The following is a 57671-nucleotide window of genomic DNA, read 5'->3' on the forward strand; positions in this document are numbered from 1 at the left end:
CAGACAGTGACTCAGACGCGGACAGTGACTCAGATGCGGATTCTGACTCGGATGCAGATAGTGATTCGGATGCGGATAGTGACTCAGACGCAGATTCTGATTCCGATGCAGATAGCGATTCGGACGCAGACAGTGATTCCGATGCAGATAGTGATTCCGATGCCGACAGTGACTCAGACGCAGATTCTGATTCAGATGCAGACAGTGACTCAGATGCCGATAGCGATTCAGATGCAGACAGTGATTCAGACGCAGACAGTGATTCCGATGCCGATAGTGATTCAGATGCAGACAGCGACTCAGATGCGGACTCTGATTCCGATGCTGATAGTGACTCAGACGCAGACAGTGATCCAGGCGCAGCTGTAAATGTGGAAAGTAATATTGGTTCTGATTCAGGTGCTGATGATAATTTAATTGATGTTAGTACTTTACAAGAAGCACCAGGTTTAGATGTAAACAATAATGAATATAGACAAGATCTAAGAAATATTAATTCAATTACTAATAATAAAGTTACTACTTCTGTTACAAATAATGTCTCAGAAAATCAAGTATCTGATAAAGAGAATAAAGATAATAATTTACCTGATACTGGTGAAGTTAAAACGAATAGTGGAACTTTACTTGCAACGTTATTAGCGGGATTAGGATCAATTTTCTTATTCAGTAGAAGAAGAAATAATAAAAAAGAGTAATGACTGAAGATTCTTGATTGTGGCTAGGACAACTTAGTTTGTTCTGGCCTCAATTTTTATTAAATTTGAATTAATAGATACATAAAGATTGAAACTTATAATTTCTGTTATTTAATAATATTTAAAAGTTATTGAATAGAATTGTTATAATAGTATAAAAGCACAAATAATGGGGGATTAACTATGAATTTAAGTAAAGATATAGATAGAATTCTTGAGATGCATAAAAAATATCCTAAACATGATGTTAGCTTTGTAAGTATAGGCAATCAGTACCAAAAGGCAATCGTAAGAGTTTTTAAGAATCCAAATAATATTAAAAGAAATATTTTGAAGTTAGCGCAAGAATTTCGAAAGAAAACTGGAAAGAGTGCTAATTGGGTAAAGCTTGATTTTGTCATAGAAGAAGTAGAGATAGATTTTGATATATTAAAAGACGATTTAATTAATACAAGAAGAAACTATGTTGATTATGGAATGGCATTAGATGACAAATGGGAATATGCTTTTTTATCTGATGAAATTAATGCTAATGCTTTTGTTAGACCATCAAAAGATAAAAAATCATTCATTTTATCTGAAGACAATATTAATAACTATTTGAAAAAGTATAAAGGTATTAAAGTACGTTATAGTCATCAACAATACGAAGGTGAACGTGTACGAAAATTTTATACAAAAGGCTATATTATAGAGGATAATGATGTGTTTGCTCTTGATGAGCGAGGTTATACAAAAGGTCTAAGAGAAATAGACAACTTAAGTAATGAAATCGATATGATGATTGAACATAGTACACATTATTTAAGTAATGAAATTGGAGAAGATGGCAAGTACCATTACGGGTATTTTCCTCATTTCGATAAAAATATAGCATTTTACAATAACTTAAGACATTCATCATCAACATACGCTTTAATAGAAGGCTTAACATATTTAAATGAAGATATCACAATTGCAGAAAAAGCTATAGATTATTTAATCAATCATTATTTATATGAAACTGATGGCTTAGGTCATATATTTGACGATACTAAAAATGTAAATGAAATTAAATTAGGTCAGAATGCAGCGTTTATATTCGCAATTTGTGAATATTTAAAACATAATCCAAATAAAAAAGAATATCTTGAAGCTGCACAAAAAGTGGCACGTGGTATTGAAACGATGATAGGCGAAGATGCTAAAACGGTGCATGTCATTAACTACCCAGAATTAACTGTAAAGGAACAATATAGAATTATATATTACGATGGAGAAGCGGCATTAGCTTTATTGAGGTTATACCAAATAGATCATAATGAAAAATGGTTAAATATTGTTAAAAATCTATTTGAACGTTTTATTCAAAAAGATTATTGGAAGTATCACGATCATTGGTTAGGTTATTGTACAAATGAACTTGTACAAATCGATCCACAAGAAAAATATTTTAAATTCGGTATACAGAATGTGTCTAGCTATTTAGATTATATGTACCAAAGAGAAACAACTTTCCCAACATTTTTAGAAATGTTAATGGCTACATATCACTTAGTTGAATACGCTAAAGAATCAGGTTATGAATCTTTAGTAGAACAACATTTAGATGAAAAGAAATTTATAGATACCATTCATAAACGTGCAAATTATCAAAGAACAGGATTTTTCTATCCAGAAGTTGCGATGTATTTTAAGAATCCTTCAAGGATACTTCATTCATTCTTTATTAAACACCATGGCTATAGAGTAAGAATTGATGACATTGAACATTACTTATCTGGATATGTACAATATCAGAAAGTTTTTAAAGGATAAATATCACCATACTATCTCTAATCATCATATTGCTATCACCTTTTGAATGTTATAAAATATTGTAAAAATGACAATTTTTGTATAAAAGAATGGTTAGGGATATGGTGATTTCAGCTGATGGTATTATTGCTAAGATGAAAAATCAAAAGATTAACTATGATAAGGTTATGCGTAAAATGATTTCTGAATGGGAACGTTCTGAAACAAGACCTTCTATTTTAATTCATAGTTGTTGTGCGCCTTGTAGTACTTATACGTTAGAGTTATTAACACAATATGCAGATGTTGCGATTTATTTTGCGAATCCAAATATTCATCCGAAAAGTGAATATGAGCGTAGGGCGAAAGTTCAAGAAACGTTTGTTGAACAATTTAATGAGCGTACAAATTCTAATGTTAAATATATTGAAGCAGCCTATGAACCACATAAATTTATGAAAATGGTTAAAAGTAAAGATTTAGCTGATGAAAATGAAGGTGGGCTAAGATGTACGGCTTGTTTCGAAATGCGTTTAGAACTCGTTGCAGAAGCGGCAGCTGATCTTGGAAATGATTATTTTGCGAGTGCGTTAACATTGTCACCTAAGAAAAATGCACAATTGATTAACGAACTTGGTATGGATGTTCAAGATTTATATCATGTTTATTATTTACCGAGTGACTTTAAGAAGAACAAGGGGTATGAAAGATCGATTAAAATGTGCAATGAATATGAGATTTTTAGACAATGCTATTGTGGTTGTGTGTTTGCAGCTATGAAGCAAGGTATAGATTTTAAAGAAGTGAATAAACAGGCTAAAGCTTATTTAGAATCATGTAATAAAAGTTGCATGTAATTTTATTTGCAATCCTAGGATAAAACAGATATGTTGAAAGAGTATAGAAATTAAATAATTTTAAACCACTGGAAGTGCCTTTATAAAGGCTGAGATTAAAGTGATACCTTTAAAATTCCTTGAACCTGATCCAGCTTATACTGGCGTAGGAAAGTGGCGTATTGATTATAAGGTACTCATGACGCTATTTTCTTAATGAAAATAGCGTTTTTTTAATTATAAGGAGGATTTATAAATGAAATTTACAGATAGAGTATTCAATAGAGTTGAACCGATTTGGCAATCTTATATGAAACATCCTTTTATTATAGGATTAGGTGATGGCACGTTAGATCAAGAAAAATTTAAACATTGGTTGAAACAAGATTATATATATTTAATAGAATATGCGAGACTATTCTCAATTGGTGCAGCTAAATCAACTGACTTAAAAATGATGGCGACTTATGCTGATTTAGCGAATGGCACATTAAATACTGAAATGTCATTACATAGAGGCTATGCTAAGCAATTTGGTATATCAGAAGCGGAATTAGAAGAGACAGAACCGGCTCAAACGACTATTGGCTATACGAGTTATATGTTGAATATGGCACAACAAGGTGGCATTGAGAATGTTATTGCGGCTATTTTGACATGTACTTGGAGTTATAATTATATAGGGTCAAAATTAGCTGAAATTAAAGGAGCATCGGACCATCCTTTATACGGAGAATGGATTAATATGTATGCTTCAGATGAATTTAGTCAGTACAAAGAAGATTGTATTCAGTTGATGGATCAAGTTACAGAAGGTAAGACAGAAGCGGAATTACAATGCTTAGAAGATATTATTGTTAAAACGAGTTACTATGAATATATGTTCTGGGATATGGCTGAACATTTAGAAACATGGCCAGTACCGGTAAAATAAATAGGGAGCGGGACAGAAATCTAATTTGTATAAAAAGATTTCGTAGTCCCGCCCCGGCAAGGCTGACTAGAGTTGAAAAAAGCTTGATAAAAGCGCATTTTCAATTCAGTCAGCTACTGCCAAGAAGCATGCACAATGCTTCTGTCTTTTTTTTATACTATTATTTGCCTTCGTAGGCTTTTATTAAAGTTTCTACATCGAATTTCTTCATTTTAAGAAATGCTTTTGTAACGTTACTGATTTGTTCTGGTGTGCCTTCTTCTGCCATTTGATCCATGATTTTAGGGACAATTTGCCAGGAGACACCGAATTGATCTTTGACCCATCCGCATTGTTCTGCTTCTGGTACAGCAGATAATTTATCCCAATAATAATCAATTTCTTGTTGGTCTTCTAAAAATAGTATTAATGAAATACCTTCGTTTAAGTTGAATTCATGTTTATGTGCACTATCAAGTGCGACAAAATATTGATCTTCTAATTTAAATTCTGCGTGTGCGAGTGTATCTGGCTTGTCTGGCTCCATGCCTTCTGGGTAATAAAATTTACTAATATCACCACTGTTTTTAAATACGCTTGTGTAGTAGTTAATCGCTTCTTCAGCTCTACCAACATTATCATTAATGAACATAAATGATGGTCTAATACGATCATCGAATGGTTGGTCTGTGATGAGGAGTTGCCATGAAACACCAAACTGATCTTCCAACCAGCCATATTTTTCACTAAAGTCGTAAGCACCAAGTTCCATCATAATTTTCCCGTTATGTGCGAGTGCAGTCCAAACTTTGTCGAGTAATGCTGCTTCAGATTGTTTGAAAAGTACTGTAAATGATATGGAAGGATTTTTTGTGAAATAAGGACCAGCATTGATTGCCATAAATTTATAACCAAAAATATTAAAAGTGAGCTGTTTTGCATCTCCGGATGGTGTATCTGTAAACGTTACATCTGAAATGATTTCTGATTCTGGAAAAGTTTGCATATAATAATCGACGGCTTCTTGCGCTTCGTTATCGAACCATAAATGCGGAACAATTCTTTGATTATTCATTTCTTCATCTCCTCAGTCCTTTTTACTTATTATACCCATCGTTATAAATATAAACATTTAGTTCATTGAAAGTTTATTGATTTGTGTGCCATCATGGTTAAAATTATTTTCATCAAGCCATTCTTCGTAATGTTTTTTGATGGATGGCCATTCTTTATCAATGATAGAGAACCAGTCTGTATCGCGATTCCTTCCTTTATATACGAGTGCTTGTCGAAAAGTTCCTTCATATTTGAAACCAAGTCTTTCGGCAGCATGTTTCGAAGGTGCGTTCAAACTATCACATTTCCATTCATAGCGTCTATATTTTAAAGTTTCAAAAACGTATCGAGCAAGTAAATATTGTACTTCAGTAGCAATGCGCGTTCTTTTAAGTAGTGTTGAATAATGAATGTGGCCAACTTCTATCGTTGAAGCTTTAGGATTAATTCTTAAAAGTGACATTATACCTAATGCTTGATGTGTTTCTTTGTCGACAATCGCAAAGAAATAAGGATCTTTAGAAATGATTCTTTCTTCGATTAACTGCGTAAATGAAGCTTTATCATGAATCGGTTCATGAGGTAAATACGTCCAGTTTGCATCATTTTCTGATGAATATAATAAAGGGAATAACTGATCGATATGACTTTCGTTTAAATGTTCAAGTTTACTGTACTTACCTTCAAGCATATCAACACAAGGCATATTCGGTTCTTTAAATGATTTGACTTCATCACCAATTGGTTGATTAAAAGTATTATATCTCATAAAAAATCCTCCTTTATTTTTATCATAGCATAAAATAAAGGAGGTGAAATTTACGAGCGCGAGTACTGATGCATAAATTTAGCAACGCTTAAGTAAACTAAATGAACAATGATTAAACTTGCGACAGTATCAGAAAAGAAGTGTGCACTTAAATAAATTCTTGAACACATCATAGACAAAATTAATATAGCAGTAATCCATTTAACTGTTACATGTTTGTATAACGCAAGTATGAGAAAAATCGCTACAAATAATGTTAGTGTATGCATGCTTGGAAAGCTGTAACCATCAATTAAATCGGATGGTCTTGGTCGTTGAATAATATATTTTAACGCTGTTCCGATAAATAGTGATGAGAAAGAGAATATTAAATACTGTAGCAAATTTCTTCTATTATAAAAGTATAATCCAATTAATAATATGCATATTAAAATACCGCTATGTAAAGGTGAAAATATAAATGAAAAAATCGATAAATAATTATGTAATCTAAATGCTAATGTTTCAGTTTGTATAAATTGATAGACATATTGATCAATAGGATTGATATAATTTGTAAGAATCAATGACACGATTAAAATTAATAAAATAGTATAACAAATAATGAGCTTGGAATCTTTCTTCATTGTGCGTAAAGCTCCTTTGAACGTGAATATTTAGACTTTTTTCTATTGTAAATATAAAAATAATTTTAAACAATAGGACTTTAGGACTACCTAAATATCATTTAGTAATTTACTTAAAAATGCTATCATAGTAATTATAAATAAAAAATAGGAGTGTGACTATGAAGCTAACAAGAAAAGGTAAAGTAACAATTATTATTGCAGCTATCGTCTTAATTGCTGGGATATTCGTAACAGTAAAGGCGATTAATATAAATAACAAAGTTTATCAACCCATCAATAAACAAGATACAAAACATGTGAAAGAAAAAATTAAAAACAATAAGCCGATTTCTATCGCGATTTTTGGTGTAGATTCTAACAAAGAAAGAGAATCAGAAAATATAGGTGAACGAACGGATTCAATCATGTTAGCTTCAATTAATCCTAAAACTAAAACAACTAAACTCGTTAGTGTTCCACGTGATATGGCAGTAAATATTCCTGGATATAGTAGTCATGATAAAGTTGCACATGCATATGCATACGGTGGATCAAAAACAGCCGTACAAACATTAAAAAATGAATTCAATATACCGATAGATGGGTATATAACAGTAGATATGGATGGCTTTAAAAAGACAATTGATGCCTTAGACGGTGTAAATGTTAAAAGTAATAAATCATTTACTTTTAACGGTACAAAATTTAAAGCTGGAGAGAAAATGAAATTGAATGGACAAGAAGCATTAGACTTTGTACGTAGCCGTAAAGAAGAAGGCGCTGGAGATGATGAAGGAAGACAAGAAAGACAACGTATTGTAATAGAAGCAACAAGTAAAAAGCTTAAAAATAATTTGAATGTTAATAATTTCAATGAGTTGATGAATGTCGCTCAAGATAACATTACAACAAGCTTTAACTTAAATGACACAAGAAAACTAATCACTGACTATAAAAGTGCAACAGAGCATTTTGAGAAGATATCTATCGATGGTGTGAATCAAGTAGAGAGTGATGGTATTTGGTATTTCGAAGCAGATAAAGGTGCGAAACAGGAAATTGTGAAATCGTATAAAAATAATTTAAAAAGCTAACATATGGATGTTTCAATATACTTAATATGAAATGGGGTTATTTTAGTGACTTCAATTAATGAAGTGAAGATTGAACAAAATATGAATCACCTTATTCAAAATTACGGTATTCAATTATTAAATTATATGAGTGTTTGTGAAAGAGAAGAAAAAGCATTACTTTCAACGTTTAAGAAAGTGGATGATCAAACTATTAAAGCAACTCTAGAATTGTTGAAGCAAAATAATCTGATCAATGTTAGAACTGAAGAGATTATGCCCCCAAACATCTATTATCATCTTACGAAAGATGGCGCGTTGATTTTGCAGATGATTTATAAGTTTGAATCATTAATCTTTGAGTAGGTTACACAATAATAAATAGCTGTTGTTTTGAACTTTGAATAATTTTTAATACAATAACACATAGGAGGGATCGTCATGAATAAAGATTGGCAATCACAATTACCTATAGATGATATTAAAGAGCTCATACCAGTAAGTGGTGGAGATGTGAATGAAGCATATAGAATTGAAAGACAGAGTGGAACGGATTTTCTACTTGTTCAACATAATAGAAGCGAAGATTTTTACGCTGCCGAAATTGCTGGTTTAGAAGCATTTGAAGAAGCGGGTGTTACAGCGCCTGTTGTTAAAGGTTACGGTCAAATTAATGGAGATGCGTATTTAATACTGAGTTATCTTGAAGAAGGTCGTCGAGGTATTCAAAGTGAACTCGGCAAACTGGTAGCGAAATTGCATAGTCATTATCAACAAGATGGTAAATTTGGATTTCATTTACCTTATCATGGTAGCGATATTACGTTCGAAAATGGTTGGAAAGATACATGGATTAATATATTTGTCGAGCAACGTTTAGATCAACTGAGAGACGAAATTGTAAGAAGAGGACTTTGGTCTAAGGACGAACTTCAACAATTTGAACAAGTACGTACAGTCATTATTGAAGCCTTAACAGAACATAAAAGTAAACCGTCATTACTACATGGAGACTTGTGGGCAGGTAATTATATGTTCTTATCAAACGGGGAACCAGCATTATTCGACCCTTCACCATTATATGGAGATCGTGAATTTGATTTAGGAGCAACAAGAGTCTTTGGTGGTTTCACGGAAGCCTTTTATAAAGCTTATGATGAAGCATTACCATTAAGTAAAGGTGCAAATGAAAGAATTAAATTTTATGAACTTTACTTATTGATGGTGCACTTAGTGAAGTTTGGTTCAATGTATGCAGGTAGTGTTCAGAGAACAATGGATGACATATTAAATGATAAGTAAAAAGGATTGGGATGAAAATTTATCCCAATCCTTTATTTATTGTGTTGATATTGTATAGTTGCTGTTAAATGAACATCATCTTCACCTATATTACGATAAGTATGTGTGACGTCAGATTCGAAACGTATCGCATCATCTTGACGTACTGTGTGTTTAACGCCATTGATATCGACTTCAAGTGTGCCTCTATGAACGATGATGTATTCCTCAGATCCATTGTGATGTCCTTCTGATTTCATTTCAGCTCCACTTTGTAAAATCATATTAAACATTTCAAAATTTTTATCAATATTAAATGGGAAATATGGGTATATCGTGACGGATTGATTATCGTTATATATAGGTGTAATGTCTGCTTTAGACACGCAATTAATGTTATCTTCTTTATTAGAAATTAAGTCGGATATAGGTAAATGTAAGCCATTTGCTATTTTCCATAAAGTTGTAATGGTAGGATTAGATTGTCCATTCTCAATTTGATTGAGCATTGTTTTGCTAACGCCTGTCAATTTAGATACTGTGCTTAGGCTTAATTGTTGCGATGTTCGGTACTGTGACAAATTATGCGCAACAATTGTATGGATATCTTTCATAAATATAAACACTCCTATTTACTTTATAACGAACGCATTGTACAATATAATGTGTTCTTTATAACGAACGTTAAGAACAGTATAACAGAAATTCACTTTAGGGAGATAATAAAAAGATGGATCATATAAATAGAAGTAAAAAACAAACTTTAATATTATTTATTGGTATCTTACTAATTGGAGCAAGTTTAAGAGCACCTATTACTTCAGTAGGGATTGCATTGCCTTCAATTAAAGAAACTTTAAATTTATCCAATACATCTGTCAGTTTAATCACAATTATTCCATTGCTTTCATTTGCAGTGATTTCACTATTCGCTGCTAAAATTAGTCATAAATTTGGATTAGAACGTACAGTTTTTGGTGCACTCATTTTAATTTGTATAGGTATTGCTTTAAGGGCAATTACTGGAGTCTCTTGGTTATATGTCGGTACGGTATTAATAGGTGTAGGGATTGCGTTTGGAAATGTGTTAACACCAGGTATCATTAAAATGAACTTCCCGTTACGTATAGGTATCATGACAGGTTATTACACAGTTGTGATGAATATATTCGGAAGTGCTTCATCATATGTTACAGCACCACTTGTTAAACATTTTAATTACAACATTGCAATCAGTTTAATAGGTATTGTAACGTTTATAGGTATTATTATATGGTCATTCCAGTTAAACAAACATGAAACAGTTAATAGTTCTCAAACTACGACAAATATAAATGTTTGGAAATCACCATTGTCATGGCAAATTACGCTATTAATGGGCGGCCAGTCAATGATATTTTATTCATTGATAAATTGGTTACCTGAATTTTTATTAAGTCATGGTACACCGATTAATGAAGCGGGGATTTATTTATCTATTCTTCAATTAGCGATTATTCCACTAACTTTTGTCACACCTATATTTGCTGAAAAAATGAAGAACCAAGTTCTGATTACTTTTGTGACAGGATTACTTTTCGTATTAGGTATACTAACGTTAATGTTACAACCTAACTGGGCATTTTTAGGTATTATATTGATTGGTATTGCCAGTGGTTTAGCATTTGGACTTGTTAATACATTCTTTGGATTAAGAACAGAAAATGGTTTAACGGCAGCCAAATTATCAGGTATGTCACAGTCAGTAGGGTATTTATTTGCTGCGATTGGTCCATTACTATTCGGTATACTGCACGATGCTACAAATAGTTGGAATACGTCATTTGGCATACTGCTTGTTACGTCAATTATCATTATGATTATAGGATCACGTGCGGGTAGAAACATTACAATAGAACAAACTTTAGGAGCGAGACATTAAATTAATGTCTCGTTTTCTTTATTTCTATTTATTAATTATAAATAAATTACAATATTATGAACAAAATACATATAATTTTATAAAAAAAGGAAAACGCTTTCTAGTAGTGCTTTATTTTCTGATTATTTATAGTATAATTGTCCCATGAAGTTTGAATAAAATTAAATAGATAAATCTTAACTGAAAAGTTTGTAATGAGGAGTGACATGAAAGAATGGAAGACAATCATTTAAAAAGGGGTCTGAGTTCACGTCAAGTACAGATGATTGCACTTGGTGGAACAATAGGTGTTGGTTTGTTTATGGGTGCTTCAAGCACTATCAAATGGTCGGGACCATCTGCAATATTCGCTTATTTAGTAGCAGGCCTTTTCTTGTATTTAGTAATGAGAGCAATGGGAGAATTAGTTTATTTGTATCCGACTACAGGATCATTCGCCAACTATGCGAGTGATTATTTACATCCAGTAGCTGGTTATGTAACAGCTTGGAGTAACATATTCCAGTGGATAGTAGTAGGTATGAGTGAAGTAATCGCTGTTGGTCAATATATGCAATACTGGTGGCCAGATTTACCAACATGGATACCAGGGGTAATAGTAGTTGTAACTTTAGCTGCAGCAAATTTAGCGTCAGTTAAAGCTTTCGGTGAATTTGAATTCTGGTTTGCAATGATTAAAGTAGTAACAATTATTTTAATGATTATAGCTGGTTTCGGTCTAATCTTCTTTGGACTTGGAAATGGCGGGAATGCTATAGGATTAGGAAACTTAACAGAACATGGTGGATTCTTCCCTAAAGGCATCGTAGGTTTCTTCTTTGCATTATCAATGGTTGTAGGTTCTTATCAAGGGGTAGAATTAATAGGGATTACAGCTGGTGAAACGAAAGATCCACAGAAAAATATTAAAAAAGCCGTTAATGGTGTAATATGGCGTATTTTAATCTTTTACATAGGTGCAATTTTCGTTATTGTAACAGTTTATCCATGGGATCAATTAGGTAACGTAGGTAGTCCATTTGTTGCAACATTCGCAAAAGTAGGTATCACAATTGCGGCAGGATTAATCAACTTTGTTGTTATAACAGCAGCAATGTCAGGTTGTAACTCAGGTATATTTAGTTCAAGCCGTATGGTTTATACATTAGCTCAAAAAGGACAAATGCCTCGTATTTTCACAAAAGTTATGAAAACAGGGGTACCATTCTTTGCAGTATTAGCAATTTCAATTGGTATTTTTGTAGGTGTTATTTTAAATATTGTATTACCATTAGTGATTGATGGTTCTGAAAATATCTTTGTGTATGTATACAGTGCATCAATACTACCAGGTATGGTTCCTTGGTTTATGATTTTATTTAGTCATATTCAATTTAGAAGAAATCATTCAGATGAAATTAAAGATCATCCATTCAAGATGCCATTTGCACCATACTCTAACTATTTAACATTAGGATTCTTTATCTTAGTATTAATCGGTATGTTGTTCAATTCAGAAACACGCGTTTCTGTTATTATCGGTATTGTATTCTTATCCGTAATGACAATTGTATACTTCTTAAGAGGTTATCATAAAGAAGATAAAGGTGAGTATTAAGCCTTTAACATAAAGCGTCTGGGACAGAAATGTTCTAGACGCTTTTTCATACTTTTAGAAATATGGGGGATGAGGTATATTTTAGATGCGGGGAACATGTGAGTGAGGTGTGACTAGCAATGTTGGAGGTCTGAATATTGCAAGTGGGGTGCGACAAGCAATGTTGGAGGTCTGAACATTGCAAGTGGAGTGTGACAAGCAATGTTGGAAGGCTGAATATTGCAAGTGAGGTGAGACAAGCAATGTTCAGGACCTTGTATTTATCAAGACTGGCCAAACAAGATAAATAGGAGCTCTGTATATTGCAAGACTGCCTAAACAAGCAACATAGAGCTCATCTCCCTCAAATTTCCCATATGAAAGAGACTGGAATGCAATATTCCAGTCTCATTATTTTATATGAATAATGTTTGTTTATTGATTTTGATGTATTGCTTTAATAAAGTCTACAAATTTTTCTCGGAATTGTTCGTTTTGTGCATGCATACATACTTCTACTTTACCTTCATCACTAAATTCTGTGTATGTACATCCTGCTGCTTGTCCTTCTGTTATGACAGATACATCGGCACGCTGTGTTGTAAACATTTCTGGATATAATAAGTAGAAGATTGTACATAAGTCATGAATGATATGTTCATGTTCTTCGCCGGCATTTACATCGTTGTATGAAGATAACATATTTATAATGATGTTTCCAAAATCTCCTTGTGTTTGAATGATATTTAAATCATCTTTATTGATCATAGTTTCTCTCGTTACATCAAGTCCACACATTACGATTGGGACATCTTGATCGAAAACAATTTTTGCTGCATGTGGGTCTACAAAAATATTAAATTCTGCAACGGGCGTAGCGTTTCCTCCAACTGCTGCGCCGCCCATTAACACGATTTGTTTAATGTTCTTTTTAGTTTCAGGGAATAGTGAGAATAACAGCCCTATATTTGTTAGTGGCCCAATTGGTACGAGTGTAATAGGTTCTTCAGAATTCAAGATAGTATCTCTCATTGCGATAACAGCATGTTCTTCTAGAATATCATTATGTAAAGTGGTATTGATTTGAGCATTTCCTATACCATTTTGACCATGTACATGTTCTGCTGTTTCAAGTGTATTAATCAGTGGTTTATCTACACCTTTAGCAACTGGCGTATTTGAATGAAAGTAACTTACAATATCTAATGCATTTTGAGTTGTGTGTTCAATGCCTACATTACCACCAATAGTTGTGATTAATTTTACATCTAATTCTTTACTATGTAGTGCTGCAGAAATCGCTATAATATCGTCTATTCCAGGGTCCGTGTCAATAATAATCGGGATTGTCATGTTGTTCGCTCCTTTATCGGTATGATATATATAGTATAACAAAGTACAATTATAATTACGGAATGAACGATTAATTGCACTTTTTGAAAATAAGACAGAAGGCAGAGTAACCTTTTAAAATAAATGACGTATTGTAAAAAAAGTATATAATGGTGTTAAAGGTTATGTTCATGCGTTTGCAACTTCAATTTGCTCAGGGTGCAAAGTAAAGTATCGGGATATTTTGAAGTAGTCGTTATATAGTAAACATAAGGAGTTGGTTGATATGAATATTGGAGCTAGAATTAAAGAAGAGAGAGAAATTAATGGATGGTCTCAAGAAGAACTCGCTAACAAATTACATGTCACAAGACAAAGTGTTTCTAAATGGGAACTCGGTAAAGTATATCCAGGTATAGATATATTGGTACAAATGAGCGATATCTTTGATGTATCTTTAGATGAGTTAATCAAAGGGGATAAAAATTTAAAAAACACGATAATTGAGACTTATCGAAATGAACCTAATCATAATCAAAATTATTATGATCGTCCGATGAATGGTTGGGAGTTCTTATCAAGATTTTGGTGGCTCGTATTTCCGTTTGGAGGTATTATAATAGGTATCATTAATGCACTCGTACAATAAACAGAAGAGGTGATGAATATGGATAAACATTTATATATAGCACATGGCTATACTGCAAACAGTAAAAAGCATTGGTTTAAATGGTTAACAGAACAAATTGACGATATAGATAGTAAAGTATTGGACTTTCCTAATTCATCAAATCCTGTGTTAGAAGACTGGAATAAGACTCTATTAGATGAAGTAGATATAACGAGTGGTAATAATGTAATCGTTGCACATAGTTTAGGTGTAGTGACGGTATTAGATTATCTATCTAGATATGAAGGAGAATGGAATGTTAAAGGACTTGTTCTTGTAGCAGGCTTTTATGAAAAGATTCCTAACTTAAATAAAATTGATGCTTACATGGATCAAACGCATGTAGATTTTGAAAAGATTATTAAACGTGTACCAAACATTGTGAGTGTCATAGCATCTAATGACCGTTTAGTTCCGCGAAATTTAAGTGAACGATTGGCAGAAAAGCTTCAATCTGAAGAGGTTATTGTTGAACATGAAGGGCATTTCTGTGATTCAGACGGTTATACTGAGTTTCCAGAAGTTGCTGAAATCGTAAATGATATGATTAATAAATAAAATATATACAAAAAAAACGCCCCTGGCTATTGCCGGGGGCGTTGGATTAATGTGTTGAATAAAATTTTAATACTGCTTATATATTATGCAGTTACCCATTGTGAAGCGCCTGCAGTGTTGTATAATTTAACAGCTGCTGCATCTTGTACTGATTCTGGAGCTTCTGTTGGAGATACACCTTTATATTCTGCTGGTGCTACTGAATCCCAAGTGCTTTGTAAGAATTGGTATTTACCTGCTGCACCTGAAGTTGGGTTAACAGCTTTTAAGTCTCCGCCAGATTCACGTTGAGCAATAAGTTTTAAGTGATCATTAACATTTACACTTGAACCTTCAGAAGCTGAAGATGAACTTGTAGATGTTTGAGTTGTTTGTGTAGTAGTTTGTTGAGTTTGTTGTGTTTCTTGTTTTGGTGCTTCTACTTGTTGAGTTGCTTGTTCATTAGCTGTGTTGTTTGCTGCTGGAGCTGGAGCTGGAGTTTGTTCAGCTACGTTTTCTTCAGCTACTGGTTGTTGTTGCTCAGCTACAGGAGCTTGAGTGCTTTCAGAGTCAGCTGCATTAGTTGCATGGTATTCCCAAGTAAAGTTGTGACCATCTGATTGGAAGTTATACTCGAAACCATCTAATGTGAAGTTAATGTTATATGCGCCTTCTTGAACCGCATGTTCATTAAGTTCTGGTGCATTAGATTGAGCTAACTGAGCTAATTGCTCTTTATTTACGTCCTGTTCAGCTGCGTCTGCTACTTGTGTAGATGCAACACCTGTTGCTCCGATTGCTACTGCTAATGATGAAGTTAAAAATGCTTTTTTCATAATTTTAAAACCCTCCGAATAATTTTTTTATTTATAGTATCTTTTTTAAGATGATAATTTCTTTGTTAGTTAAAAATTCTTCCCTAAAAATGGGACAAGACAACAATAACATATATAGAGGCTTTGTAAATTACAGTCAAATAACAAAAGATTACAATGTAGAAGAAATAATGTAATAATGAATTACGCTCGTTATATTTTGTAATATTACACCTAAGTTTACCAATTGTATACAATTGGATGATAAAATAGTCGGATTTTATATAATGAAATAGAATCCTTTCATGACGGTTTTGAAAGTAGATATATAAAATTTAAAATTCGATTTCATTACTAAGAAATAAGTTCGTAGAATAAAAATGTAAAATTTTAGATGTGTAAATTGAATCGATCATATTTTGTTTATGAAAAGTTCATAATATAAATTTGATGTTTCTTATAATGCTTCTATAGTTAGTGCGGGTATGTTTCAGCATGATTATGACGATAATAGACTGAATTATCAGTAATATTACTAATGCTATACCTACAATTCTCTTGTGTAATATTTTTGATATCATTGTAATATTGTTGTAACATTAAGGTGTACAATTATACTAAAAGGGAGTGATGATAATGAATAAAATAACTAAATTAACAATTGCAACAGGAATTTCTTTCGGAACAATTTTTGGTATTGTAGATTTTCCTGGTCAAGACGGTCATGAAGTTGAAGCAGCCACAACACCTTACTACACTTATAAAGGTTACACCGGTCATGACGGTAGTTTTATTTTAGATTCAGCTTTCATCAATGCTTTAGTGTATAAGAACGTTACAATGAATAATTATAGAATTGTTCAACCACAATCTTATGAAGGAAATATTTATACGCATAGAACTTCATACGATCAAACATTCTATTTCGGAGGAAAATATGAAGAAGAATATGCTGCAAGTGCTAAATTCCCAGTGAAAAAGCATCACATTTCAAAAGCACAAATTCTTAAAGCTTACGGAAATGATTATACTATAGAAGAAACTAGTAACGGAGATGAATATAGATTCCTAGTAGGCGGCAATCTTATCATATTTACAATAGATGATAATTACGTCACAACAGTTAATATTGGTGAGAATTTAAAATAGCATAAAGACATTGAATTATTATTTTTACAACTATATAATGAAACTAACTTAAACGAACGGAGGTGTTTTAGATGTTTCTTTTAGCTCATAGTTGCAGATTTTTCGTAATCGTACGCAACAAATTTGCGGATGTTCTTCCAAAATTGGCGGAGTATGTCTTTTTTGAAGAAAAATATAGCTATAAGGAATGTCTAACACCAGCTTCCTTATAGACCGATTTTGGAGGAAGCAAAATGAATATTATTAATATGTCTAAACTATCGAAGTCTTATACAGGTGATCTCATCTTTGAGGATATTAAATATGACTTAAATGAAGGAGATTGCGTAGGACTAGTTGGAAGAAATGGTGAAGGTAAGAGTACATTATTGAAATTGATGGGTGGTATCGAAGTGCCGACAGAGGGGCAAATAAGCTGGCAAAAGAACATTTCAATTGGATATTTAAACCAGTTACCACAGTATGAAGCAGATAAAGAAATTTATGAGTGTTTATCAGAAGTATTTAAAGAAATCAATCACGTCTCTCAAAAAATGAAATTTTTAGAAGATGAAATGGCAAATAATGCAGATGATTTAGAACGTTTATTAAAGCAATATGGCGCATTGCAAGAAACATTTGAAGAAATAGGCGGATATGAAAGAGATGCACTTATAAGAAGAGTTAGTCATGGTTTGAAAATTGATCAATTATTAAATCAAACGTGGGGGAACCTCTCTGGAGGAGAACGTACTAAAGTAGGACTCGCTCAAATATTATTGCAACAGCCTAAACTACTATTATTAGATGAACCAACCAATCATTTAGATATTTCTTCTATTGATTGGTTAGCAGATTTTATTAAACAATATAATGGTGCAGTTATGATTGTATCGCACGATCGATACTTTTTAGATGAAACAGTCAATCAAATATTAGAAATCGATCAAGGACATCTGCACATTTATCACGGTAATTATAGTTATTTTGTGAAAGAAAAAGAAGCACGCATTATACGTGAATTTGAAGCATATCAGACACAACAGAAGAAAATTAAAAAAATGGAAGACTCCATTAAACAATTAAGATTGTGGGCGAGTCAAGCAAAGCCACCAAATGCTGCAATGTATAAACGTGCGAAAAGTATGGAAAAAGCATTAAATAGAATTAAAAGATTAGATAAACCAGTACTAGAAAATAAAAAAATGAATGTAAACTTAACAGAAGGACAGCGTGTCTCAAATGATGTGATTGAATTCAAAAAAGTTTCTAAAATGTATGAAGATATACTATTCGAAGATATCGATTTACTTATTAGAAGAAAAGAACACGTATCCATTATCGGTAACAACGGTACAGGGAAAAGCACATTATTAAAAATGATGATGCATCAAGTAGAACCAGACGATGGAGAAGTCCATTGTGCTTCAAACTTAAGAATAGGTTACTTATCTCAACATACGTTTGAAAATATAGAAAATCAAACAGTCATAGAAACATTTAGAGATGTCGTGCATGTAACAGAAGGGCAAGCAAGACACATACTTGCACAATTTATGTTCTATGGAGAAGATGTATTTAACAAAGTGGAAAGTTTAAGTGGTGGAGAAAAAATGAGATTAAGATGGGCACAAATCGTTAACCAAGACTTTAACGTGCTCATACTTGATGAACCAACAAACCATTTAGATATAGATTCAAAAGAAACAATAGAAGAAGCCCTGTTAGAATACGAAGGTACCGTAATAGCCGTATCACATGACAGATATTTCTTAAATAAACTGTTTGATATAACGTATTTACTACAAGATAAACAACTCACAAAATATGAAGGAAATTATGATTACGTAAAAGAGAAGTTATCATGATAAAAATAAAGCGACGCCCGAAAAAGGCGTCGCTTTTCATATTATATATAGGTTTTGTAACGGTTTTGTATAGGATTTTGGACTGGCTAACGCTCAAGAGTGGAAAACAAGATCGTTAGAAATTCTAACGCTCAAGAAACCGAAACAAGATCGTTAGCGCATGAGAACTAGCGCAAAAAATGAAAAAAAGTCGCTCTAACGCTCAAGAGTGGGAAACAAGATCGTTAGAAATTCTAACGCTCAAGAAATCAAAACAAGATCGTTAGCGCAACATTTTTCATTTAACTTTAAAGTGAAGTAAATCTATTTATAGCTGTTTCTAAGATGATATCTTTTTCTAGTTCTTTTGGTGTCCATGGAATATAGTGGTCTACTGGTATACCTGTTTTTCCCATACTTTTACCTAAATCTACATTTCCGTCTTTAGAGTGTGGGACGCTTAATTTATATTTACCGTTAATATTGACAAACATAACATTACTATAATCGTTCATACCTTTAGTAGGTCTACCTATAATTTCAATATTTTTAAATTCATGTGCAAATTTTACAAAGTTATCTCCTGAACTTCCGCATTCAAAGTCCGCTAGTACCTTTACATCTGGACATTTTTCTTGAATGCCTTCAATCGTATCAGGTTCTGGATTGTCATTGATATTAACAAGTCCTTTATCATAGTTATCTTTATATAGATTTAAAATTGATTTATATTCATCGAGATCATCTGAATCTGGCATCTGTTTTATGAGTTCAGAAATTATATGTATTCTTTCATCGCAATATGCTTTTGTAAATCTATGATAATATGGCGTATCATCAGTTATTGTAATACTTTCACTTGTTAAATAAGGTAATAACTTTAAATAAGCTAAATCTGAACCACCGCGATTACCTCGCACATCAATAATAATTTGTTTCGCATTTAAAAGTAAGTTTTTATGCTTATCTATTAAGTTAGAGATTTTTAAATGATCAATAAAGTCGGTAAATTTTAAATAAATATAGGTATGTTTATTTTCGATAATGTATGATTGTTCAAAGAAATCCGGTTTATCCTTTTGTAAAATAGATATTTCTTTAGAATCGGATACGATATATTTATATTTTTTAAGTACGTCTGACCATTCCATTCTTTCTGGGTTACTGGATTTTAATAAATCATGATCATTTTCAAGTATATATTTGATTGAGTAAGAACCTAAATTATGAATAACAGAACCCGTTGGAATTTGTGGATTCCTGGAGTCTATCACATATAATTGATCATTATGTAATTGAACTCTAATATTTGGATAAAGTCCGTTAAGTTCAATTAATTTAAGATGTGAATCGTGAAATTTATTCAAATATTTAGTCATGTAAAAATAAAATTCTTCTTCACTAATATTAGAAATTTTAGATGGAAATTGTGTTATAAGTTCTTTCTTATCAAAGTAACCTGCATATTCATTAATGAGTTGATTTTCAATGATGTTAAATTCTTTTAATGTCATATGATGCACTCCATTCATTTTAATATAGTTGAATATTATTTTTTCCCTTCTCCCCACACTACATCTTCCTATGATTTCAAATAGTATAGACTGAATTCTAAGTCGTTTAATAAGTGTTCTTTCATGAGTTCTATTGCTGCTTCGGTTTGTCTTTTTTCTAGCATTTCTGCTATTTTTTGATGTTCTTCTATAAGACCTGGGCGCTTTTTATTGATAACTGTTTTGCTGAATAGGTATATATAACTTTTTAATTTACTATACGTATCTATTATAAAACTATTTTTTGTGGCGCTCATGATTTTTTGATGGAATTGATCGTTGATTTGTATAATTTCTTCTTCTGTTTTGTCGTCTCCGATTGTTGCATAACTTTTTAATTCTTCGATATCGTCTTGTGTGAATACGATACTCGCTTTTTTGATTGCGTGTGTTTCTATTAAAATACGCATCTCAAAGATATTTCGATATTCTTCTACTGTTGGTACATAAATATAACCGTCTCTTATGAAGTATTCTAATTCTAGCTGTTTTATAGCTTCTCTTATCGGTGTTCTACTAACATTATATCTTTGTGCAAGTTTGCTTTCTGTTATTTTTTCATTTTGTGTTAAGTCACCATTTATAATGTCATTTCTTATTTTTTGATATATAGATAATTCCTTATTTGCCATCGTTTTCACCTCGTTAACTTCATCTTACTATAAAAAAAATTGAAATAAAATGTATACATTTATTAAATTTTAGTATACAATACCTGTAAACGTTTACAGAAAAGGAGCATAAAAATGAAAATTGGATTTGTTGGATTAGGTATTATGGGTAAGCCAATGGTGAAAAACTTAATCAAAGCTAATAAAGATGTATTAGTGAATGATTTAAATAAAGAAGCTGAAAAAGAGGTTGAAGCATTAGGTGCGAAAGTTGTATCTATTGAAGAAATGGCTAGAGATGCTGAAGTGATGATTACGATGTTGCCTAATGGTGCTATTGTTAAATCAGTTTTATACAGTGGTGAAACGGCCGTATTAAACCAAAGTGAAATTAATGTCAAAATGGTTATTGATATGAGTTCTTTAACACCTAATGAATCTTTAGAAATTAGTAAAGTACTTGAAGAAAAAGATATTCAGTATGTAGATGCACCAGTTAGTGGAGGAGAACCACTTGCGATTACAGGAGAATTAGCCGTAATGGTAGGTTGTGATGAAGATTTATTAGAAGATATTAAAGAAGTACTTCGTCCAGTTTCTGGATCTGTTGTGAGAGTTGGTCATGTTGGTTCTGGCAGTGTTGTTAAATTGGCGAATCAAATTATCGTTAATACAAATATTGCAGCATTGTCCGAAGCGGTTGTACTCGCTAAGAAATTTGATATAGATTTGACAGAAATGCATGAAGCAATCAAAAATGGTTTAGCAGGTTCAGCAGTTATGGAAGCCAAATTCCCTAAAATGATTGAACAAGATTATAAACCAGGTGGCACTTTAAACATTAATTTAAAAGACTTGAAAAATGTATCATCAACAGCAGATACAGCAGGTTTAACGTTACCAGTAGTTAATCAAATTAAAGAAATTTATAAATCAGAAGTTGCACAAGGTAATGGTTTAAATGACCATTCAGGTATCATTCAATACTTCGAAAAAATAAATAATATGTAGGTGGAAATGATGTTAACAAAAGATTTAATAAATGAATTTAAGCATGATGATATAAACAAACATTTAGCAGATTTAAAATATAAAATTATTGTACTAGATGATGATCCTACAGGCACTCAAACAGTTAAAGATTTACCTGTATATACGAAGTGGACTGAGGAATGGATTGAAGATGGTTTTCTTCAATCCCATAATATGTTTTACATTTTGACGAATTCTAGAGCGTTAAATGAAGAAGAGACGATTTCTTTACACCAAGAGGTAAGCGCTAACATACAAAAAGTAGCTAATAAGTTGGATATACCTTATTTAATTATTAGTAGAGGAGATTCAACATTAAGAGGTCATTTTTATTTAGAACCTAAAGTGTTAAGTGAATCTAGTGACCAAGCTTTTGATGCTGTATTCTATATTCCAGCTTTCTTTGAAGGCAATAGATATACATATGAAGGCATTCATTACCTTAAAGAAGGCGAGCAATATATCCCAGTATCTGAAAGTGAATTTGCACAAGATACAACATTTGGATTTAAGTCTAAACATATGAATGACTTTATTAGCGAAAAAAGTAATGGCGAAGTTCAATCTGACGAAGTTTATCATATTACATTAGAAAACTTACGACAAAGAGATAAAGAAACGATTTTTAATGTATTTTCAAATTTAAATAACTTTGATCAAGTCGTAGTAGATGCTGTAAATGATGAGGATATGAATTTCTTTGTAGCTTGTTTGACTGAATTTTTAGCACAACATGATAAACGCTTTATCTTTAGAACAGCAGCATCTTTTGTTAAAGCAATTTGTGAAACACCTGGAGAAATTATCAATTTAAATTCTTATAAAGAAAATGATAATGGTGGCATCATTGTTGTTGGTTCACATGTTAAAAAGTCATCAGATCAACTGAAATACTTATTAGACCATTCATTTATTAGTGAAATAGAATTTGACGTTACGCAAATAGCGTCAACCAATTTACAAGCTTATGTTGATGACATTACACAACTCGTTGAAAGATACATTGATAACGGTGAAGATGTTGTCATTTATACGTCAAGAGATGTTATTAGAACTGAGAACTTGCAACATAATTTAAGTATTTCTACTGCAATTTCAAATAGTTTAGTATCAATCGTTTCAAATTTAGATGTACAACCGAAGTTTATTATCGCTAAAGGTGGTATAACTTCAAGCGATGTTGCGACAAAAGGATTAAAAATTGAAAAAGCAAAAGTCATCGGTCAAATTACACAAGGGGTTCCAGTATGGCTAACAGGTCCTGAAGCGAAATATCAAAATATACCTTATGTTATATTCCCAGGAAATGTCGGAGATGAAGAAACTTTAAGCAGTGTATATGAATTAAATCGTTAAATATATAAAGAGAGAGGGATTTAAATGTTGGGAGAATACTGGCCACTGATTAGTGTTGTAATTGGTGTATTAATTTTATTAGCGCTGATTATGTACTTTAAATTAAATACGTTTGTTGCTTTAATTATCACTTCAATGTTAACAGGTATTATTCTAGGTATGCCACTTGATAAAATTGTGGAAACCATTGAAAAAGGTATGGGCGATACACTAGGTCATATTGCGATTATTTTTGGATTAGGTTCGATTTTAGGTAAGTTATTATCTGACGGTGGTGGTGCAACAAGAATTGCAGATACACTGATCAATACGTTTGGTAAAAAATATGTAACTTTGGCAATGATTATTGCATCATTTATTATCGGGATATCTTTATTTTTAGAAGTTGCATTTGTGTTATTAATTCCTTTAGTGTTTACGTTGGCTAAAAGAATGAAAATATCTAATTTACAAGTTGGTATTCCAATGGCGACTTCAATTGCCGTTACGCACGGATTCTTACCACCACACCCAGGTCCAGTAGCGATATCAGAAGCGGTTAATGCCAATATTGGCGAAGTACTGATGTATGGTCTTATCATTGGTGTACCTTTAGCAATCGTAGTCGGCGGGATCTTCCCTAAATTTGCATATGCTATTGCACCTGTAGCATTTGAAAAGAAAGGGAACACAACAAGTATAGGTAAAATTAATGATTTTAGTAATGAAAAATTACCGAACTTTGGTATTAGTTTATTAACAGCATTATTCCAAGTTATTTTAATGTTATTTGCTACGGTAGTTCAACTTATAACTGGTCATGATCAAGAACCAACAAACTGGTTTGAATCCATCGTGTACTTACTTGGTTCATCTGTTACAGCAATGCTATTAGCTGTATTATTGGCGATATATTCAATGGGTATTAAACAATCTAAGAATATGACAACGATTATGAAATCATTTGAAGAAGCTATAGGACCAATAGCAATGTTACTTTTAATTATCGGTGGGGGCGGTACATTTAAACAAATCCTCATTGATGGTGGTGTTGGTGACACAATTTCAGAAATATTCCACGGTACAGAAATGTCACCAATTTTTCTTGCATGGTTAGCTGCTGCTTTATTAAGAGTAGCACTTGGTTCAACAACAGTAGCAGCAATTTCTTCAGTAGGTATTGTATTACCATTATTACAAGCTTCAGATGTGAATATTTCACTTGTCGTACTTGCGATTGGTGCAGGTAGTATATTCTGCTCACATGTGAACGATGCTGGATTCTGGATGTTCAAAGAATACTTTGGTTTAACAATTAAAGAAACATTCTTAACATGGACACTTCTAGAATCTGTACTTTCTGTATTAGGATTGATATTAATATTAATCGTCAATTTAATTGTATAATTTTGAAACAGTCTGGGACATATGTATATGTCTCGGCTTTTACTTTTTTCATTATTACAAATTAATGTACAAAACTTGTATTAAAAGGTAATATGGTAGCGATTACATTAATAAAGGAGCATGATTATGTGGATTGATATTACACAACAATTGACGAACAATATTGCACACTGGCCAGGTGATGAGCCATTTCATTTTAAACTTTCAGCGACTAAAGAAGAAACGGGTTCTGTAAATATTGGTAGTATTTCAACAAGCACACATATAGGCACACATATGGATGCGCCATATCACTTTGATGAAGAAGGTATCAAGATTCATGAAATTGACGTCAATCGTTTAATTGGCGATGCAACATTGATAGAAATTATGGATGAAACTTTAATCACCCAGGAAATACTCAAGAAATATGATATTAAAGGGACGATTATAATGATTAAGACTAAATCAGAAGCACATTCTGAAGTGTTTCCAGAGTCAGTACCTGTCTTAACAGAAGATGCCATTCAATATTTATCTTCAATAGAGATTAAAGTATTTGGTATTGATGTGCCATCAGTAGATGATATTGACTCTAAAACGTTAGACAATCATCATGCATTTAATCAATACGACATCATTAATATTGAAAATCTATTATTAGAAAATGTATCAGAAGGTTATTATAACTTCATTGGATTACCTTTAAATATAGTAGGTGCAGACGGATCGCCAATAAGAGCGGTCATTGCTAAAAAGGGGGAGTAGTTGTGAGCGAATTTCAAGATGAATCACTTAAAGGGGAAAGTGTGAAGACAGATTTTTCGAAGGACATGACGTATAGTGAATATTTAGGTTTAGATAAAGTATTATCAGCACAACATACATTAACAGATGCGCACGATGAGAAATTATTCATTATTGTCCATCAAGTATCAGAACTGTGGATGAACTTAATTATTCATGAATTAAATTCTGCAAGTGATGATATTAAATCTGATCAATATAAACAAGCATTTAAAAAATTAGCTCGTGTAGGTAATATACAAAAACAACTCATTCAAGTATGGGAAGTATTATCAACCATGACACCAAGTGATTACTTGAAATTTAGAGATGACTTAGGGAATTCTTCAGGATTTCAATCTTTTCAAAATAGAATGATTGAATATAGTTTAGGATATAAAACAACACACGCTTTAAAAATCTATGAAAAAGACCCAAATATATATCAGCAGTTGAAAACACAACTAGAACGACCAAGTATTTATGATGAAACAATTAAAGCAGTACATAGAGCAGGATTTAACATAGACTCCGAAGTGTTAAATAGGGAAGTTACACAAAATTATATGCGGAATGATTCAGTCAAAGAAGCTTTTAAAGCAATATATTTACAATCAGACGCATACTTTGAATTGTATGAACTTCTAGAGAAATTAACAGATGTAGAAGATAGATACAGTCAGTGGCGATTTAGACATATGAAGACCGTACAAAGAATAATAGGATTCAAAACAGGAACAGGTGGAAGTTCAGGTGTAAACTATTTAAAACGGGTTATTGACCAGAACTTCTTCCCAGAATTGTGGGAATTGCGCACAGAGTTATAAGTTGAGAATGGAAGTATAGGTATTTCCAGGCCGATAAAAATAAAATAGCGACCCGGAAATGAGATTTTCAGGCCGATAAATAAAAATAGCGACCCGAAAATGAGATTTTCAGGCCGATAAAAATAAATACCGGTCCAGAAATAGAAAATATGGACCGATAAAAAAATTTACCGATCCAGAAACAAAAATGAAGCTGAGGCAATGACCGTTGCCTCAGCTTTCTGCTTTCAAAGTCCTTCTAATTCTAGCTCATTTCGCTATCTTTAACATCTGTTATAAACATATGTCCTGGTGCGTGCGTAATCATGATGTCTGGTTTGGCATCTAATGCGACAGATTGTGGTGTTACACCGCATCCCCAGAATACAGGAACTTCTCCGTCTTTAATTGTTACAGCTTCACCGAAATCAGGTTGGTCAATGTTTCCGATACCGATTTCACTTGGATTTCCAATATGTATTGGTGTACCGTGTACTTCTTTGAAATGTGTTGTGATTTCAGTAGCTTTAATTGCTTCTGACATCGTCATAGGTCGCATGCTTACTGTAATGTTTCCTTTAAAAGTACCACTTGGTTCAGCTGGTATATTTGTGATGTACATCGGTACGTTATGATTTTCTTCTATATGACGTACTGGAATGCCCGCTTCAAGCAAAGCATGTTCAAATGTAAAGCTGCATCCAATCAAGAAGCTGACCATATCATCTGTATACAACGCTTTAATATCCTCGTATTCTTGAACAAATTTGCCATCTTTATAAAGTCTGTACAATCCAACATCTGTTCTAATATCCGCTTCTTTTCCATGTTTACTAAATGACGGCGATCCTACTTCGGATACATCAAGTAATGGACATGTCTTCGGATTTTTAAAGCAAAATTTCAAAAAATCATAAGCATATTTAGAAGGCAAGATGACGACATTTGCTTGGACATACCCTTTAGCCATCCCACTAGTTGGTCGTGTTAATGCGCCTTGTCTAATACTTGCTCTAATTTCCTCTGGTGATGCAGTTTGTAAATTCATGGTATTATCCCCTTTCTGCATGGTTCTCCTAATTATATCATTTAAACATTATTCCGAGCTTTCTAACAATCATATGGTAAAATATTTGTTGGTATGAACGTATAGAAAAGTAAAGAAACGATAGGTGTTTATATGTTAAATTTATTTGTCTTATTATTAGAACGTGTTGGTTTAATTATACTTGTTGCCTACATATTAATGAATACCACGTATTTTAAAAATATGATGGGTGAACGTGAAAAATGGTATGTAAAATGGCGATTGATCATTGTATTTTCATCATTTGCATTGTTATCTAATTTTACAGGTGTCGCGATACATAATGGTGAAATTGTATCGAGTATGATTTATTTACATCTCGGACCAGAAGTGTCACTTGCGAATACACGTGTGTTAACAATAGGCGTTTCAGGGTTAATAGGTGGACCATTTGTAGGTTTATTCGTAGGTGTGCTATCAGGTATATTTAGAGTTTATATTGGCGGTGCTGATGCATATACATATTTAATATCATCTATCGTCATTGGACTTGTCGCAGGTTACTTTGGGGCACAAGCAATGAAGTCAAAAAGTTATTTATCCGTGAAACAAAGTGCATTAGTTGGTGCATCAACGGAAGTTATTCAAATGATTTGTATATTGATATTCTCATCTCAAAAAGCAGATGCATGGGAACTTGTTCAACTTATTGCATTGCCGATGATTATCATTAATGGATTAGGTACTGCGATATTTATGTCTATTATTATTTCGACAGTTAAACAAGAAGAACAAATGAGAGCGATTCAAACGCATGATGTATTAAAGCTCGTCAATCAGACATTGCCTTATTTTAAAGAAGGATTAACAGAATCATCTGCACATCAATCAGCAAAAATTATCAAAGATCTTATGAAAGTTTCTGCTGTTGCTATTACAAATAAGACGCATATATTGGCGCATGTTGGTGTAGCTAGTGATCATCACACACCTGATAAGACCATCATTACTGATTTATCTAAAGCAGTTATTGAAACAGGTCAACAAAAAGAAGTCTATTCTAGTAAAGATATAGGGTGTCAACATCCGAACTGTCCTCTTGAAGCGGCGATCGTTATTCCGTTATATGTACATGATGATATTGTAGGAACATTGAAGTTATATTTTACAGATCATCATGATTTAACATTTGTAGAGAAACAACTAGCTGAAGGTTTAGCTAAAATATTCTCTAGTCAGTTAGAACTCGGTGCTGTTGAAACACAACGAAAATTACTACAAGATGCTGAAATTAAGTCGTTACAAGCTCAAGTTAATCCGCATTTCTTCTTTAATGCGATTAATACAATTTCAGCATTAGTTCGAATAGATCATGAGAAAGCACGTCAATTATTATTACAATTGAGTCATTTCTTCCGTTCGAATTTACAAGGTGCGAGAAACAATACGATTACAATTGAAAAAGAATTAGAACAAGTACGCGCTTATATTGCTTTAGAACAAGCGAGATATCCCGATCACTTTAAAATTGAATTTGATATACCTGAAGAACATTATTCTGCACTTGTACCACCTTTTGTTATACAAATATTAGTAGAGAATGCGATTAAACATGCGTTTACAAGTAGAAAAGATGACAATCGCATTTGGGTCAAAGTGAGTCGTAACCATCAATCGATTCAATTATGTGTAAGAGATAACGGACAAGGTATACATGAAGATAAAATTGCTATTTTAGGTAAGACAACGGTTGCCTCTCAGTCTGGAACTGGAAGTGCGTTAGAGAATTTAAATAGAAGATTAACAGGATTATTTGGAAATCATGCAGAATTACAATTCGATTCAAGTGATAAAGGAACGAAAGTATGTACGATTATTCCACACAAATATCGAGAGGAGGAAATGTAATGCATGCGTTAATTGTTGATGATGAGCCATTAGCACGTAATGAACTGAAATATTTATTGAATCAAATTGGTTCATTTAGTCAAATTGAAGAAGCAGAAAATGTTGAAGAAACATTGGAACAACTACTGTCACACGAATTTGATGTTATATTTTTAGATATTAATTTGATGGAAGAAAGTGGATTAGATTTAGCGAAGAAAATCAATAAAATGAAACATGTTCCGCATATTATCTTTGCGACTGCTCATGACACATATGCTGTACAAGCATTTGAATTAGAAGCAACAGACTATATCTTGAAACCTTTTGAGAAAGCAAGAATTGAACAAGCGATTAATAAAATTACGAATATCGAGACACAACAATCAGTGGAGCCGAAACCTGTCAATCACGATGAAGTCTTGCCTATTGAAATTGATGATCGTATTTATGTATTGAATGTAGATGATATTATTGCGATATCTGTCAACCAAGGTATTACGACGATTAATACGACTGACAATGAATATACGACAAACGAACCACTTAGTTTCTATGAGAAAAAGCTCAGTCACGCTAAATTTATTCGTATTCATCGCGCAAGTATTATCAATAAATGGCATATACAATCGGTTGAACATTGGTTTAATTCGACGTATCAAGTGACGTTGACGGGGAATATCAAATTACAAGTTAGTCGATCATATATGAAGTCATTTAAATCAGAAATAGGGTTAGTATAATTTTCAGAGCATAGATTTTGTAACTTAGAGGTCAATTATTGCATTTCACATTGAAAACGCTTTAAAAAATGATTTTCATATTAAGATAACCTTAAGAGATTACTTCGGGAGGTTGTCAAAATGAAAAAAGTCAATAACTTCTTTCATCAAGTATTAACAATATCAATTGTATTATTAATTTCACATGTCATAGAAAGCTTTATGCCTATACCAATGCCAGCATCTGTTATCGGATTAGTGCTAATGTTTATCGCTTTAACGACAGGTATTATCAAGTTAGAACAAGTAGAAGCGGTTGGTACTGCATTGACGAATAATATCGGATTCTTATTCGTTCCAGCGGGTATTTCAGTAATCAACTCATTAGGCATTTTAAGTACGAGTCCAATACTTATCATATTACTGATTATTATTTCTACAATTTTATTACTTGTTTGTACGGGTATCTTTTCACAAATGATCATTAAACCAAGTGAAAAAGCAGCTAAACGTACGAAAGAAATTAACAATAAACGCGTGGCAGGTGATTATGCATGATGGAACATTTAGGCCTTAATACACCATATTTCGGTATCGGATTATCTGTAATATTATTCTTAGTCGGTACATATTTATTTAAAAAAACAAATGGATTCTTCTTGTTTGCGCCATTATTTTTCAGTATGGTTGGTGGTATTGTATTTTTAAAAGCGACAGGCATTCCATATGAAAATTACAAAATAGGTGGAGATATTATTAATTTCTTCCTAGAACCAGCAACAATTTGTTTCGCAATTCCTTTATACAAAAAACGTGAAGTGCTTAAAAAACATTGGCATCATATCATGGGTGGTATAGCAATTGGAACAGTAGCAGCACTTGTTATTATTTATATTGTAGCGAAAGCATTCCAATTTGGTGATGATATTATCGCGTCAATGTTACCACAAGCAGCAACAACTGCAATTGCATTACCAGTTTCAGAAGGTATTTCAGGTATTAAAGAACTCACATCATTAGCCGTGATTTTAAACGCCGTTATTATAATGGCATTAGGTAATAAATTATTGAAACTCTTTAATATTACAAATCCGATTGCGAGAGGATTAGCTTTAGGTACAAGTGGACACACACTCGGTGTCGCAGCAGCAAAAGAATTAGGTGAAGTAGAAGAATCAATGGCCAGTATTTCACTCGTTCTTGTTGGTATCGTAGTCGTAGCAGTCGTTCCATTCTTTGTTATGTTCTTATTATAGAAAAAATGACAAGCGCCTGTAACATGTTTATGTTACAGGCGCTTGTCATTTTATTTATCTACTAAAATCCATCTAGATAATATAAATGTTATTGGAATTGTAAAAATTAATCCGATAAATGGTGCAAAAGTTTCGTTTACATGAAGTAACTGTACAAACACAAATAATAATAATGTTTGTAATCCCATATTTACAACTTGTGTAATAGGAAATTGAATGAATTTTTTTACGGTAGATTCAACTCGGTAAACAAAATAACAATTCAAATAAAATGAAATGATAAAGCTTATTATGAAACTCAATATATGACTTACTAAATATTGAATGTCGAACACTTTTAATAATAATAAATATATCCAGTAATAATTAACTGTATTGATGCCACCTACAAGTATAAATCGAATGATTTCTCCGTGTTTCTTGAACATATAGCTACTCCTTAAGTACGCAATTTATTATACGACCAGGCCACGTTTAGTACTATATTGTTCGTATAAATGATCTTGTGCAATTTCTTCTAAAATCTCAACGACTTTATAGACTTCTTCATAAGATGTATATAAAGCAATAGGTGCTAATCGAATCACATTCGGCTCTCTAAAATCAGGAATCACACCTTTATCTTTCAACGCTAAACTGATTCTATATGCTTCATCATGCACTAAACAAACATGTCCACCTCGTTTAAAATCATCACGTAAGTTCCCAACTGAATAACCATAGTCAGTTAACTTTTCATCAATTAAATACATTAAGTATGACGTAATATGAAGTGATTTCGTTCTAATTGCATGCATACCAACTTCGTTAAAAATGTTAAGCACACCTTCTAATGGTGCCATAGAGAGAATATTTGGCGTTCCAACTTGCCAACCTGAAGCATCTCGTTGATGTTCAAATGTATGATTAAGTTGGAATTGTGTTTCGTCTTTATTCCCAAACCACCCGGCCGTACCAGGACTGCGATTAAAGTGTTTCTTATTGATATATAAGCCAGCAGTTGAACCAGGTCCACCTGATAAATATTTATATGTACACCATACAGCAAAGTCTGCATCAATTTGGGTTAAGTCCATTTCAATCGCACCGATTGCATGACATAAGTCCCATCCAATGATGATTTGACGTTCCTTCGCAGCCATTGTTATTTTTGCCATGTCTAATACTTGAGCACTTCGGTAGAGAACAGTAGGTAATAGAATAAGTGCAACATCATCCGTCATTGCTTCAATAATGGCATCTTCATCAATGAATACACCATCTGAACTTTTAACAATTTTAACTGCATCGTTTGGATCTAATCCTTTTAGACGCACTTGACTATCTACTGCATAACGGTCAGTAGGGAAGTTTAAGTCATCAACTAATATTTTGTATTTATCTTTAGTCGGTTCGTAAAAAGTACTGATAGCTTGATGTATATTGGATGTCGTACTACCAACTACAACAACTTCTTCAGGACTCACACCAATTAATGGAGCCATGTTTGAAGCAATGTGCTTAGAATAATGATAATATTTGCTGTCTTCAATATTCCAAATTTTGATACCTTCTTTTTTCCAATCTTCTAATGCATTGAGCAATGATGCCTCAGCATCTTTAGAAGCAAGACCTAAAGAATTCCCATCCATGTAAATTTCGTTAGGTTGTATATAAAATCGATCACGAACATGATGTAACACATCCGCTTTATCCAAAGCTTCGGCAAATTCTTTTGTTGTATTAAATGAAGTATCCATTTGTTCATCCCCTTATAAATAATGAATCATTCTTTAAATATAATTGTATACTTTCCATGTAAAAGTCACAAAGATAATGATATTTGTAATGTGCGGATGTAGGTATGTGGGTGTGGGCAGGAAGTGAGAAGGTAGGATTGGGATTTCCAGGCCGATAAAATAAAATAGCGACCCGAAAATAGGATTTCCAGGCCGATAAAATAAAATAGCGACCCGAAAATGGAGTTTCTGGACCGATAAAAATAATTACCGGTCCAGAAACGAGAAATATGGACCGATAAAAAAATTTATCGGTCCATATTTTGCATCTCAGTTATCAATTATTCATTTTGACTACTAGTCTTGCGGCGTCTCCTTTTGCTAGTCGGTCGAATCCTTCATTAATTTCATCTAGAGGCAGCGTGTCTGTTAGTAATGAATCAATATCTAAGCGACCTTGTTTATAAAGTGCGATAAATCTTGGGATATCTCTCATTGGTACACAGCTACCAACATATGAACCTTTAATGGTTCTTTCTTCTGCTGCTAAAGTAACTTGTGGAAATGAAAATTGATGTTTAGGGTCTGGTAATCCGGTTGTAACTGTTGAACCTCCACGTTTAGTGATTTTGTATGCAACTTCCATTGCTGGCACGACACCGGCAGTTTCAAATGCATACTCAACGCCACCTTTTACATAATCTTTAACTTGTTCAACAACATCATCGTCTCCTGAATTAAAAGTTGCAGTTGCACCGAGTTTTTTAGCTAATTCAAATTTGTCTGGATTAATATCTAATGCAATGATTTCTCCTGCTCCAGCTAATTTAGCGCCTAAAATTGCATTCAAACCAATACCGCCTAATCCAACAACTGCGACTGAACTGCCTGGTTTTACTTGTGCTGTATTAATAACTGCGCCTATACCTGTAATAACAGCACATCCAAATATGGCTACTTTTTCAAAAGGAATGTCTTTATCAACTTTAACGATAGAGTGCTGTGAAACAACTGCATAATCTGCAAAGCCAGAAACCCCTAGGTGATGATGCATATTATCTTCGTCATTATGTAGTCTTATGCCACCATCAAGAAGTTCTCCTTGCTCATTAGAAGCAGCGCCATTTTCACATAGTGCAGGTCTACCTTCACTACATGGTAAACAATGACCACAGTTTGGAATAAATGTACAGACAACATGATCACCAACTTCAAAGTTTGTTACGTTGTCTCCAATTTCAATAATTTCTCCTGCCACTTCATGCCCAAGTGCCATAGGAGTAGGGCGTGGTCTACTTCCATTAATAACAGATAAATCTGAATGACATAAACCTGCCGCTCCAATTTTGATGAGCACTTCATTTTGATTCGGTTTATTTAATTCAAGTGTTTCAATTTTTAACGGTTTACTTTCTGAATATGGACTAGGTAAACCCATTTCGTGCAATACTGCTGCTCGTGTCTTCATTAGCTTTCACTCCTATATGATTAACATTATTCGTAATATCCATCTGTTGATTTTCTAAAGCCTTCAAATTGATTGCCATCATGGCCGAACCAAATTTGTGCGTCTTTCTCTTTAGCGAGTCTTTTAATCTTTTCAACAGATCTTGCCCAACCAATTGAATCGTATAAAATACCAGGTGGCTTTAAATTGTCTCCCATACTTTCAGCTGTGTAAATAGCATCTGAAGCCAATATCAGTGTACCGAGTTCCTGAGTTTCTACCTCTAGTCCAATCATGCCCCATGCATGACCACTACCAAAATTCAGTACTTTAACACCTTTAACAATTTCTAAATTATCTTCATAAGGTTTAATCGTTTTCCATGTTAAATCATTTTTAATCCAAGCATCAATATCCGCCCAAATATAAGCACCAGCTTTTTGGTTACGCGCATAAGTCTGCATCGTTCCATTAAGTTCATCATCATGCACAATTACAGTTGCGTTTGTAAAATATTCAAGACAACCCGCATGATCTAAATGAAGGTGAGAAGCTACGACATAATCAACTTCGCTTGGATCGACATTAATTTGTTCAAGTCTATTAGGTAAGTAGCAAGATTCATCAGCAGTATACGGGAATGCTTTTTGAGTTTGGTTAATCCATCTACCGTTTTCCCCCATAGAGTTAGGGTTACAAGCCGTGTCGAATAAAATCTTTGCTTCAGGATGATCAATAAATACGGTGTAAATAGGGAATTCAAACATTTCATTAGGTGCATTAGGATTATCCAAAGTAGCTTGATTAGACCCAGCAATCATTAGATTCTTGTCCATTCTCATACGACCATTGTCGAGCACATAAAGCTTTATTCCTTGGTTATTTACATTTACCATAAATCATCACCTCAATCTTTAGTGTATAATTACATTATAGTTGTAATCGTTTTCAAGAACAAACAAAAAGACAAATGTAATATAGATTGAATAGGGTGATGAGGTTGGAATATGGACCGATAAAAATAATTACCGGTCCAGAAAAGAGAAATATGGACCGATAAATAAAATTAGCGACCCGAAAACGGGATTACCAGGCCGATAAATAAAAATAGCGACCCGAAAATGGAGTTTTCAGGCCGATAAAATAAAATAGCGACCCGGAAATCGAAATTTCCGTGGTCGCTTCATCTTTGTTAAACGAGTTTCTTCCTAATACTACCTGATATAAAATCAACTACTGCTACCATTATGACTAAACCTATTAATATTATGCCTACTCGATCCCAAGTTCGAGTTTGCAAAGCAAATATTAATGGTGTACCGATACCGCCAGCTCCGATTAAACCGAGTATTGAAGCGGATCTTAAGTTTAACTCAAAACGATATAATACTAATGATATGTATGAAGGGAGTATTTGTGGTACTACTGCAAACATAAGTGTCTTAATCGAATTGGCGCCACTTGCTACGAGTGATTCTGTTGGACTTAAATCTAGATTTTCTAGATCTTCAGCGAACAATTTACCCATCATACCTATAGAATGAATACCTAGTGCAAGTACACCTGAAAATGAACCTGGACCTACAGCTTTAATGAAGATAATAGCCATAACAATTTCAGGAAACACTCTTATAACACTCAAAATAAATTTACTAATACTAGAAACAGGTTTAAATTTAACCATGTTTTTAGCAGCAATAAATGCAAGTGGTATAAATAAAATGGCTGATAAAAATGTACTAATAACAGCAATTGCAAATGTTTCTAATAAACCTCTAAGAAGGTCTTCACCTTCAGGAATATATACATAATTCCAATCAGGATGAAATAATCCATCTACAATAGATTTCATAATTGTTCCTGACTGTGATTTGATTTCGAAAGCGGGTAATCCTACAAAAGCCCAAATTAATAATACGACAACAATGATACTTGTAATCCATCGAGAAATAATGGATTTGCGTTGTCTTTCTGGCTTTAACTGATAATGAGTTTGTGTCATATTAATTTTTCCCTCACTTTCGTACTTACTAAGTCAATGATTACAACAATAACAAGTGTTACAAGTATGATTGTTAATGTCTTAGGATATTGGAAAAGCCCTAACGTTTGATCATAATACAGACCAATACCACCAGCACCTACTAAACCTAATACTGCTGCCGCTCTTATGTTAATTTCGAATGCGTATAATACATAAGACATATATGGTGCAATAGCTTGTGGGATTATCGCATATGTAATCCATTTTAATTTATTTGCACCAACTGCAGTCATAGCTTCTAATGGGCCATCATCAATACTTTCTAATGATTCATACATCAATTTACATATGATACTAATAGATAAAATGATGATTGCGAGTACCCCTGGAATTTGACCGATACCAAAAATTGCAACGAATACTGCTGCAAGTAATAAGTCAGGGATTGTTCTTACAATATTCAAGATAAATCTACAAGGATAAGTAATCCAACTTGAACGAATGACATTGCGGGCACACAGGATTGAAATAGGAATTGAAAGTAGACCACCTATAAATGTCCCTACAACTGCCATTCGAATGGTATCTAGCATTGGTTTAGTGATACTAGAAATATAACTTAAATCTGGTGGAACCATACTTTTGAACAGTTCGACCATTTGTGGAATACCGTACATTAAATCACCAATACTAAAGTTTGTAAACATGAAACTCCAAACGACTAATATAGCGACGATAATGATTGATAAAACAACTTTTAAAGAAGTCTTACGACGTAAGTAAGGTTCAAAGCGTTCTTGGTTAGAGTCCATTTACTGCACCCCTAACTTCTCGTCATTTTTAATATGGCGTCCATAAATTTCGGCAAATGTTTCATCCGTTGCTTCTGATGCAGGACCATCATAAACTAATTCACCAGCACGTAGCCCGATAATTCTAGTACCGTATTCTTTTGCTAAATCTACGAAATGCAGGTTGATGATAATCGTAATACCTAATTCCTCGTTAATACGCTTTAAGTCATCCATAACTTGTTTAGTTGTAAGTGGGTCTAATGACGCAACAGGTTCGTCTGCAAGGATGATAGACGATTCTTGACATAAAGCACGTGCAATAGAAATACGTTGTTGTTGACCACCAGATAATTCATCAGAACGGTTATACGCTTTTTCTAGTATATTTACTCTATCTAATGATTCTAATGCTTTTATTTTATCTTCTTTCGGAAATAAACCGAGTACCATTTTCCAAGTAGGGTGGTATCCGACTCTACCACTCAACACGTTTCTTATTACAGATGATCGTTTGACTAAATTGAAATGTTGGAAAATCATACCTATATTGCGGCGCATCATCAGTAATTCTTTACCTGATGCTTTAGAGATGGATTTACCATCAATTAAAATATCGCCTTCAGTAATATCATGTAAACGATTGATAGAACGTAGTAGGGTAGATTTACCAGCACCTGATAAACCTACAATTACTGCAAAGTCGCCTTTTTCAATATTTAAATTGATATCTTTCAGGCCTTGGTGACCATTTTTATATATTTTGCTCACGTTTTTAAATTCTATTTGACTCATATGTATCCCCCTTAAAAAATAAAAGCTCTGCTCATAATAGGAGCTGAGCTTTTATATTAAATCTCATCATTATTTTTCGTTATCGTTTACTTTTTTACCGTATTCACGTACGATATCGAATTCAGAGTCTTTACTATCAACATAGCCTTCATGACTATAAACTTCACTTACAATTTTGTGACCTTCTTTAGTTTTTGCGATATCTTTAAAAGCTTTTTTAAGTTTATCTCTAAATTTGTCATCCATATCGCTTCTTACTGAAATTGTATCGTTTGGAATATCTTCAGTTAATTCTACGATTTCAGTATCTTTGAAGACGTTTGGTTGGTCTTTCTTAACAATGTTACGAGCATCTTGGAATGTTACAGCTACATCAACGTCACCATTTAATAATGCAATAATAGCTTGGTCATGTCCTTTAACATTTGTAATTTTCATGTCGTTAATTGGATTGATGCTTTCTTTTAATAATTCAGCTACTGGATAAGTGTATCCTGCAGTTGATGTAACATCTTGTAAGGCAATTTTTTTACCTTTCATATCTTTTAAAGATTTAATTCCAGAATCTTTTTTAACAACAAATTGTGATTTATAACTTTTAACGAGTTTGTCATTATTAGATCCGTCTTTGTTAACGCCATAACGTTGTGCTTGTAGTAATACATCAGCAGCTTTTTGATCATGTGCTAATGTGTAAGCAGTAGGTGGTAAGAAACCAACGTCTACTTTTTTAGATTTCATTGCTTCAACGATTGTGTTGTAATTTGTAGAAACTGAAACTTTTACTGGAATATCTAATTCTTTTGATAATAATTTTTCTAACGGTTTTGCTTTTGCTTCTAATGTGTCAGCATTTTGAGATGGAACGAATTGAATAGTAAGTTCTTTAGGTTTATAGCTGTCCCCTTTGCTATCCCCATCACTTGACGATTTTGAATCAATACTTGATTTCCCGTTGCCACATGCAGCTAGTAAAATCATTGCCCCCAACAAAAGTATGGTTACAAAACTAAAACTTTTTTTCATGTCCATTAATTAAACCTCCAAATATGTATTATCACTACAAATAAATAAAATCTCGATACAAATTTAATTATACGCTTCGATTATGTAAAATTACAATATGAATATGCATATATTTTCTATTTAATGCCATAATTTGTATGGACTCCATTTACATAAAAATATTACCACAAAATCTTATGTTTTTTTACATAAAAATAGAAAATTTTGTTAAATGATTGTAAGGATATTAAAGGTTTGTCTGATGCAACATATTTCTCGGGTTTAGTTAATATTTCACTTCAAAATTCATTACTTCTGGCACATCTTCTATACTGTGTTGCTCTAAGAAGTTAATCAGCATTTCTGCGCCTTCTACTTGAATATCTTTGATAATTTTATCAGCACTATACATGTTAAAGTCACCGCCACCAACTGCTCTATAATTATTAAGAACGATAGAATAATGTGCGTCTAATTCGATAGTCTTGCCTTTAAATAAAACATTTTCTACACGATTGCCAATAGGCTTATGAATATTGAATGTATATGAAATACCCGCGTACATATCATAGTTATAATGTTGTGGTTTAGGTTCAATGAAAGCCTTATTCACAACGAGTTCACCTTGCTCAATATCGAAGTATGAAGCGGTTCTTTCTAAGGCTAGTAATAAATCTTTACCAGTAATATCTAGTACATAGAATGTATTAGGGAATGGGTAATTGTTAATAACGTCACGCATCGTAATAGTTTGTCCAAACCCAACACCACTATCAAATAATGCTGAAGCGGAAATATCAGCACCACTAAGCTTCATTTGAGCATAATTAATAAAGTTAATCAGTGGGTGTGGCTCTATTCTTGCTTTAAAATGATCGTCGACATACATCGTTTGAGATTGTTGCGAGATTTCAGTATCTAACCAGTCATTAATTTCTTTTTCTAAGTTTGTAAGACTTTGTGGAATTGAAATTTGAGGTTGATAGTCTTTAACAAATAGTAATTCTGAATCTGCTGATAACACTTTATTTGTTTCTTCATCAATTTTCAATGTGATTTTACCGAGACAATCTCCTTTACCACCGGGTTGAATGACTGCTGTTTGATTAATGACTTCTGCAATTTCTCTATGTTGATGACCTGTTATCAATACATCAACATCTTCTAATTCTGTTAGTAAAGCGGATCCTTCATTCTCACCAGTAAGTAATTCAGTTTCTTCACCTGTATGTAAATCACGCTCAAAGCCTCCGTGATAGCACACGACAACAATATCCGCGTTACGTCTCACTTCTGGTATCAGTTCTTTCGCAGTTTCAACAGCAGATTGGAAACTTAATTCGGCTATTGTATCGGGTTTCTCCCAATGCGGTATATATTGAGTCGTTAAACCGATAATACCGAAAGTTGTTTTCTCTTTTTCTAAATAAATGACATCATTACCAGTGAAAGGTTGATGATCTTTAAAAATATTTGCCGATAACACGGGGTAGTTTAAAGATTTAATCGCATCATAAAGATAAGGTAAGCCATAGTTAAATTCATGATTTCCAATAACACCAAAGTCAAAACCAATTTGGTTGTATAGATCTGTTAAAGGCTTGCTTGATTTTGTTTCCGAAGCCAAATATGAACATAGTGGTGAACCTTGTAGAAAATCACCATTGTCCATTACGATGACATGTTCATGAGTTTTCTTGATATCTTGAATCATTTGATTAATTTTAAGTAAGCCCTTAGGTAAGTCTTGATGAGCCTCTTGATAATCAGTAGGGAAGATATAGCCATGAATATCACTCACCGTTAAAATTATAATCTCTTTCATTATGAAAAAGCCTCCAATCATAAAATAATTCCTTGATAAATATAGTATAAACGAAACTTTTGAATAAAATGTAATATATTTTAGGATTAGAAGGAAATTTGGGGGAGGATATGGGAGTTTCTGGACCGATAAAAAAATTTATCGACCCGAAAATGAGATTATCAGGCCGATAAAAATAAATATCGACCCGAAAACAGGATTTACAGGCCGATAAATGAAAACCTGAGTCATCGCGTGATGACTCAGGTTCAATTTTTCAATATTAAATTAGAATGTTTGTCCTAATGCTTTTGCACGCTCGATTGCGTCTGCTTTGATTTCTTCTGCTTTTTCTGGGTTAGCATTGTGGCCTTCAACAATTAAACCGTCAAAGTCTGTAATTCCGTAGAAGTTCATCATTTGTCCGATGTAACGGTGACCCATTTCTAAGTCAGCTGCTGGACCTTCACTATAGTATCCACCACGTGCTTGAATGTGTAATGCTTTTTTATCTGGTAATAAACCAACTGGACCTTCAGCTGTATATTTGAATGTTTTGCCAGCTACTGATACTGAATCTAAGTATGCTTTCATAACTGGTGGGAATGAGAAGTTCCAGAATGGTGTAACAAATACATATTTGTCTGCATTAACAAATTGATCACTTAATTCGTTTAAGCGACGTACTTTACCTTGTTCGCCTTCTGAAAGTTCTTCAAATCCTTGTCCTGATTGTAATTTACCCCAACCAGCAAATACATCTGCATCAATTTGTGGAATGTATGAATTGTATAAATCGATATGAACGACTTCATCATTTGGGTTTGAAGCTTTATAACTTTCGATAAATGATTTAGCTGTTGCCATTGAAAAAGAAACAGTTTCATCATGTGGATGAGCTGTAATAAATAATACTTGTGACATAATAATATTTCTCCTCTGTGATAAAAATTAAACTAACTATAAATATTATACTTAAAATTTTTACTAAAGCAATAGGAACGCTCATGAAAATAAATGTTATTTTACACTTAAGTTTTAATAATGGTAGGATAAATGTAATGAATGATAATTTGATAAGAGGGATGATGGATTTTGAGTAAGAAATTATACTTAATGAGACACGGACAAACATTATTTAATGAGAAGAAAAAAATTCAAGGTGCATCTGATTCACCATTAACACAATTAGGTATTGAACAAGCGCGTATGGCAAAAAAGTATTTCGATGAATCGAATATAACATTTGAGTCGTTATACGCATCTACACAAGAACGCGCGAGTGATACGCTTGAAATTATATGTCCAGAAAGGCCGTATGTAAGATTAAAAGGATTAAAAGAATGGAACTTTGGGCTTTATGAAGCTGAAAGTGAAACATTAAATCCGCCACATAAGCCAGGTGAAACTTCTTATGGAGACTTCTTTGTTGATTATGGCGGTGAGTCTAGTGAAGAACTGCAAAATAGAATGAACGAAACTTTAACAAATATCATGAATACAGATGAAGCCGATACAATTTTAGCTGTAAGCCATGGTGGAGCATTATATATGTTTTTACAACTATGGTTACCATTTGAAAAAGTTAAAGAAGTGAAATTCTCCAATTGTTGCATACTCGAATTTGAATTTGAAGCCAATACATTTAAATTTATACAAGCCATTAATCCAACAGAAATGGCATAAAAAACGGGACAGCCATCGCTCATGATGACTGTCCCGATCTATTATTTAATTGAAGGTATATAGAATCTAGAATTTTCATAATGGAATATGATTTTAGAGTAGTCGAAAGGAATACCTGTACTCGTGTAGAATATTTGTTCATATTCTAAAGATGGATCACCTTCATTTAATTCCAAGTGTGTCGCATCTTCTTTATTTAATTTACCAATATTGAAATATATATCAGTGAATCCTACTTTGACTTTTAAGTTATTTTCAATGTAATGAAAGATTGAACCATTGGCAATTTCTTCATTCATGTATAAGACAACATTCTTACTAAAATAAGAAGTTTCAATACAGAATACCTCTCCATCAAGATATCTAACGCGATCTACAAGATATACAGTATCGTTATCTTTTAACTTTAATTGTTGTTTTACTTCATCTTCAGGTTGAATCTCTGCGACTTTTAAGATTTTACTCGTTACATCGTGCCCTTTAAATTCATCTGAAAATCCATCAGCAGTAAATAAGTTAACAAATCCATCTCTTTTCGGATTTCTTACATAAATCCCACTGCCTCTAGCTTGATAGATTAAACCTGTTTTTTCTAGATTTTTGAGAGCATTGATAATCGTACTCTTGCTCACGTTAAATTCACTTCTTAAAACTTCAACACTCGGTAATTTATCCCCAGCTTCATAATGCCCATTATTGATAAGCGACTCAATACGTTCGGCAATAAGCTCGTACTTAAGCATATTAATCCCCACTTTATGATAGATATTACTCATATTATAGCACTTGTTAAATTAATAACACTAACTAAATATATACCTATCTTTACAAATTGTATCGGTATAATTATAATGTAAGTGTATACAAAATATCCGGAGGTAATCAAATGGCTAAATTAAACAAAGACTTTTTATGGGGTGGCGCTTTAGCTGCTAATCAATTCGAAGGTGGATATGATCAAGGTGGTAAAGGGTTAAGTGTTCATGATGTGATGACTGCTGGTGAGCATGGTAAAGCACGTGAAATTACTGAAAAGATTGAAGCGGACAAATATTATCCTAACCATGAAGGTATTGATTTCTACAATAGATATAAAGAAGATATTGGCCTGTTCAATGAAATGGGATTAAAGTGTTTAAGAACATCTATCGCATGGACGCGTATTTTTCCAAATGGTGATGAAACTGAGCCAAATGAAGAAGGGCTAAAGTTCTATGATAATGTGATTGATGAGCTTTTAAAATATAACATTGAACCTGTATTAACGTTATCTCATTTTGAAATGCCGTTACATTTAGCACGAGAATATGGTGGTTTTAGAAATCGTAAAGTTGTAGACTTTTTCGTTCGTTTTGCTGAAACTGTCTTCAATCGTTATAAAGATAAAGTGAAATATTGGATGACATTTAACGAGATTAATAACCAAATGGATACGAGTAATCCTATATTCTTATGGACGAATTCTGGTGTCACTTTAACAGAAGAAGATGATGCTGAAGAAGTATTATATCAAGTTGCGCATAACGAATTAATCGCAAGTGCACTTGCTGTATCAAAAGGTAAAGAAATTAATCCAAACTTTGTAATTGGAAACATGATTTCTCACGTACCTATTTATCCATATTCATGTAATCCTAAAGATATTTTAGAAGCGGAAATTGCCAGTCGTTTGAGATATTTCTTCCCAGATGTTCAAGTAAGAGGATATTACCCAGGTTATGCATTAAAAATGTTCGAGAAAAAAGGTTACGATATTAAGTGGCAAGAAGGCGACGATGAAATCTTGAAAAATGGTACGGTAGACTATATCGGCTTCAGTTATTATATGTCTACAGTCGTTAAACATGATGCAGAACAAAGTGTTGATGGTAATGTTGTGAATGGTGGATTACCAAATTCAGTAGAGAATCCATACATTAAAGTCAGTCAATGGGGTTGGGCAATAGATCCAATTGGTTTACGATATACTTTAAATGCGCTGTACAATCGCTATCAGTTACCATTATTTATCGTTGAAAATGGCTTCGGTACAACAGATGAATTTAAAGAAGACGGTACGATAGATGACCAAGAAAGAATCGATTACTTGAGAGAACACATTCAAGCGTCTATAGAAGCGGTTGATGAAGACGGTGTTGAACTAATGGGTTACACACCATGGGGCATAATTGATATTGTATCATTTACAACAGGTGAAATGAAAAAACGATATGGTTTAATTCACGTAGATCGTGATAATGCAGGAAAAGGAACATTAAAACGTACTAAGAAGAACTCATTCTATTGGTATAAAAATGTTATCGATACAAACGGTGAAGAACTTAAATAATAAAATATATTAACGAATTAATCTCTTGTCATATTAAATGACAAGAGATTTTTTTATGTTGTAATCAACCATTTGCTGTTTGAATTCATTACTGTATTCTCTACGCTCTCTTCTCATAAAAAGACCACCTACTTTCTTAATTTTAACAATACTTCTCTTTAAAGAAGTTGTCCAATTAAGTGTAGACGGTCCAGTATTCTATTAGAAAATTTACAGTAGGAACTGCTTCTATTTTAGTCGGAGCTACTTTACTTTTCGGGATAGGTGAAGAAGCAAAAGCGGATGAACAACAAAATAATTCTGTACAATCACAGTCAAATAATTTAAATGATGATGGTCAATCTGAAGAGGCTATAGAAAAACAAACATCAACAGAAAAACAAATTGTAGATCAAGAGAGCACAGAAGAAATTGCAACTAATGAACAAGATGTCGCTAAAGAAGAACAAACAGAAGAAGCACCAAAAGCTGAAGAAGCAGAAAAAGCAACAACAGAAGAAGCGCCAGCAGCTGAAGAAACAAACAAAGCAGCAACAATTAATCCATTAACAGCAGAAAAAGTAGGCGAAGGCGATCCAACAACGGAAGTAACGAAAGAACCAACAGACGAAATTGTTAACTATGCACCTGAAATTATTCCTCATGGTACTCATGAAGAAATTGATCCAAACTTACCAGAAGGTGAAACTAAAGTTATCCCAGGTAAAGATGGATTGAAAGATCCTGAAACTGGTGAAATCATTGAAGAACCACAAGATGAAGTAATCATCCATGGTGCTAAAGAGGACACAGGAAGCGACTCAGATAGCAACTCAGACTCAGACAGCGATTCAAACTCTGATAGTGAATCAGATTCAGAAAGCAACTCAGATTCAGACTCAGACTCAGATATGGGAATGGGTTCAACTGATTCAAACAACAATGATGGAAACGGCATTGCAAAAGCTGCAACTACAGATGATCATGATAAATCAAATAATGATAAGAAATTACCAGACACTGGTGAACAACCAATTAATAACGGTGCTTTATTCGGCGGTTTATTTGCTGGAGTTGGATCATTATTATTGCTTGGTCGTCGCAAAAAAGATAACAAAGAGAATAACTAATAACTAGATTATTCTTAAGTGATTTAAAAGTGGTTAGGTCATAAGACTTAACCACTTTTTATATAAATAACTTTTTCAACAATAAAAAATTTAGTTGAAAAAGTATTTAAAAATTCCTAGTATTGCTAAAGGTTGATTTAATGAATGACTTTAAGTGATAATATGTATAAAGTTATTTTGAAATAATAAAAAATGATGTACGAAGGAGTCTTTTTAATGCAAGAGAGAAAATTAGTCGCTGAAAAAGAAATCGAAGTTAATGTTTATGATATTGATGCTATGGGCATTGTGAGTAATATTGTGTATGTAAGATGGTTTGAAGATTTAAGAACTGCTTTTATCAACCAATATATGACTTACTCAGAAATGATGAAATTTAATATATCACCAATATTGATGAGAACTGAGTCAGACTATAAAGTACCATTGACGATTCATGATAAACCAGTTGGTAGGTGTTGGTTAGTTAAAGTGAGTAGAATGAAGTGGGAACTTGAATTCGAAATTGCTACAGAAGATAAAGTGCATTGTATGGGATATCAAAAAGGTGGATTTTATAACGTGGTAGATGAGAAAATAGCACAAACACCGAAAGTATTTTTAGAAATTTAAGTTAGGATGGCATATATGACAAATAATCAAGACACGTTATTGCAACCTATTGCTGTTTTTGATGCGGGAATTGGCAGCTATTCAATTGTAGAATTGTTAAAAAAGACATACCCAAATCAAGACATAATATATTTGGCAGATCGCAATCAGTTTCCTTATGGTCAAAAATATATCCATGAATTAGAAACTGTAATCACACAAACCATTCATTATTTAGAAAAGTGGAATCCTCGTTTGATTATCGTGGCATCTAATGTACCAACGATTACTATTTTAAATAACATGAAAGATAATTTTGATACTGAAATCATAGGTGTATTTCCACCGGTGAAAGAAGCGTTAGAGAAATCTTCTAGTAAACAAATAGGTATTTTAGGTGTTCAATCTTTAATTGAAAGTGATGCATTAAATGAATTTATAAACAATGAAGTTTCTTCAGGCCATGTATATCAATTTAATGCTTTTTCATTAGTAGAATTAGTTGAAGACGGTTCATTTATATCCGATAAATATCGTACTTTAATGACTGTGAAGAATTTTATGGATGATATTATAGACCAACATGAAGAAATCGATATATTTACATTATCTTCTACACATTTACCGTGGTTGTATAGTTATTTTAAAGAATTATATCCACATATCATGTTTATTGATCCTGCTCAAACTGTTATTGAACAAGCAGCATCCTACATTTCCAACGGTCATGGCAGGATTAAGACATTAGTAACTGAAAATGAGAACTATACTATAGAAGGTTTTGAATCAATACTTGAAAAGTTAAATATAGACTTAGAAATTGAAAAGGTCGAGATAAATTAAAATTTTCATTTTACAACTTTAGATTATATGTTAGTATATCTTAACGATTAATTTAAAGGGGGTAAATGATGTTTGATATCGTATCTTTTCAACTGTTTTTAATCACAGTGCTTATCATCTGTATAACACCTGGTATTGATATGATGTTTATATTAAATAGAAGTATTTCACAAGGTAGAGATGCAGGTATATATTCAGCATTAGGTGTATCGGTTGGTGCAGTTGTTCATACTGTACTGTCAGGATTAGGGTTGTCCGTTATTTTACAAACTTCCGTTGTCTTATTCACGATTATTAAAATTGTCGGAGCAGTTTATTTAATTTATTTAGGTATACAAATGTTTATAAGTAAACAATCTTCAATCTCAATAAAGAAGACCGTGTATCAGTCTCGTAGAAAATTATTTGTACAAGGCGTGATCACGAACGTTACGAATCCTAAGGTAGCGCTATTCTTTATTTCCTTTATTCCACAGTTTATTTCAGTGGATAATCAGTACGGTCCAATACCATTTTTAATATTGGGTAGTATTTTCGCAGTAATGGGTGCGATCACATCATTTATCATTGCAATCTTTTCAAGTAGTTTAACAACAAAATTAAGAGAAAATATCGTAGCAGAAAAAATTATCAATAAAATAAGTGGTGCAGTATTTGTCATATTAGGAATAAGTCTATTCGGTACAAAATCATAAAGAAGTGAAAATGGCGCGGAACATTGAATAATGTCCCGGCCATTTTTTTATTGGGGAATAGTGGGATGAAGTGTTCTGAATGTTGCAAGTGGAGCGTGACTAGCAACATTGGAGGTCTGAATATTGCAAGAGAAGGGTGACTAGCAATATTGGAGCCGTGTATATTGCAAGACTGCCTAAACAAGCCACATAGCACGCCCGTATATTGCAAGACTGCCTAAACAAGCAACACCCACACCTCCCAATCTCCCTCATCTACAAAATTCCCGTATACGCCATTCGGATGATTTTTATATAAATGTATGAAAATTATGAACTTTCAATTTTCAGATGATTGTTTTGTGCTAAAATTTTAAATGTGTAGATATAAGGGGAGTGTGGACGATTATGAAGGTATTTGCAAAATTGGGCTGGTTTATTAAACAAGAAAGGAAAAATTATATTTTTGGCATTCTCATTTTATTACTCGTTGCGCTGATTGATTTGTTGCCACCACAAATTATTGGTCGAGTGATTGATGGTATTAGCTTTAATACTTTAACGGAAAAGACGCTTCTTATTTATCTCATCATTTTATTTCTTGCTGCTGTATTAACATATGTATTTCGGTACTACTGGCGCATTATGATTTTCGGGGCGAGTATGAGGTTAGGGAAGATATTAAGAGAGCGACTGTATCACAAATATACGTCAATGAGTCCTTCCTTTTTCCAAGAAAGACGTACTGGAGATTTAATGGCACATGCTACTAATGATATTAGAGCTGTTCAGAACACTGCAGGTGGCGGCGTTCTGACAATTGCTGATTCATTGATGTCAGGTGGGGCTGTTCTGATTACTATGGCAATTACTGTTGATTGGCGTTTAACTTTAATTGTGATGATTCCACTTCCTATTATGATTATATTAACGAGTTATTATGGTAAATTGCTTAACCGCGGTTTTAAAAAGGCACAAGCTGCGTTTAGTCAGTTGAATGATAAGACTCAAGAGAGTATTGCTGGGATAAAAGTTACAAAGACTTTTGGTTATGAAAAAGACGATCAAGCAGATTTTAAGCAACTAAGTGATGATGTCGTATACAAAAATTTAAAAGTTTCTAAAATTGATGCATTGTTTGATCCAACGATTATGTCAGTAATTGGTGTGAGTTACTTTTTAGCGATATTCTTTGGCGCAAGAATGGTGATTCAAGATGATATTACAATTGGACAACTTGTTACATTTACAACTTATTTAGGGATGATGGTTTGGCCACTGCTTGCACTTGGATTATTCTTTAACATTGTTCAAAGAGGTCATGCTTCATATGAAAGAATTAATGAAATTACCAATGTTCCAAACGATGTCGATACAGAAGTTAAGACGGATACGATTCCTGAAGGGGATATTCATGTCGACATTAAATCCTTTAAATTCCCAAACGATGATAATGTGGCATTACATGACATTCATTTCACGATTGAAAAAGGTACAACATTAGGTATTGTTGGTCGAACAGGGTCAGGTAAAAGTGCAATCATTCGTCTGTTATTACGCGAATTTGATACGAAAGAAGCGGATGAAATTATATATGGACATCATCCATTAAGTTATTTTGATATTCGTCATTTAAGAGCGCAATTTGGTTATGTACCTCAAGATCACTTTTTATTCTCGACTTCAATAAGAAATAATATTGCCTTTAGCGATCCTACTATCGATGATGATATTATTCATAACGCGAGTAATATTAGTTATATTCACCAAGATATATTAAGCTTTCCTGAAGGCTACAATACAGTTGTCGGTGAGAGAGGTGTTTCATTATCAGGCGGTCAGAAACAAAGGATTTCTATCGCAAGGGCATTAATTATGAATCCACCTGTACTGATATTAGATGATTCATTATCAGCAGTAGATGCAGAGACTGAAGAACATATACTTGAAAATATGCAGAACGTCAGACAAGGTAAGACGAATATTATAACAGCTCATAGAATGAGTGCTGTCAGTCATGCGGATATGATTATCGTGATGGATGAAGGCACAATCATTGAACGCGGTACACATCAAGAGTTGATGAATCTTAAAGGTTGGTATTATGACACGTATCAATCACAAGCCTTACATGAAAAACTTGCGAGTAGTCTAGATGAATTGGCAAAGGGGGATGACAACGATGGCACAAAATCATAATTTAACTGCCAAAGATCAGTTTGATGTACTTAAAAGATTAATTAAATATACGTTCCCCTTTAAAGGTATCATTGCACTTGCTTTCTTAATGCTGACGATTTCAACAGTTGCAAGTGTCGCAACACCTTATTTAGTAAAAGTATTTATCGATGACTATTTAACACCACGTGTATTTCCAGAATCAGATATGACATTACTGATTGTCATATTCTTTGTCGTTCAAATCATCGGTGCTGTAACAACATATTGGAATGTATACTTATTTCAATATTTAGCTTTTAAAGTGATTCAACAATTAAGAATTGATGCTTTTGATAAAATTGGCCAATTAGGCATGCGCTATTTTGATAAAGAGCCAGGTGGCAGTATAGTATCAAGGTTAACGAATGATACTGAAGCCATTGTAGAAATGTTTATCGGTGTATTTTCATCATTTTTAATGGCATTATTTATGGTTATTTCAAGTTATGTCATGATGTTTATTTTAGATTTTAAATTAGCTTTAATGGCACTTGTATTTGTACCTATTATAGTTGTCATATTAGCACTTTATAGAAAATATTCTGCGATATACTTTTCTCAAGCGAGACAGCTTTTATCAGATTTAAATGCGAAGTTAGCTGAATCTATCGAAGGTATGAGAATTATTCAAGTATTTAATCAAGAAAAGAGACTTCAAAAAGAATTTAATGACATTAACGATGAGCACTATGAGTTTAATATGAAGACAGTCAAAATTGATGGCTTATTACTCAGACCGGCAATCAGTATGATTTCAGTATTTGCTGTCATTATGATATTAAGCTACTTCGGTATATTGAGCTTTTCAGGTGGCATTACAGCAGGGGTTGTATTTGCATTTGTACAATATATGGAACGCTTCTTTGAACCGATTAACCAAGTCAGTCAAAATTTAAACGTACTTCAACAAGCGCTCGTATCAGCGAGTCGTGTATTTAAACTAATCGATAATGATATGCTTGAGCCCGAGCAACAAGAGCGTCAAGATTTTCATATTACTGACGGCAAAATTGAATTTAAAGATGTAACATTTAGTTACGATGGCAAAACAGATGTATTAAAAAATATATCATTTATCGCAAATCCAGGTGAAACAGTTGCACTTGTTGGGCATACAGGTTCTGGGAAAAGTTCAATCATTAACTTGTTTATGAGATTTTATGAATTTGAACAAGGTGAAATTTTAATAGATCAACAATCGATTAAGCAAATACCGAAAAAAGAACTCAAATCTAATATTGGGCTTGTGCTTCAAGATGCATTTATTTTCTACGGAACGATTACATCGAATATAAAATTGTATCACCCGACAATGACTTTTGAAAAAGTGAAAGAAGCGGCTGAATTTGTAAATGCAGATCAATTTATCAATAAATTACCTGGGAAATATGATCATAAAGTAATCGAAAAAGGTAGTGCATTTTCAAGTGGAGAAAGACAATTGTTAGCATTTGCAAGAACGATCGCAAGTGATCCAAAAATATTAATACTGGATGAAGCGACTGCTAATATCGATTCAGAAACAGAAGCGCAAATTCAAGCATCTTTAGAAAAAATGAGAAAAGGCAGAACAACATTAGCGATTGCACATAGACTTTCAACTATTCAAGATGCTGATCAAATACTCGTATTGAATAAAGGCGAAATTGTTGAAAGAGGCACACATGACGAATTGATTAAACAAGACGGCATTTATCACAAAATGTATTTACTTCAAAATGGATAATAGTACGAACTGATCAGACGAAAGTGTCTGGTCAGTTTTTATATATGTAATTATGTATAATAAGCAGTAATAGATAAATAGAGGAGGATTTTACATGGGTGTTTTTGATGTAGACTATAATAAAATAACTGAGCGAACACAATTTCCATATGAAATCGAAGTGATTCATCATACTTGGATAACGATGCAAGATGGTACGAAATTATCAGCTAAAATCTGGCAACCTAAGACCGACACTAAGACTAAAGGTGCGGTATTAGAATATTTACCATATAGAAAAGATGAATTTACAGCTTTACGGGATGAAATTAGACATAAGTATTTTGCAGGGTTTGGGTATACTGCTATTCGAGTTGATATAAGGGGAACTGGGGATTCTGAAGGTATTATCGAAGACGAATATCCATTACAAGAACAAGACGATGCATTGGACATTATAGAATGGATAACAAACCAAGAGTGGTCAAATGGTTCAGTAGCAATGATCGGTAAATCGTGGGAGGATTTAACGGATTACAAGTTGCTGCGAGACAACCAGAAGCATTGAAGACCATTATCTCATTATGTTCAACGGATGATCGATACGCGGATGATGTTCATTATAAAGGCGGAACGCTTATGGCTTCTGATATGCTTTGGTGGGCTTCTACGATGTTTGCATATAATGCACGACCAGCATTTCCGAAATATTTCGGTGATAAATGGTATGAGAATTGGCTTGAACGTTTAGAACATACACCACCGTTTGTGGAAGAATGGGTTAGTCATCAAACAAGAGATGATTATTGGAAGCACGGTTCTATCAATGAAGATTATTCAAACATTACCATTCCGGTATTAACGATGAGTGGTTGGGCTGACGGCTACACAAATGCTGTGTTTCGTTTAATGCGTCATTTGAATGTTCCGAAGAAAGGTATTATAGGACCTTGGGCACATGAATTTCCAGACGTTGCAATTCCTGGACCTCAATTTGGATATTTACAAGAAGTTGTCGCATGGTTAGATAAATGGATGGAACCGAATGACCATATTAACCATAAAGACGAATTTCTTGTTTATGTTCAAGATAGTGTAGAGCCACAAACTTCATACGACTATCGAGAAGGCAAATGGCTAGATTTATTAAAAGAAGACATCAAGTCGAAAGATATTTTCAGTAGTATGACGCAAGAAATCACGTTGAAAAATAATCAACAACATGGTCTTTATTCAGGCGTGTTCTGTCCTTTTGGCCAAGAAGGGGACTTACCAGATGACCAAACAATCGATAATGCTTTAGCATGCTCATTTATGGTTGAGACGTATGGTGAAACATTGAATATCATTGGACAACCTATCGCAAAGCTCCGTGTTAAATCTGATTGTGAATATGGCAATATCCATGTGCGTATTTCTGACGTGCATCCAAATGGCAAGAAGACATTGATTACGAAAGGTCAGTTGAATCTAAATCACTACAAGAGTCATGAAACGCCAGAGAAACTACCAATTAACGAGTATATCAATGCAGAAGTACCTCTAGATGTTATAGGCTATCAAATACCAGCAGGACATAAAATAGAAGTGTCTATCTCTCCTACATATTGGCCACAAATTTGGCCGAGCAAAGAGATAGCAAATATAAAAGTGGATTTAGAGTATTCACAATTGATATTACCTTTAGTTGATCATTTTGAAGAAATTCAATTAGACTATCCTTTATCAGAAACTGCACAGCCTCTAAAAAAAATCATTCATAGAGAAGGGTCTCGAACGAGGGATATCACGAAGCGGTTAACGACCAATGAATGGGAATTAAGAGATTATTCAGATGAAGGATTAAGAACATTAAAAGATAGTCATATCACATATGGAACAGAGAACTTAAATGTCTACACAATTAAAGAAGACGATCCATTATCAGCCAAAGTTCAATGTGATTGGAAAGTGATTGTTAAAGATGATGATATAGATACTGAAGTAGAGACATTTAGTACAATGACATGTGATGAAGACTATTATTATTTATATAATAAAGTCGTAGCTTATAACGAAGGCGAACAATGCTTCTCAAAAACATGGAAAAAGAAAATAAAACGAGACTTTACTTGAAGATGAATATAGATTAAAAGAACCGCGAAAACTAACAGCTCACGTTAGTTTTCGCGGTTCTTTTAATCTATATAACGATATGACATTAATTCTTGTAACATTTGAATTTCTTCTTGCAGTTTGGCACCGATGTTTGTATCTCGAACTTTCTTTCTTTCGAGTTCTTCATCTACAACACGTCTAACGGATAGTTCATCAGCCCCGTTGAGTAGTACATTTTCTTTTGTACCGAAGTGTTTGTGGGCAACGAGCTGCATACCAAATGAGTTATACAGCAATGTATAGCCGGCGATACCTGTTGTAGATTGATAAGCTTTTGAAAATCCACCGTCTATAACAATCATCTTACCATTTGCTTTAATTGGATTTTCACCATCAATTTCTTTAACAGGTGTGTGACCGTTGATAATACGACCTTGTTCAGGATCTAAATCAAACTCTTCTAACATTTTGCGACACATATCGCTGTCTTCTCTTAAGTAATAATAAGGATTTTTTTCTTCTTTATGTGACGCTTTATCTTTTATAAAATATCTTTCGAATGTTGTCATGGCACGTTTACCGAATAATGAAGAATATTTACCTGTCCATAAATACCAAATTAAATCTGTAGATAAATCATCTGTTTCATGTTTACGACTAAATGAATTTCTAATATGATATTCGAATTGGTCTAATAACTCACGTCCATTAAAGACTTTACCGTCAATTTCCATTTCTTCCATATTACCTTGTTCATCTACAGGTATACATCCGTGGATAAGCAAATTACCATTATATTTTAAATATAAGTTACCTTTTTTCATTAAAAAGTTCATATGACGTTTCAGTTTTTCGGATTCTTGTACAGAAAGTAGAAGTTTATTAATGACTTCCTCTTCTTCTTCGTTTAGTTGTGCTGGATTTGCTGGATCAATGGTTTCGAAGCATGTATTTTCTAATTGATACGTTTGACCATAAATAGTAATTTCATTTTTATCGTAATTTACTTTTTCGAGTACGAGTCTTTCTTCCATATCAAATGACGGACGACGTTTAATAATTGGACTTTCTAGTTTAAATTGAATGATGGCGATTGCTTGATGAATCTTAGTGATTTGAAGTTTTTCTTCTTCTGATAGTTCTTTGTCGGCATGTTTTTTTGGATGAAATGCAGTATTATCGCCGTAATATTTTTCAGCTAAATTAACTAAAGGTCGCAAATTAATACCATATGCATCTTCAATGATATCTAAATTATCATAACGTGCGCATATTCTTAATATATTAGCTAAACATACTTTTGAACCAGCATAAGCACCAATCCATAATACGTCATGGTTACCCCATTGGATATCAACAGAATGATAATTGATTAACGTCTCCATAATTTTATCGGGTTCAGGACCACGGTCATAAATATCTCCTACAACATGTAAATGGTCAACGACTAATCTTTGAATCGTGTATGCTAAACCAATAATCAGTTTATCTGATTGACCTAGTGAAATGATTTTTTGAACAATCGTTTCGTAGTAAGTCGTTTTATTGTTATAGACATTGCTTTTGTATAATAACTCTTCGATTATGTATACGAATTGTTTTGGTAAAGCTTTACGTAACTTAGAACGTGTATACTTACTTGAAGCGTATGAAATAAGATGTATCATCTGTTGAATTGTTTCAATATACCATTCATTTAATTCCGATTTTGATGCAAATTGATTTTTAACAAGTTTCAATTTTTCTTCTGGATAATAAACGAGTGCAGCAAGGTCGCTAATATGTTCTTCAGAATGTGTATCTTTAAAAATATCATTAATTTTAGCTCTCACATTACCAGAACCATTTCTTAAAACATGTTGGAATGCATGATATTCGCCATGTAAGTCACTTACGAAATGTTCTGTTCCTTTAGGTAAGTCTAAAATAGATTGTAAATTAATAATTTCAGTTGCTACTTTTTCTTCTTCATCAAACTTTTCTGCTAATAAATTTAAGTATTTTTCTTTTAAATTCTGGCTGTCGTATTGAGTCATAAAAAAATTCACTCCGTTCATCATTTCGAGATTTTTTATTTAGAAATTAAACCTACCATTTGAGATATAGTATAACACATTAAGCGTTTTCTTTTATGGTTTAAGATTCACTTCTATAGGCTAAATATATATAAAGGAGTCGATCATTCATGGTATGTAAAATAGATAGAATTTATAATAATCTTGATGAAAAAGGCGTAAGAGTATTAGTGGACCGAGTATGGCCGAGAGGGATATCTAAAGACAAAGCAAATTTAGATCATTGGTTAAAAGACATCGCGCCCTCTAGTGAATTAAGAAAATGGTTCAATCACGAACCAAGTAAATTTGAAGCATTCAAAGAAAAATATAAAAAAGAACTCGAATCAGGCGATCAACAAGAAGCTTTAAATAAGCTAAAAGAAATATATAAAGAAAACAAACAAACACTCATCATATTGTATGGCGCCAAAGACGAAAAACACAATCAAGCAATCGTGTTAAAAGAAATATTGGATGGGTGAGTCATGGCTTAAGTACTGAATAAAGCCAAGAGAAGGGGCAAATCATGGCTTAAGTACCGAATAAAGCCAAGAGATAGTCCAAGTCATGGCTTAATGAAACAGAAAGCAAGCATAAGTGGATGCAAATATTTGATGAAATTAAGGCTCGTGGTGTCGAAGACATTTTCTTTTTATCTATGGATGGTGTTTCTGGCTTAGAATCCGGAGTTAAGGCTATTTTTCCTAAAACAATTGTTCAAAGATGTATTGTACATTTAGTTAGGAATTCTATTAAATACGTACCAAGTAAAGACTATAAAGCTTTTACTTCTTCTTTAAGAAAGGTTTATGGGGCAACATCACTTAAAGCTTGTCATACTGCTTTTGAAGCATTTAAACAACAATGGTCTCAATATCCTGGTGCGGTTGATGTTTGGAAACGTAACTTCACTCACGTTGAACAGCTGTTTGATTATGGTAGTAATATTCGTAAAATCATGTATACAACTAACGCGGTAGAAAGTATTCATTCTAGTTACCGAAAGGTTACAAAAAAAGGTGCATTCCCAAATGAGAATGCACTCTTAAAATTACTCTTTATTCGAACGAAAGAACTTCAAAAGAAATGGTCCGCTGGTTACATTCCAAACTGGTCTATGGTTATGAAACAGCTTCTTTTACATGATCAAATTAAAGATAGAGTTATTAAGTATCTTGAATAACTTACACACTTAATTTGACAAAGCCACTTCAACCAAGACATCACCCGCAACTGCCTCCAAGACTTGGTCCAATCCTATCTCGCTCCCTACCTTATACACCTATTAAACTGTTGATATATATCTTCTGCGATTTCTTGTGATGCTATACCGCGTACGTTCATGCGACCGTCTTTAAATAAGGTCATGGTCATATCGTCATATGCTATAAATTTTACATATGCGTTTTCTTTAGCGATATGTCCTGGGAAGTGATGTGCTAATTCAAATGCGTGTTGTTTAAATCTAAACATGAACGTATCTCCACATAATGCTTCTATTGATGAAAGGGATGGTGTGTTTAATGCTTGATAAATCCCTTGCTCACAGACAACGCAGTCATCGTCTTTTAATAAATTG

The 57671-nt window shown here is 33.2% G+C and carries 52 protein-coding genes, 4 pseudogenes and 1 riboswitch (2 of these 57 cut by a window edge); of the genes and pseudogenes, 34 read left to right on the plus strand and 22 right to left on the minus strand.

Annotation, left to right across the window (positions count from 1 at the left end; genetic code table 11):
* From LQ611_RS14260 to tenA, 4 genes are all read left to right on the plus strand, one after another.
* A protein-coding gene (locus LQ611_RS14260; RefSeq protein WP_239709459.1) for a YSIRK-type signal peptide-containing protein crosses the window boundary here: on the plus strand, window positions 1–698 show its end. It extends 2329 nt beyond the left edge of the window; only the last 698 of its 3027 coding nucleotides appear in the window; its start codon lies beyond the left edge, outside the window; the stop codon is at window positions 696–698.
* Window positions 699–881: 183 nt separating this feature from the next.
* The gene (locus LQ611_RS06175; protein ID WP_107590982.1) at window positions 882–2495 is read left to right on the plus strand and encodes a poly(glycerol-phosphate) alpha-glucosyltransferase; all 1614 of its coding nucleotides are present in this window, start codon (window positions 882–884) and stop codon (window positions 2493–2495) included.
* Window positions 2496–2599: 104 nt separating this feature from the next.
* Window positions 2600–3331, plus strand: a complete 732-nt coding sequence (locus LQ611_RS06180; RefSeq protein ID WP_107565842.1) for an epoxyqueuosine reductase QueH — start codon at window positions 2600–2602, stop codon at window positions 3329–3331.
* Between the two features lie 60 nt (window positions 3332–3391).
* Window positions 3392–3500, plus strand: a riboswitch (TPP riboswitch).
* Window positions 3501–3566: 66 nt separating this feature from the next.
* Window positions 3567–4244, plus strand: a complete 678-nt coding sequence (gene tenA / locus LQ611_RS06185; protein ID WP_107565833.1) for a thiaminase II — start codon at window positions 3567–3569, stop codon at window positions 4242–4244.
* Window positions 4245–4404: 160 nt separating this feature from the next.
* On the opposite strand, the gene LQ611_RS06190 is transcribed toward tenA, so the two are convergent.
* From LQ611_RS06190 to LQ611_RS06200, 3 genes are read right to left on the minus strand one after another with little or no spacing between them, the layout of a single operon-like run.
* Entirely contained in the window at window positions 4405–5298 is an 894-nt protein-coding gene (locus tag LQ611_RS06190; protein ID WP_204172451.1) for a VOC family protein, read from the minus strand.
* Between the two features lie 57 nt (window positions 5299–5355).
* Complete coding sequence (locus tag LQ611_RS06195; RefSeq protein WP_239703141.1) at window positions 5356–6048, minus strand: GNAT family N-acetyltransferase; 693 nt, start codon at window positions 6046–6048, stop codon at window positions 5356–5358.
* A gap of 50 nt (window positions 6049–6098) precedes the next feature.
* A complete protein-coding gene (locus LQ611_RS06200) occupies window positions 6099–6674 on the minus strand; it encodes a phosphatase PAP2 family protein (protein ID WP_239703140.1) in 576 nt (191 codons plus the stop codon).
* Between the two features lie 161 nt (window positions 6675–6835).
* Between LQ611_RS06200 and LQ611_RS06205 the strand changes: the two genes are divergently transcribed.
* The 3 genes from LQ611_RS06205 to LQ611_RS06215 all read left to right on the plus strand — a co-directional run bounded on the left by LQ611_RS06205 (window position 6836) and on the right by LQ611_RS06215 (window position 9031).
* On the plus strand, window positions 6836–7750 hold the full coding sequence (locus LQ611_RS06205; RefSeq protein WP_119475278.1) for an LCP family protein: 915 nt from the start codon (window positions 6836–6838) through the stop codon (window positions 7748–7750).
* Between the two features lie 45 nt (window positions 7751–7795).
* Complete coding sequence (locus tag LQ611_RS06210) at window positions 7796–8095, plus strand: hypothetical protein (protein ID WP_107590986.1); 300 nt, start codon at window positions 7796–7798, stop codon at window positions 8093–8095.
* Between the two features lie 75 nt (window positions 8096–8170).
* Window positions 8171–9031, plus strand: coding sequence for a fructosamine kinase family protein (locus LQ611_RS06215; protein ID WP_107590987.1), 861 nt, complete (start codon window positions 8171–8173; stop codon window positions 9029–9031).
* A 32-nt stretch (window positions 9032–9063) separates the two neighbouring features.
* Here LQ611_RS06215 and LQ611_RS06220 read toward each other — a convergent pair whose 3' ends face one another.
* Window positions 9064–9624 (minus strand): helix-turn-helix domain-containing protein, encoded by a 561-nt coding sequence (locus LQ611_RS06220; RefSeq protein ID WP_025906934.1) that lies wholly within the window; start codon window positions 9622–9624, stop codon window positions 9064–9066.
* Window positions 9625–9740: 116 nt separating this feature from the next.
* On the opposite strand from LQ611_RS06220, the gene LQ611_RS06225 reads away from it, so the two are divergent.
* Together LQ611_RS06225 and LQ611_RS06230 are read left to right on the plus strand one after the other, a co-directional pair.
* The gene (locus LQ611_RS06225) at window positions 9741–10931 is read left to right on the plus strand and encodes a CynX/NimT family MFS transporter (protein WP_107590988.1); all 1191 of its coding nucleotides are present in this window, start codon (window positions 9741–9743) and stop codon (window positions 10929–10931) included.
* Between the two features lie 214 nt (window positions 10932–11145).
* Window positions 11146–12528 carry an amino acid permease gene (locus tag LQ611_RS06230; protein ID WP_103360958.1) on the plus strand — a complete coding sequence of 461 codons (1383 nt, stop codon included), beginning with the start codon at window positions 11146–11148 and terminating at the stop codon, window positions 12526–12528.
* Window positions 12529–12942: 414 nt separating this feature from the next.
* Here LQ611_RS06230 and LQ611_RS06235 read toward each other — a convergent pair whose 3' ends face one another.
* On the minus strand, window positions 12943–13860 hold the full coding sequence (locus LQ611_RS06235) for a nucleoside hydrolase (protein WP_239703139.1): 918 nt from the start codon (window positions 13858–13860) through the stop codon (window positions 12943–12945).
* A 265-nt stretch (window positions 13861–14125) separates the two neighbouring features.
* On the opposite strand from LQ611_RS06235, the gene LQ611_RS06240 reads away from it, so the two are divergent.
* Both LQ611_RS06240 and LQ611_RS06245 read left to right on the plus strand, forming a co-directional pair.
* Complete coding sequence (locus LQ611_RS06240; protein ID WP_107633902.1) at window positions 14126–14488, plus strand: helix-turn-helix domain-containing protein; 363 nt, start codon at window positions 14126–14128, stop codon at window positions 14486–14488.
* Window positions 14489–14506: 18 nt separating this feature from the next.
* Entirely contained in the window at window positions 14507–15067 is a 561-nt protein-coding gene (locus LQ611_RS06245; protein ID WP_158258801.1) for an RBBP9/YdeN family alpha/beta hydrolase, read from the plus strand.
* Window positions 15068–15150: 83 nt separating this feature from the next.
* Here the strand turns inward: LQ611_RS06245 and LQ611_RS06250 are convergent, their stop codons facing one another.
* A complete protein-coding gene (locus tag LQ611_RS06250) occupies window positions 15151–15882 on the minus strand; it encodes a transglycosylase family protein (protein ID WP_239709461.1) in 732 nt (243 codons plus the stop codon).
* A 615-nt stretch (window positions 15883–16497) separates the two neighbouring features.
* On the opposite strand from LQ611_RS06250, the gene isaB reads away from it, so the two are divergent.
* Window positions 16498–17010 (plus strand): immunodominant staphylococcal antigen IsaB family protein, encoded by a 513-nt coding sequence (gene isaB, locus LQ611_RS06255; RefSeq protein ID WP_107590934.1) that lies wholly within the window; start codon window positions 16498–16500, stop codon window positions 17008–17010.
* A gap of 233 nt (window positions 17011–17243) precedes the next feature.
* Window positions 17244–18857: a ribosomal protection-like ABC-F family protein gene (gene abc-f, locus LQ611_RS06260; protein WP_239703138.1), complete on the plus strand. Its 1614-nt coding sequence runs from the start codon at window positions 17244–17246 to the stop codon at window positions 18855–18857.
* 287 nt (window positions 18858–19144) lie between these two features.
* Here abc-f and LQ611_RS06265 read toward each other — a convergent pair whose 3' ends face one another.
* Window positions 19145–20350 (minus strand): S41 family peptidase, encoded by a 1206-nt coding sequence (locus LQ611_RS06265; protein WP_239709463.1) that lies wholly within the window; start codon window positions 20348–20350, stop codon window positions 19145–19147.
* Between the two features lie 68 nt (window positions 20351–20418).
* The gene (locus LQ611_RS06270) at window positions 20419–21021 is read right to left on the minus strand and encodes a GntR family transcriptional regulator (protein WP_025906924.1); all 603 of its coding nucleotides are present in this window, start codon (window positions 21019–21021) and stop codon (window positions 20419–20421) included.
* A gap of 114 nt (window positions 21022–21135) precedes the next feature.
* Here LQ611_RS06270 and LQ611_RS06275 point away from each other — a divergent pair, with 114 nt between their 5' ends.
* From LQ611_RS06275 to kynA, 5 genes are all read left to right on the plus strand, one after another.
* Complete coding sequence (locus tag LQ611_RS06275) at window positions 21136–22011, plus strand: NAD(P)-binding domain-containing protein (protein ID WP_107590936.1); 876 nt, start codon at window positions 21136–21138, stop codon at window positions 22009–22011.
* Window positions 22012–22020: 9 nt separating this feature from the next.
* Window positions 22021–23388 (plus strand): four-carbon acid sugar kinase family protein, encoded by a 1368-nt coding sequence (locus LQ611_RS06280; RefSeq protein WP_239709464.1) that lies wholly within the window; start codon window positions 22021–22023, stop codon window positions 23386–23388.
* Window positions 23389–23412: 24 nt separating this feature from the next.
* On the plus strand, window positions 23413–24774 hold the full coding sequence (locus LQ611_RS06285; protein WP_239709465.1) for a gluconate:H+ symporter: 1362 nt from the start codon (window positions 23413–23415) through the stop codon (window positions 24772–24774).
* 126 nt (window positions 24775–24900) lie between these two features.
* Window positions 24901–25521, plus strand: coding sequence for a cyclase family protein (locus LQ611_RS06290; protein ID WP_107633906.1), 621 nt, complete (start codon window positions 24901–24903; stop codon window positions 25519–25521).
* A gap of 2 nt (window positions 25522–25523) precedes the next feature.
* Window positions 25524–26366 carry a tryptophan 2,3-dioxygenase gene (gene kynA, locus LQ611_RS06295; RefSeq protein ID WP_025906919.1) on the plus strand — a complete coding sequence of 281 codons (843 nt, stop codon included), beginning with the start codon at window positions 25524–25526 and terminating at the stop codon, window positions 26364–26366.
* Window positions 26367–26610: 244 nt separating this feature from the next.
* Here the strand turns inward: kynA and LQ611_RS06300 are convergent, their stop codons facing one another.
* Window positions 26611–27393, minus strand: coding sequence for a putative hydro-lyase (locus LQ611_RS06300; RefSeq protein WP_239709466.1), 783 nt, complete (start codon window positions 27391–27393; stop codon window positions 26611–26613).
* A 132-nt stretch (window positions 27394–27525) separates the two neighbouring features.
* Between LQ611_RS06300 and LQ611_RS06305 the strand changes: the two genes are divergently transcribed.
* The 4 genes from LQ611_RS06305 to lrgB all read left to right on the plus strand — a co-directional run bounded on the left by LQ611_RS06305 (window position 27526) and on the right by lrgB (window position 31237).
* Window positions 27526–29280 (plus strand): sensor histidine kinase, encoded by a 1755-nt coding sequence (locus tag LQ611_RS06305; RefSeq protein ID WP_159316199.1) that lies wholly within the window; start codon window positions 27526–27528, stop codon window positions 29278–29280.
* Window positions 29280–30002 carry a response regulator transcription factor LytR gene (locus LQ611_RS06310; protein ID WP_025906916.1) on the plus strand — a complete coding sequence of 241 codons (723 nt, stop codon included), beginning with the start codon at window positions 29280–29282 and terminating at the stop codon, window positions 30000–30002. Before LQ611_RS06305 ends, LQ611_RS06310 begins: the two co-directional genes overlap by 1 nt.
* Window positions 30003–30122: 120 nt before the next feature.
* A complete protein-coding gene (gene lrgA, locus LQ611_RS06315; RefSeq protein ID WP_103360944.1) occupies window positions 30123–30539 on the plus strand; it encodes an antiholin-like murein hydrolase modulator LrgA in 417 nt (138 codons plus the stop codon).
* Window positions 30536–31237 carry an antiholin-like protein LrgB gene (lrgB, locus tag LQ611_RS06320; RefSeq protein WP_025906914.1) on the plus strand — a complete coding sequence of 234 codons (702 nt, stop codon included), beginning with the start codon at window positions 30536–30538 and terminating at the stop codon, window positions 31235–31237. Before lrgA ends, lrgB begins: the two co-directional genes overlap by 4 nt.
* 50 nt (window positions 31238–31287) lie before the next feature.
* On the opposite strand, the gene LQ611_RS06325 is transcribed toward lrgB, so the two are convergent.
* The 10 genes from LQ611_RS06325 to LQ611_RS06370 form a co-directional block, all read right to left on the minus strand.
* The gene (locus tag LQ611_RS06325) at window positions 31288–31665 is read right to left on the minus strand and encodes a GtrA family protein (RefSeq protein ID WP_239709467.1); all 378 of its coding nucleotides are present in this window, start codon (window positions 31663–31665) and stop codon (window positions 31288–31290) included.
* 27 nt (window positions 31666–31692) lie between these two features.
* Window positions 31693–32976: a kynureninase gene (gene kynU / locus LQ611_RS06330; protein ID WP_107565565.1), complete on the minus strand. Its 1284-nt coding sequence runs from the start codon at window positions 32974–32976 to the stop codon at window positions 31693–31695.
* A 316-nt stretch (window positions 32977–33292) separates the two neighbouring features.
* On the minus strand, window positions 33293–34423 hold the full coding sequence (locus LQ611_RS06335; RefSeq protein WP_239709468.1) for a zinc-dependent alcohol dehydrogenase family protein: 1131 nt from the start codon (window positions 34421–34423) through the stop codon (window positions 33293–33295).
* 26 nt (window positions 34424–34449) lie between these two features.
* Window positions 34450–35298 carry an AhlS family quorum-quenching N-acyl homoserine lactonase gene (ahlS, locus tag LQ611_RS06340; protein WP_239709469.1) on the minus strand — a complete coding sequence of 283 codons (849 nt, stop codon included), beginning with the start codon at window positions 35296–35298 and terminating at the stop codon, window positions 34450–34452.
* 296 nt (window positions 35299–35594) lie between these two features.
* Window positions 35595–36404 carry a phosphonate ABC transporter, permease protein PhnE gene (phnE, locus tag LQ611_RS06345; RefSeq protein WP_025906909.1) on the minus strand — a complete coding sequence of 270 codons (810 nt, stop codon included), beginning with the start codon at window positions 36402–36404 and terminating at the stop codon, window positions 35595–35597.
* Complete coding sequence (gene phnE, locus LQ611_RS06350) at window positions 36401–37198, minus strand: phosphonate ABC transporter, permease protein PhnE (protein WP_025906908.1); 798 nt, start codon at window positions 37196–37198, stop codon at window positions 36401–36403. The genes phnE (LQ611_RS06345) and phnE (LQ611_RS06350) overlap by 4 nt, the downstream gene beginning before the upstream one ends.
* Complete coding sequence (gene phnC, locus LQ611_RS06355) at window positions 37199–37972, minus strand: phosphonate ABC transporter ATP-binding protein (RefSeq protein ID WP_025906907.1); 774 nt, start codon at window positions 37970–37972, stop codon at window positions 37199–37201.
* A 69-nt stretch (window positions 37973–38041) separates the two neighbouring features.
* A complete protein-coding gene (locus LQ611_RS06360; RefSeq protein WP_239709470.1) occupies window positions 38042–39004 on the minus strand; it encodes a phosphate/phosphite/phosphonate ABC transporter substrate-binding protein in 963 nt (320 codons plus the stop codon).
* A 259-nt stretch (window positions 39005–39263) separates the two neighbouring features.
* Entirely contained in the window at window positions 39264–40802 is a 1539-nt protein-coding gene (locus tag LQ611_RS06365; RefSeq protein ID WP_103360805.1) for a bifunctional metallophosphatase/5'-nucleotidase, read from the minus strand.
* A gap of 267 nt (window positions 40803–41069) precedes the next feature.
* On the minus strand, window positions 41070–41705 hold the full coding sequence (locus tag LQ611_RS06370) for an FMN-dependent NADH-azoreductase (protein ID WP_025906904.1): 636 nt from the start codon (window positions 41703–41705) through the stop codon (window positions 41070–41072).
* Between the two features lie 171 nt (window positions 41706–41876).
* Between LQ611_RS06370 and LQ611_RS06375 the strand changes: the two genes are divergently transcribed.
* Complete coding sequence (locus LQ611_RS06375) at window positions 41877–42467, plus strand: histidine phosphatase family protein (RefSeq protein WP_198052304.1); 591 nt, start codon at window positions 41877–41879, stop codon at window positions 42465–42467.
* A gap of 41 nt (window positions 42468–42508) precedes the next feature.
* Here LQ611_RS06375 and LQ611_RS06380 read toward each other — a convergent pair whose 3' ends face one another.
* Window positions 42509–43210, minus strand: coding sequence for a GntR family transcriptional regulator (locus LQ611_RS06380; protein WP_025906902.1), 702 nt, complete (start codon window positions 43208–43210; stop codon window positions 42509–42511).
* A gap of 143 nt (window positions 43211–43353) precedes the next feature.
* Here LQ611_RS06380 and LQ611_RS06385 point away from each other — a divergent pair, with 143 nt between their 5' ends.
* The 9 genes and pseudogenes from LQ611_RS06385 to LQ611_RS06420 form a co-directional block, all read left to right on the plus strand.
* Entirely contained in the window at window positions 43354–44796 is a 1443-nt protein-coding gene (locus LQ611_RS06385) for a 6-phospho-beta-glucosidase (RefSeq protein ID WP_103360806.1), read from the plus strand.
* A 200-nt stretch (window positions 44797–44996) separates the two neighbouring features.
* A pseudogene (locus tag LQ611_RS14265) lies at window positions 44997–45044 on the plus strand (YSIRK-type signal peptide-containing protein); the annotation flags it as partial.
* Window positions 45045–45323: 279 nt separating this feature from the next.
* Window positions 45324–45905 (plus strand): annotated as a pseudogene (locus tag LQ611_RS14270) (E domain-containing protein); the annotation flags it as partial.
* Between the two features lie 216 nt (window positions 45906–46121).
* Window positions 46122–46517, plus strand: coding sequence for an acyl-CoA thioesterase (locus tag LQ611_RS06395; protein WP_025906898.1), 396 nt, complete (start codon window positions 46122–46124; stop codon window positions 46515–46517).
* A gap of 15 nt (window positions 46518–46532) precedes the next feature.
* Complete coding sequence (locus tag LQ611_RS06400; RefSeq protein ID WP_239709471.1) at window positions 46533–47339, plus strand: glutamate racemase; 807 nt, start codon at window positions 46533–46535, stop codon at window positions 47337–47339.
* 68 nt (window positions 47340–47407) lie between these two features.
* Complete coding sequence (locus LQ611_RS06405; protein ID WP_103361676.1) at window positions 47408–48034, plus strand: LysE family translocator; 627 nt, start codon at window positions 47408–47410, stop codon at window positions 48032–48034.
* 387 nt (window positions 48035–48421) lie between these two features.
* A complete protein-coding gene (locus tag LQ611_RS06410) occupies window positions 48422–50212 on the plus strand; it encodes an ABC transporter transmembrane domain-containing protein (RefSeq protein ID WP_103361677.1) in 1791 nt (596 codons plus the stop codon).
* Window positions 50196–51959 (plus strand): ABC transporter ATP-binding protein, encoded by a 1764-nt coding sequence (locus LQ611_RS06415; RefSeq protein WP_107565574.1) that lies wholly within the window; start codon window positions 50196–50198, stop codon window positions 51957–51959. The genes LQ611_RS06410 and LQ611_RS06415 overlap by 17 nt, the downstream gene beginning before the upstream one ends.
* A gap of 241 nt (window positions 51960–52200) precedes the next feature.
* Window positions 52201–54050 (plus strand): annotated as a pseudogene (locus LQ611_RS06420) (CocE/NonD family hydrolase); the annotation flags it as partial.
* A gap of 65 nt (window positions 54051–54115) precedes the next feature.
* On the opposite strand, the gene LQ611_RS06425 reads toward LQ611_RS06420, so the two are convergent.
* Window positions 54116–56071, minus strand: a complete 1956-nt coding sequence (locus LQ611_RS06425) for a fructose-1,6-bisphosphatase (protein WP_239709473.1) — start codon at window positions 56069–56071, stop codon at window positions 54116–54118.
* A 149-nt stretch (window positions 56072–56220) separates the two neighbouring features.
* Here LQ611_RS06425 and LQ611_RS06430 point away from each other — a divergent pair, with 149 nt between their 5' ends.
* Together LQ611_RS06430 and LQ611_RS06435 are read left to right on the plus strand one after the other, a co-directional pair.
* Window positions 56221–56574, plus strand: coding sequence for a DUF488 domain-containing protein (locus tag LQ611_RS06430; RefSeq protein WP_025906891.1), 354 nt, complete (start codon window positions 56221–56223; stop codon window positions 56572–56574).
* A gap of 86 nt (window positions 56575–56660) precedes the next feature.
* Window positions 56661–57275 (plus strand): annotated as a pseudogene (locus LQ611_RS06435) (IS256 family transposase); the annotation flags it as partial.
* Window positions 57276–57361: 86 nt separating this feature from the next.
* Here the strand turns inward: LQ611_RS06435 and LQ611_RS06440 are convergent.
* Window positions 57362–57671, minus strand: partial view of a ThiF family adenylyltransferase gene (locus LQ611_RS06440; protein ID WP_151359229.1) — the 3' end only. Its footprint extends 689 nt past the window's final position; 310 of the gene's 999 nt are visible here — the last part of the coding sequence; its start codon lies off the right edge, out of view — the gene reads right to left on this strand; it ends in the stop codon at window positions 57362–57364.

Origin of the sequence: Mammaliicoccus sp. L-M44 (assembly GCF_022386355.1) — a bacterium.
In the GTDB taxonomy this organism is placed as follows: domain Bacteria; phylum Bacillota; class Bacilli; order Staphylococcales; family Staphylococcaceae; genus Mammaliicoccus; species Mammaliicoccus sciuri_A.

Excerpts from the sequence above, each read along its gene's own strand:
- LQ611_RS06175 (WP_107590982.1), top strand. The coding sequence starts at position 882 with ATGAATTTAAGTAAAGATATAGATAGAATTCTTGAGATGCATAAAAAA.
- tenA (WP_107565833.1), top strand. The coding sequence starts at position 3,567 with ATGAAATTTACAGATAGAGTATTCAATAGAGTTGAACCGATTTGGCAA.
- LQ611_RS06190 (WP_204172451.1), bottom strand. The coding sequence starts at position 5,298 with ATGAATAATCAAAGAATTGTTCCGCATTTATGGTTCGATAACGAAGCG.
- LQ611_RS06195 (WP_239703141.1), bottom strand. The coding sequence starts at position 6,048 with ATGAGATATAATACTTTTAATCAACCAATTGGTGATGAAGTCAAATCA.
- LQ611_RS06200 (WP_239703140.1), bottom strand. The coding sequence starts at position 6,674 with ATGAAGAAAGATTCCAAGCTCATTATTTGTTATACTATTTTATTAATT.
- LQ611_RS06205 (WP_119475278.1), top strand. The coding sequence starts at position 6,836 with ATGAAGCTAACAAGAAAAGGTAAAGTAACAATTATTATTGCAGCTATC.
- LQ611_RS06215 (WP_107590987.1), top strand. The coding sequence starts at position 8,171 with ATGAATAAAGATTGGCAATCACAATTACCTATAGATGATATTAAAGAG.
- LQ611_RS06220 (WP_025906934.1), bottom strand. The coding sequence starts at position 9,624 with ATGAAAGATATCCATACAATTGTTGCGCATAATTTGTCACAGTACCGA.
- LQ611_RS06225 (WP_107590988.1), top strand. The coding sequence starts at position 9,741 with ATGGATCATATAAATAGAAGTAAAAAACAAACTTTAATATTATTTATT.
- LQ611_RS06230 (WP_103360958.1), top strand. The coding sequence starts at position 11,146 with ATGGAAGACAATCATTTAAAAAGGGGTCTGAGTTCACGTCAAGTACAG.
- LQ611_RS06235 (WP_239703139.1), bottom strand. The coding sequence starts at position 13,860 with ATGACAATCCCGATTATTATTGACACGGACCCTGGAATAGACGATATT.
- LQ611_RS06240 (WP_107633902.1), top strand. The coding sequence starts at position 14,126 with ATGAATATTGGAGCTAGAATTAAAGAAGAGAGAGAAATTAATGGATGG.
- LQ611_RS06245 (WP_158258801.1), top strand. The coding sequence starts at position 14,507 with ATGGATAAACATTTATATATAGCACATGGCTATACTGCAAACAGTAAA.
- LQ611_RS06250 (WP_239709461.1), bottom strand. The coding sequence starts at position 15,882 with ATGAAAAAAGCATTTTTAACTTCATCATTAGCAGTAGCAATCGGAGCA.
- isaB (WP_107590934.1), top strand. The coding sequence starts at position 16,498 with ATGAATAAAATAACTAAATTAACAATTGCAACAGGAATTTCTTTCGGA.
- abc-f (WP_239703138.1), top strand. The coding sequence starts at position 17,244 with ATGAATATTATTAATATGTCTAAACTATCGAAGTCTTATACAGGTGAT.
- LQ611_RS06265 (WP_239709463.1), bottom strand. The coding sequence starts at position 20,350 with ATGACATTAAAAGAATTTAACATCATTGAAAATCAACTCATTAATGAA.
- LQ611_RS06270 (WP_025906924.1), bottom strand. The coding sequence starts at position 21,021 with ATGGCAAATAAGGAATTATCTATATATCAAAAAATAAGAAATGACATT.
- LQ611_RS06275 (WP_107590936.1), top strand. The coding sequence starts at position 21,136 with ATGAAAATTGGATTTGTTGGATTAGGTATTATGGGTAAGCCAATGGTG.
- LQ611_RS06280 (WP_239709464.1), top strand. The coding sequence starts at position 22,021 with ATGTTAACAAAAGATTTAATAAATGAATTTAAGCATGATGATATAAAC.
- LQ611_RS06285 (WP_239709465.1), top strand. The coding sequence starts at position 23,413 with ATGTTGGGAGAATACTGGCCACTGATTAGTGTTGTAATTGGTGTATTA.
- LQ611_RS06290 (WP_107633906.1), top strand. The coding sequence starts at position 24,901 with ATGTGGATTGATATTACACAACAATTGACGAACAATATTGCACACTGG.
- LQ611_RS06300 (WP_239709466.1), bottom strand. The coding sequence starts at position 27,393 with ATGAATTTACAAACTGCATCACCAGAGGAAATTAGAGCAAGTATTAGA.
- LQ611_RS06305 (WP_159316199.1), top strand. The coding sequence starts at position 27,526 with ATGTTAAATTTATTTGTCTTATTATTAGAACGTGTTGGTTTAATTATA.
- LQ611_RS06310 (WP_025906916.1), top strand. The coding sequence starts at position 29,280 with ATGCATGCGTTAATTGTTGATGATGAGCCATTAGCACGTAATGAACTG.
- lrgA (WP_103360944.1), top strand. The coding sequence starts at position 30,123 with ATGAAAAAAGTCAATAACTTCTTTCATCAAGTATTAACAATATCAATT.
- lrgB (WP_025906914.1), top strand. The coding sequence starts at position 30,536 with ATGATGGAACATTTAGGCCTTAATACACCATATTTCGGTATCGGATTA.
- LQ611_RS06325 (WP_239709467.1), bottom strand. The coding sequence starts at position 31,665 with ATGTTCAAGAAACACGGAGAAATCATTCGATTTATACTTGTAGGTGGC.
- kynU (WP_107565565.1), bottom strand. The coding sequence starts at position 32,976 with ATGGATACTTCATTTAATACAACAAAAGAATTTGCCGAAGCTTTGGAT.
- LQ611_RS06335 (WP_239709468.1), bottom strand. The coding sequence starts at position 34,423 with ATGAAGACACGAGCAGCAGTATTGCACGAAATGGGTTTACCTAGTCCA.
- ahlS (WP_239709469.1), bottom strand. The coding sequence starts at position 35,298 with ATGGTAAATGTAAATAACCAAGGAATAAAGCTTTATGTGCTCGACAAT.
- phnE (WP_025906909.1), bottom strand. The coding sequence starts at position 36,404 with ATGACACAAACTCATTATCAGTTAAAGCCAGAAAGACAACGCAAATCC.
- phnE (WP_025906908.1), bottom strand. The coding sequence starts at position 37,198 with ATGGACTCTAACCAAGAACGCTTTGAACCTTACTTACGTCGTAAGACT.
- phnC (WP_025906907.1), bottom strand. The coding sequence starts at position 37,972 with ATGAGTCAAATAGAATTTAAAAACGTGAGCAAAATATATAAAAATGGT.
- LQ611_RS06360 (WP_239709470.1), bottom strand. The coding sequence starts at position 39,004 with ATGGACATGAAAAAAAGTTTTAGTTTTGTAACCATACTTTTGTTGGGG.
- LQ611_RS06365 (WP_103360805.1), bottom strand. The coding sequence starts at position 40,802 with ATGAAAGAGATTATAATTTTAACGGTGAGTGATATTCATGGCTATATC.
- LQ611_RS06370 (WP_025906904.1), bottom strand. The coding sequence starts at position 41,705 with ATGTCACAAGTATTATTTATTACAGCTCATCCACATGATGAAACTGTT.
- LQ611_RS06380 (WP_025906902.1), bottom strand. The coding sequence starts at position 43,210 with ATGCTTAAGTACGAGCTTATTGCCGAACGTATTGAGTCGCTTATCAAT.
- LQ611_RS06385 (WP_103360806.1), top strand. The coding sequence starts at position 43,354 with ATGGCTAAATTAAACAAAGACTTTTTATGGGGTGGCGCTTTAGCTGCT.
- LQ611_RS06395 (WP_025906898.1), top strand. The coding sequence starts at position 46,122 with ATGCAAGAGAGAAAATTAGTCGCTGAAAAAGAAATCGAAGTTAATGTT.
- LQ611_RS06400 (WP_239709471.1), top strand. The coding sequence starts at position 46,533 with ATGACAAATAATCAAGACACGTTATTGCAACCTATTGCTGTTTTTGAT.
- LQ611_RS06405 (WP_103361676.1), top strand. The coding sequence starts at position 47,408 with ATGTTTGATATCGTATCTTTTCAACTGTTTTTAATCACAGTGCTTATC.
- LQ611_RS06410 (WP_103361677.1), top strand. The coding sequence starts at position 48,422 with ATGAAGGTATTTGCAAAATTGGGCTGGTTTATTAAACAAGAAAGGAAA.
- LQ611_RS06415 (WP_107565574.1), top strand. The coding sequence starts at position 50,196 with ATGGCACAAAATCATAATTTAACTGCCAAAGATCAGTTTGATGTACTT.
- LQ611_RS06425 (WP_239709473.1), bottom strand. The coding sequence starts at position 56,071 with ATGACTCAATACGACAGCCAGAATTTAAAAGAAAAATACTTAAATTTA.
- LQ611_RS06430 (WP_025906891.1), top strand. The coding sequence starts at position 56,221 with ATGGTATGTAAAATAGATAGAATTTATAATAATCTTGATGAAAAAGGC.